Below are 55373 nucleotides of genomic sequence, written 5' to 3'. Positions count from 1 at the left end.
TTCTTCCGTTGTGGTGCGGCAACGCTGTGCGACCCTGAATGGCATGGCCGACAAGGAATCTGACCTGTACGCCTTCTTCGCTCGACTGCACGCGGGCTTGCCCCGGCAGGCGCCCGGCTCGGCGGCGACCACCGACCTGCTGCTGCGCCTGGCCGGGCCACTGCCGCCGCGCCCGTCCTCGACATCGGCTCCGGGCCGGGGTCGTCGACGATCCGGCTCGCCGAGCTCACCGGTGGCACGGTGACCGCCGTCGACACGCACCGGCCGTTCCTCGACGAGTTCGCGGCACAGGGCGTCGACGACGATCTGCTGGCGTCGGCGCGGGCGGAGATAGCGGTGCGCCGCGACTACGGTGGGGAGTACGGCTACACCGCCTACGTGCTGCGGCGGGTGTGACGCAGTCGACCCGATTCCGCTCCGGCAGGGATTTGTGCAGGCTGGCGGCGTGGTGCATACTAGTCAGGTTGCCTCCTCGCGAGGCGATGACACTTCTCCGGGACACGAAACGTGGACCCGGGCGTGTAACGCGTGCTTCGTCTCGAAGCTACGGACCGACACGCCCGACCGCGGGTGCCGGGGAAACCGGCTGGTGAATCACCAGCGTCGGACCTTCGGGTCCGGCAGCGTACAACGACGAAAAGAACAGCGTCGATCGCGCCCAAGTCAAACGGGTGTTGGTCATGTGTGGCTCCGTTGCCGCCCGCATCGATATGAGCGGGTGTTGAGTCCACGCGGTGTTCTGTTCGTCGAGAGACATAGAGACGGAAGAGGACACAAGCGTGGCGGGACAGAAGATCCGCATCAGGCTCAAGGCCTACGACCACGAGGCGATCGACGCTTCTGCGCGCAAGATCGTCGAGACCGTGACCCGTACGGGTGCACGCGTGGTCGGCCCGGTGCCGTTGCCCACCGAAAAGAATGTGTACTGCGTTATCCGTTCGCCGCATAAGTACAAGGACAGCCGCGAACACTTCGAGATGCGCACGCACAAGCGACTCATCGACATCCTCGATCCGACGCCGAAGACGGTCGACGCGCTGATGCGCATCGACCTCCCGGCCAGCGTCGACGTCAACATTCAGTGACGGGGGATTAGACAATGAGCAACCAGATTGCAAAGAAGGGTCTGCTGGGCACCAAGCTCGGTATGACTCAGGTATTCGACGAGCAGAACCGGGTCGTCCCGGTGACGGTCATCGCGACCGGCGGCAACGTCGTCACCCAGCTCCGCACCGACGAGCGCGACGGCTACAGCGCCGTGCAGCTCGCCTACGGCGCCATCGACCCCCGCAAGGTGAGCAAGCCGGTCGCCGGCCAGTTCGCCAAGGCCGGTGTCACCCCGCGTCGCCACCTCGCCGAGATCCGCGTCGCGGATGCCGCGGCGTTCGAGGTGGGTCAGGAACTGGGCGCCGACCTGTTCGCCGACGGTGTCAAGGTCGACGTGACCGGCACCTCGAAGGGCAAGGGCTTCGCCGGCGTCATGAAGCGTCACGGCTTCGCCGGTATGAATGCCACCCACGGCGCGCATCGCGTGCACCGTGCACCCGGCTCCATCGGTGGCTGCGCCACCCCGGGCCGCGTGTTCAAGGGCATGCGGATGGCCGGTCGTATGGGTAACGACAAGGTGACCACGCAGAACCTCACCGTCTACAAGGTGGACGCCGAGGCCGGTCTCCTGCTGATCAAGGGCGCGATCCCCGGCCGCAAGGGCGGCATCGTGGTGGTTCGCGACGCAGTGAAGGGTGGCGACAAGTGAGCACCGAAACCGCAACCAAGCTGACGCTGGACGTCCGCGCTCCGGGCGGTGCCACCAACGGCACCGTCGCGCTGCCGGCCGACCTGTTCGATCAGACCGCCAACATCGCGCTGATGCACCAGGTCGTCATCGCCCAGCAGGCCGCAGGCCGCCAGGGCACGCACTCGACCAAGACGCGCGCCGAGGTCCGCGGCGGCGGCGTGAAGCCGTACCGCCAGAAGGGCACCGGTCGCGCCCGTCAGGGTTCGATCCGCGCACCGCAGTTCGTCGGCGGCGGCATCGTTCACGGTCCGCAGCCGCGCGACTACACGCAGAAGGTCAACAAGAAGATGAAGGTCGCCGCACTCCGCGGTGCTTTGTCTGACCGTGCGCGTAACGAGCGGATCCACGTGATCACCGAACTGGTGGCCGGCCAGGTGCCGTCGACCAAGTCGGCACGCACCTTCCTCGAGGAGCTCAGCGCTCGCCGCAAGTTCCTCGTGGTCATCAGCCGCGAGGACGACGCTGCCCGCAAGAGCATCGCGAATCTGAAGAACGTGCACGCGATCGCTCCGGATCAGCTGAACACCTACGACGTCCTGGACGCCGACGAGATCGTGTTCAGCGTCGAGACGCTGAACGCCTTCATCGAGGCGAACACCAAGAAGGAGGCCTGAGAATGGCGACCCACGCTGATCCGCGTGACATCATTCTGGCGCCGGTGATCTCGGAGAAGGCCTACGGCCTGCAGGAAGACAGCCAGTACACCTTCCTGGTCCACCCGGATGCCAACAAGACCCAGATCAAGATCGCGATTGAGAAGATCTTCGATGTGAAGGTCGACAGCGTCAACACCGCCAACCGCCAGGGCAAGCGCAAGCGCACCCGCTCGGGCTACGGCAAGCGCAAGGACACCAAGCGCGCCATCGTGACGCTGCGTGACGGCAGCAATCCCATCGAGATCTTCGGGGGCCCGGTCTCCTGACCGGCGCGCTCTGAGAGAGGGACTTAAGACAAATGGCTATTCGTAAGTACAAGCCGACAACGCCGGGCCGTCGTGGCTCCAGCGGTGCCGACTTCTCCGAGGTCACCCGTGACCATCCGGAGAAGTCGCTGATCCGCCCGCTGCACAGCACCGGTGGTCGTAACGCACACGGCCGGATCACCACCCGGCATCGCGGTGGCGGGCACAAGCGTGCCTACCGCCTGATCGATTTCCGTCGTAATGACAAGGACGGCATCAACGCCAAGGTCGCTCACATCGAGTACGACCCGAACCGCACTGCGCGGATCGCGTTGCTGCACTACGTCGATGGCGAAAAGCGCTACATCATCGCCCCCAAGGGCCTGACGCAGGGCACCATCGTCGAGTCCGGCCCCAACGCCGACATCAAGCCCGGCAACAACCTGCCGCTGCGCAACATCCCGACCGGTACCCAGATCCACAACGTGGAACTGCGCCCGGGCGGCGGTGCGAAGATGGCTCGCAGTGCCGGCGCCTCGATCCAGCTCCTCGGCAAGGAGGGTCCGTACGCGACCCTGCGTATGCCGTCGGGCGAGATCCGTCGCGTCGACGTGCGCTGCCGCGCCACCGTCGGCGAGGTCGGCAACGCCGAGCAGGCGAACATCAACTGGGGCAAGGCCGGCCGTATGCGCTGGAAGGGCAAGCGCCCGACCGTGCGTGGCGTCGTGATGAACCCGGTCGACCACCCGCACGGTGGCGGCGAGGGCAAGACCTCGGGTGGTCGCCACCCGGTCAGCCCGTGGGGTCAGAAGGAAGGCCGCACCCGCAAGAACAAGGCCAGCGACCAGATGATCGTCCGTCGTCGTCGTACCGGCAAGAACAAGCGATAACTAGGAGGAGGTAAGAAATGCCACGTAGCCTGAAGAAAGGCCCGTTCGTCGACGACCACCTTCTGAAGAAGGTGGACGTGCAGAACGAGAAGGGCACCAAGCAGGTCATCAAGACCTGGTCCCGTCGTTCGACCATCATCCCCGACTTCATCGGTCACACCTTTGCGGTCCATGACGGTCGCAAGCACGTGCCCGTGTTCGTGTCCGACTCAATGGTGGGTCACAAGCTCGGCGAGTTCGCCCCTACCCGCACCTTCAAGGGTCACATCAAGGATGACCGGAAAGCGAAGCGCCGGTAAACCATGAGTACTCAGACTGAAAACGAAGTGCAGAGCGCACGCGCTGTTGCCAAGTTCGTCCGTGTCACGCCTATGAAGGCGCGTCGCGTGATCGATTTGATCCGCGGCAAGAACGTCGACGAGGCACTGGACATCCTGCGGTTCGCCCCGCAGGCCGCCAGCGAGCCGGTCGCCAAGGTGCTCGCCAGCGCCGTCGCCAACGCCGAGAACAACCTCGGCCTGGACCGTCGCACCCTGGTGATCACCGAAGCGTTCGCCGACGAAGGCCCGACCATGAAGCGGTTCCAGCCGCGTGCTCAGGGTCGTGCTTTCCGGATCCGCAAGCGGACCAGCCACATCACCGTGGTGGTGTCGAGCGTCGGCGAGGTCGCCGATCGCAAGCGCTCGCGTCAGCAGAAGAAGAAGGGAGCCTGAGCATGGGCCAGAAGATCAACCCGCACGGCTTCCGCCTCGGCATCACCACCGACTGGAACACCCGGTGGTACGCCGACAAGCAGTACGCCGAGTACGTCAAGGAAGACGTCGCGATCCGCAAGCTCCTGAACACGGGCCTCGAGCGCGCCGGCATCTCCGGTGTCGACATCGAGCGCACCCGTGACCGGGTCCGCGTCGACATCCACACCGCCCGTCCGGGCATCGTCATCGGTCGCCGCGGCGCCGAAGCCGATCGCATCCGTGGCGAGCTGGAGAAGCTCACCGGCAAGCAGGTGCAGCTGAACATCCTCGAGGTCAAGAACCCCGAAGCGGATGCGCAGCTCGTCGCCCAGGGTGTCGCCGAGCAGCTGAGCAACCGCGTGGCGTTCCGTCGCGCAATGCGCAAGGCCATCCAGTCCGCCATGCGTCAGCCGGGCGTCAAGGGCATTCGTGTCCAGTGCTCCGGTCGTCTGGGCGGTGCCGAGATGAGCCGCAAGGAGTTCTACCGCGAGGGACGCGTGCCGCTGCATACGCTGCGCGCCGACATCGACTACGGCTTCTTCGAGGCGAAGACCACCTTCGGTCGTATCGGCGTCAAGGTGTGGATCTACAAGGGCGACATCGTCGGTGGACGTCGCGAGCAGGCTGCGGCCGCTCCGGCAGCCGAGGACCGTCGTTCGCGTCGGCCGAGCCGCCCGCGTCGCAGCGGTGCGTCCGGCACCACCGGTACCAGCACCGAGGCCGGCCGCGCTGCGGTCACCGCGGAAGCCACCGCGCCTGCTCCCGAGCAGGCCGAGAACCAGGAGGGCTGAGGCATGTTGATCCCTCGTCGGGTCAAGCACCGCAAGCAGCACCACCCGAGCCTCAAGGGTCGGGCCAAGGGCGGCACCAAGGTCACCTTCGGTGACTACGGCATCCAGGCGCTGGAGAGCGCCTACATCACCAACCGTCAGATCGAATCCGCTCGTATCGCGATCAACCGCCACATCAAGCGAGGTGGCAAGGTCTGGATCAACATCTTCCCGGACCGTCCGATCACGAAGAAGCCGGCCGAGACCCGCATGGGTTCCGGTAAGGGTTCGCCCGAGTGGTGGGTCGCCCCCGTCAAGCCGGGTCGCATCCTGTTCGAGATGACCTACCCCAATGAGGAGACCGCTCGCGAGGCCCTGCGTCGCGCACAGCACAAGCTCCCCATGAAGACCCGGATCGTGACCAGAGAGGAGCAGTTCTGATGGCACTCGGAATCGCTGCTGGTGAGCTCCGTGAGCTCAGCGACACCGATCTGGTCGACCGCCTGAAGGAGTCGAAGGAAGAGCTTTTCAACCTTCGTTTCCAGATGGCCACCGGCCAGCTCGACAACAACCGCCGCCTGCGGACCGTGCGTCGCGAGATCGCACGTATCTACACCGTCATGCGCGAACGTGAGCTGGGCTTGGCGTCCGGTCCGGAAGGTGACGACGCATGAGTGAGGACCAGAACGTGAACGTGGAAGAGCGCAACCGCCGCAAGGAGCGGATCGGTTACGTCGTCAGTGACAAGATGGACAAGACCATCGTGGTGGAGCTCGAGGATCGCGTGAAGCACCCGCTTTACGGCAAGATCATCCGCACCACCAGCAAGGTCAAGGCGCACGACGAAGAGCAGGTGGCCGGCATCGGCGACCGCGTTCGTCTGATGGAGACCCGACCGCTGTCGGCGACCAAGCGCTGGCGTCTCGTCGAGGTGCTGGAGAAGGCCAAGTAGGTCTCCTCTCGCACGTCGAGCGATAGCATCAGAGCGGCCCGGTTCCCCCCGAGGGAGCCGGGCCGCTCTGCATCCCGGGGTGGTCGCGGGGCTCTGGAGTACCCTTGCGACGACGATCACTTCGACATGCGGAAAGGACGTCTGTGACGCCCAGCGGCCTTCTCGCGCGCCCTGACGCCCTGACCCCGACGTGGGTGTTCGGTGCCGGCGGAATCTCGTCGGCGGCGATGGCCCAGCGGTTGGGGAGCTTCATGTTGGCGGCCGGTTACACGGCCCTGTTCGTTCTCGTCGTCCTCTCTTACGACGAGTACTATCTGCTGGCGGCCTCCTGGTGGTCGCTGCTGCACCTGACCGGACTGCTCGTCTGCGCGTTGGCGTGGCTCACCGCGGCGCTGATGGGGCGCTCGGGTGTCTGCACGATGGTCGCCTTCCTGAGTTGGGCCGCGTGCCTGTCGTCGGTGATCGCGTGGCAGTTCGCGTGGACGGGTACGGACCTGGGTCTGCTCGGCGTGGCGGACCGGCCTATTCTGCAGAGCTTTTACGTCCACCTGCCCGCGGTCGCGCTGATCCTGGTCCGTCGTCCCGGGTTCGCGGTCCTGGCCCTGATCTCCTGCGTGACGATCGGGGCGATCGGGGTCGGGCAACTCAGCTACGGCCGCCTGGATGCGGCGTTGGTGATGGCCACGCTGTGGTCGCTGAGTGTGACCCTGGTGTACCTCGCACTGGTGTGGGCGGTGATGGTGATCGCCGATCGGACGGACCGCGAGCGGAGTCGTGCGCTGCTCGCGGCGCGGCAGGGCAGCTGGTACATCGCGCGAGATCGGGAGGGGCAGCGGCTGGACGCACTGGTGCACGACCGCATCATCGCGGTCCTGGCGGAATTGCCGTCCGGCCGCATCGACGCGCACACGGCCGAGCAGGCCCGGGTGGCGCTCGAGGAACTCGAGAACTGGACGGTGGTGGCCGATGCCGAAGCGCCGGCGCTGCCGCTGACCGGCGACGAGATGGCCCAGAAGCTCAGCACAGCGGTGGCCGAGGTCGGTGGGGCGGAGGCGGTGCAGGTCGACATCGACTCCGCAGTAGCGGCCGAGTACCCGTTCGCGGCGGCCGTAGCGCTGTCGGATGCGGCAGTGGAAGCGGTGCGCAACGCTCGGCTGCACGCCGGACCGACGGCGACGTGTGTGGCGATGATCGTGTTGCGTGCCGACGAAGTGGTCGTCGACGTGGTGGACGACGGCGTCGGGTTCGACGTCGAGCAGTTGCCGCCGACGGCGATCGGCCTGCCGATCGCGATCTGTGAACGCATGGACCGACTGGCCGGCGGCAGCGCCGACGTGCAGAGTGTCCCCGGTTCGGGGACCAGGGTGCGGCTGCGGTGGCAGCGGCCGGTGGCCGCATGACGGCCACGTGGGCGCGTGGCGCCGCGGCTCGGCCCTGGCGGGCCGTGCAGGCGGCACTCGTCCTGGCTGTCCTCGCACTCGTGGGCACCGTGCCGGTGGTGATCGCGCCGACGCGGCACCCGACCGCCTACTGGTGGCTGACGGCCGGCGCGGTGATCGCGGTGTCCGCGGTGCTGATCCAGCTCGTGTTCGGGTGGGATGCGCGGATGGCGCGCTCGCGGCGGTGGTGCGCCGTGGTCGGGCTGTTCGCCAGCGCCGCTCTGGGCGGCGCTTCGATCGCGGTGGGCGATCCGCCGTCGATCACCGGCCATTATCCGATGATCTCGGCGGGTGTGCTGGCGATGGTGCTGATGGTCTTTCGCGGCGCTCCCTGGCTGGCGTGGGGCTGCTTCGCCGGCATCGGTGCGGCGGAGTTGGTGGCGGCGCGGCTGCTCGGTTTCACCGGGTGGGTGGGTATCGCGTACCCGGTGGCGCTGGGCGTCACCTTTCTGGCCATCTCGGCCACCGCGGTGCTGTTGCAGTGGGTGCGCAACGACTTTGTGCAACTCACCGGCCGACGCCGGGAGGCCGCGGACCGGACGCGGACGGCGCGGGCGTCGCGCAGTCGTCGGAGTGAGCGGATCGAACGTCTTCTGGCCCAGTCCGGTCCTCTGCTGCGAAGAGTCGCGGCGGAGCTGCCGCTGACTGACGCGGACCTGCGTGAAGTGCGGTTGCTGGAGCTGGGCCTGCGCGACGGTATCCGCGGCGCCGTGCTCGACGATCCGGATCTGGCCGCTGCGGTGCGGGTCGCCCGCGAGCGCGAGATCACCGTCACCCTGCTCGACGACGGTGGCTCCGCGGCGCTCGGCGAACGGCAGAAGCGGGCGGTGCTCCGTACTGTCACCTCGGTCGTCGTCGACGAACTCGCTGTGCTGCCGGCCGGCCGACTGACGGCGCGGGTGCTGCCACCGGGACGGGAGCCGGTTGCGGTGGTCACCGTCGAACCCGACGGTGAACCGCTGTACCGGTGGGCCGTGTCCGCCGACGGAACGGCCGCGCCGACCACCTCGGGGTGATCGGCGCGGCCGGAGAAGCGTGCGGCTGGTGGTCGGGCGACCTACCGGCCCATGGCGGCCAGCTGGGTCACCGCGTCGCTGCTGAGCTTCCAAGTGCCGTCGACCTTGACGAAGACGAGGGGCATGTCGATCGGCTGCGGGGTGTGCGGGGACTTCACCGAGATGTTCACCGTCGCCGCGTCCTTGCCGTCCACCTTGTCGGCGGTGGCCACCGAGGTCACGGTGTAGACGTCGGGGGTGTAGCCGGCGGCCGAGGAGCCCTTGGCGAAGCCCATCAGTGCCGCCGTGGTCGCCGGATCGGCGGCGTCGACGACGCTGTCGATGTCGGCGGCCGGGGTGGCCGGGTCAACGGCCTTGCGCAGGATGTCCTGAGCCTGGGCATTGTCGAGGCCGTCGACGGCCGCCTTGACCTGGTCGGTGGCCGATGTCGCGGCCGAGACGGCGCTACTCGTGGCGTTGTCGGTGCTGTCGCTGGAGCAGCCGGTCAGGGCGATGGCGGCACCGGCCGCGAGAGCGGCGACGGCCAGAACGGGCTTGCGCAGGGTCTTCTGCATATTCAGATCCTTCATGCGATGGTCAGGTGAACCTAACCTACCCTGCGCGCTGGGTGCGGGACTAGCCCCGGTCGCCGTCCAGGAGGTGGGGAGCGTCGAAGGTCATCGTGAGATCGGCGACCGAACTGCTGGTGAGAGCGTGCCGGGACAGTCGCAGGGCGCGCAGCTCGTCGGCGATCGGATGCGTGCCGAGGGTCAGGGCGGCTCCGCCGAGCCGGGTCCGCGTACCGGTGGTGGAACCCAGCCGCCAGGGGGTCCGACGCGTCACGCCGTCGAGCTGCGAGTACGACTGCAGCACAGTATCGGAACCGGCGCCGGGCACCGGGATGCCGGGCCGGACGATCAGTTCGGCGATGAGTCGCCCGTCCGCGGACACCCGGCCGCGTTTGGTGCGGCTCGTGTGGTCGACGTCGAAATCGGCCATGGTCTTCGGAAAGCCCCAGATGCCTCGGCCGGCCGCCCTCGTGAAGTCGCCATCGACCGGCAGTTCGTGGATCAGGGCGTGCGCGTCGCCGCGGCCGAGCGCACGCAGCGCACCCAGTCTGGAGGAGGCCGGTGCGGCCGGGTCCTCGACCAGGAAACAGACTCCGAATTCGTGGTAGGGACCCAGGTCGCCGTCGAGGTACTCGACGAAGACCAGCATGCACAGCGCGCGGCCGGAACGGATCTGCAAAGGACGCAGCCCCGCCGTGCCGCGTTCGGCGATCGCCCGGCCGACCGCCTCGGCGTCCGCGGTGTATCCGGCCACGAAGCAGCGGGCCGAGCGGATCTGCACGGGGAGGGCGACGGTGGCGCCCAGGATGTCGTACGAGTGGTTGGCGGTCATGTCTGCCAAGGATAGATGTGACAGTGGTCCGAGTTGTCGTATCCGCCAGATACTGTGCAGACCAAAGTGTACGACCCCGGTATCCATACCGGAGTGTGTGCCTCGGATCGTGAATAGACGGAGGGGACCGTGTCCGCGAAGGAGTACAGCACCGTCCTGCGTGTGGGGATGGTCGACGATCACCGGTCGCCGGTGTGGGGTATCGAACGCATTCTGGAAGACGTCCCCGACCTGCAGCTCAGTACCTCCGCCACCACGGTGGGCGCACTGCTGGATCAGACCCGCAACCTCGACGTGGTGCTGCTGGATCTACGGCTCGGCGACGGGACCACGCCGATGGAGAACGTCAGTCGGCTGGCGGAGCACCAGATCGGCACGGTGGTCTACACCTCCGGCGAGCACCCGGATCTACTGCGTTCTGCGGCGCGTGCGGGCACGTTGGGCGTGGTGCTCAAGTCGGCATCGGAGCAGGAGATCGTCGATGCGATCCGCGCGGCAGGCCACGGGGAGGAAGTGCTCACCACCGAGTGGGCGGCCGCGATCGACGGCGACCCGAACCTGGCTGCGGTGAACCTGAGCCCCCAACTGCAGCGCGTGCTCACCCTGTACGCCTCCGGCGGCACGTCCGCGAGCGTCGGCGCCGAGCTCGGCGTCGCACCGGACACCGTGAACGAATATCTCAAGCGGATTCGCCAGAAATACGCCGATGCCGGCCGTCCGACGCGTACTAAACTCGACCTGTTCAAGCGGGCGGTGGAAGACGGCTGGCTGCCTATGCCGCAGCGGTCGGTCTCCGACGACGGGTACCAGCCATAGTCGCGCTGTCGTGGTTACGCAGTGATCGGCGAGGGGGCGACGTGAGGGCGACCGGTGTCCGCGGAGCCATCGTCTCGGGACGGACGGAAACCGATCGGCTCCTGGTCATGTTGGCGCGGTTCGTGGCCGCGGGCTTCGGCGTCTACTTCCTGATCTCGCTCCCGACGTTCGGTCAGCCGCCCGGTCTGGTCGCCGACTGGTTCGCACCCGTTGCCGCGGTGGCCGCCTTCGTGCCCGCGGCGCTGATGATGTTCGCGACGTTCCGTGTGCGGTCCGCGGCCCTCCACCCGGTATTCGCCTACCTCTGCGGGGTCGGCTATCTGGCGGCGTCCGGATGCTGGTTCCTGGCGTGGGGCGGCGAGACCACCGAAGTGGAGCAGGTCAGTTGGCTGATCAACTTCGCCGGTCTGCCTGCACTCGCGCTGGCGCTGTACCGACTGCGCGATGCGGCATTGATGCTGATCGCCTGCTCGCTGGCACGTGCGGCCATCATCGAGGCCGCCCGCGGTGCCGGACTGGAGGTGCTGTGGCAGGAGGCCCTGTGGAGCATCGCCTTCACCGCGCCGTTCGTGGTGGCCTTCCGCATGGTAATCCGCGTCGGTCGACTCCTCGATCAGACGCGCGCGACGGCCATTCGCGCCGCCGCGGAGGCGGCCGGCGCCGCAGCTCGGAACGCGGAGCGCTCCCGATTCGACGCGCTGATCCACGATCAGGTGATCGCGACCCTGCTGGCAGCCAAGTCCCGCGAGCCCGATCAGCGGCTCGCCGAGCAGGCGCGATCGGCGCTGCACGAACTCGCACTGATCGCCGACGACGGTCCCGACTCCGCCGATGCGGAACTGTCCATCGCCGAGACGGTGGCCAGGCTGCGCACCCTGGCGACATCGATCGAGGCCGATGCGTCGCTAGGCGTGGTGAACAAGGAAGGCCTGGACGAAGCAGTGCCGCGCTATCCCGAATACGCGGTGCGGGCCATGGCCGAGGCGATGGGCGAGGGCCTGCGCAATTCGGTGATGCATGCCGGCGCCGACGCGGAACGGGCCATTCTGGTGGAGGCGGGTCCCGACTGGATCCTATTGACGGTCGCCGACAATGGCGACGGCTTCGACCTCGACGAGGTGCCCCCGGAACGGCTCGGCATCGAGGTGAGTATCCGGGCGCGGCTGGAGGGCATTCCGGGCGGCAGCGCAGCACTCGGCAGTGTGCGGGGCAAGGGCACGACGGTCCGTCTCCGCTGGAGCCGTCAGTGATGCAGCGACGCGAGTGGTGGTTGCCTGCGCGACACGATCTGTCGGCGATCATCGGGATGCAGTCGCCGAGCGCCGGTCTGTTGGCCGTTGGGCTCCTCGTGGTGTACCTGGTGCTCGGCCTCACCGGCAGCGGCGTCACGTCGCCGGGATCCTACGTCCTGGCCATGGCGCTGCTCGGTGTGTCCGGGCTGTTGGTCCTGATCGCCCCGGGTGAACGCATGGACTGGCGAGCCACCGCGGTGGCCACCGTCCTGCCGTCGGCGGCGATGCTGGTCGGCGCCGTCGCCACCGAGGAGCGTCCCGGAATGGCGCACGCGACGCTGACCGGCGGTGTGGTGACGGTGCTTGCCTTCATCTGCGTGCGCGGACGACTGGGCTCGGCGTGGGCCGGCTTCCTCCTCAGCGTGGCGGTCACGGTGTTCGCGGCACAGATCGGCGGGCCGAATCCGGCGCTGGTCGCCGCGGTCATGCCCAACACCGCGGTGCTGCTGCTCGCCACCTTCTTCGAAGTGATGGTCCGGCCGCGGGCCGAGCAGATTCACGCGCTGCGCCGGCAGACCGAACGCCAGGTGGTGGCGCAGGCCGCAGCCCAGGGAGCGATGGAAGTGCGAGAACGGCAGCTGACCTATCTCGAACAGCGGGCACGGCCGCTGCTCGAGCAGATCGCCCTGGGCGGTGCGCTCGACCCTCCGCGCATCGCGGAGTGCGGCCTCGTCGAGGCGGCGCTGCGGGACCGTATCCGAGCGCCGGGACTCGAACTGTTGGATATCGCCGCCGAGGTGTGGGCTGCGCGTGCGCGCGGAGCCCGCGTGGTGCTGCTCGACGACCTGCGTGCCACTGACGACGAGGTCGCCGCGCGGCTGCAGCTCCTGCGTGCGGAGACCGTGGCGGCGCTCGGTCGAGCGGGCGCCGGCGACGGCGTCACCGTTCGACTGCTCCCGCCCGGCCGCGACCTGCTGGCCACGCTGTCCGTGGTCGACGACGACGGACAGCGTCGTCGTGAGTTCGATCTGACCGGCGCGATCCGCGCCTGACGAGAGCGCCTGCGGTGTCAGTCGTCCAGAGGATTGACGTAGGCCCCGGCGGGTGGATGGGTGTCCCCAGTTCTGGGTCTACCCGGCATATCGCGCGCTCCCTAGGCTGAGACGGCGGGGGATGATCCGTATCGGTCGGGAGTTTTGCGAAGGGGAACGATTGTGACTTTGGCTGCGGTGAACGCGGACTTCGATTACGCGGAACGCAGGATTCTGGGGTCGCTGGCGAACCGACCGGTTCTCTCCGAACGGGAGATCGAGGTCTTGATCGCCTGGCTGCTGGCGGAGTCCAAGGAAGAAGCGGCGGCGAGCCTGTACATCTCGGCGTCGACGGTGAGCACGCACATCTCGCGGATTCGGGCCAAGTACGACGCCGCCGGACGGGCCGCGCCCACCAAGGCGCACCTGCTCGCCCGGGCGCTGCAGGACGGTTACACCGACCTCGATCGTTGGTGACACGCCGACGGGGGTGACGGGCCGGCACCACGAATTTGCTGCTGGCCTGCGCGAACCCCTACACTAGAGCGGTTGCCTGCGGTGCTTGCACCGCGAATCGGCGCGCGAACCCACTGGTACCGTCCAGCTCTGCTGGAAAGTGCCAGGCAGGCGCGTGTTTCGGTGGCAGCGGACCGAGTGTGTCGGGTCGGCAATCCGGCACACATCCAGACCAGGTCAAGGAGACCAGCAGTGATTCAGCAGGAATCGCGCGTGCGGGTCGCCGACAACACCGGTGCGAAGGAAATCCTTTGCATCCGCGTGCTCGGCGGATCCTCGCGTCGCTACGCCGGCGTCGGCGACGTCATCGTCGCCACCGTCAAGGACGCAGTGCCCGGCGGCAACATGAAGAAGGGCGAGATCGTCAAGGCGGTCATCGTGCGCACCGTCAAGGAGCGTCGTCGCCCGGACGGCTCGTACATCCGTTTCGACGAGAACGCCGCCGTCATCCTCAAGAACGAGACCGAGCCCCGCGGCACCCGCATCTTCGGACCGGTGAGCCGCGAGCTGCGTGACAAGAAGTTCATGAAGATCGTGTCGCTGGCACCGGAGGTGATCTGACCCATGAAGATTCACAAGGGTGACACCGTGATCGTCATCTCGGGCAAGGACAAGGGCGCCAAGGGCAAGGTCATCGAGGCCTACCCGAAGCGCGAGCGCGTCCTCGTCGAGGGTGTCAATCGCATCAAGAAGCACACGGCTGCCTCGGCCAACGAGCGTGGCGCCGAGTCCGGCGGCATCGTGACCCAGGAAGCCCCGATCCACGTCTCGAACGTGATGGTCGTGGACTCCGACGGCAACCCGACCCGCGTCGGCTACCGGGTGGACGAAGAGACCGGCAAGAACGTCCGTATCTCGCGCAAGACCGGGAAGGACCTCTGATATGACCACCTCTGAGAAGACTCAGCCCCGCCTGAAGACTCGCTACCGCGAGGAGATCAAGGGCAAGCTGAACGAAGAGTTCAACTACGACAACGTGATGCAGATCCCGGGTGTCGTCAAGGTCGTCGTGAACATGGGTGTCGGTGACGCCGCTCGCGACGCCAAGCTGATCAACGGTGCGGTGGCCGACCTGGCGCTGATCACCGGTCAGCAGCCCGAGATCCGTCGTGCACGCAAGTCCATCGCGCAGTTCAAGCTGCGCGAAGGCATGCCGATCGGCGCCCGGTCCACCCTCCGCGGTGACCGCATGTGGGAGTTCCTGGATCGCCTGGTGTCGATCGCGCTTCCGCGTATCCGTGACTTCCGCGGCCTGAGCGACGCTCAGTTCGACGGCAACGGTAACTACACCTTCGGCCTGAATGAGCAGTCGATGTTCCACGAGATCGATATCGATTCGATCGACCGCCCCCGCGGCATGGACATCACCGTCGTCACCTCGGCCACCAACGACGAGGAAGGCCGCGCGCTGCTGCGCGCCCTGGGCTTCCCGTTCAAGGACTCGAACGCGAAGGACAACTGACATGGCAAAGAAGGCTCTGCGGATCAAGGCCGCCAAGAAGCCGAAGTTCGCGGTGCGTGCGTACACGCGCTGCAACAAGTGCGGTCGCCCGCACTCGGTCTACCGCAAGTTCGGCCTGTGCCGAATCTGCCTGCGCGACATGGCGCACGCCGGCGAACTGCCGGGCGTGCAGAAGTCGAGCTGGTAAGAACCACGCGGCGTCCCGCGCCGTGACGGCTTGATCGTCGGCCCCGTCTCCCAACAAGGGAGACGGGGCCGACGTCGTGTGCGCGGTTGGCCCGCGCGGCCGGGGGATGGGAGTATGCTCGCCTGATGTACCGCGGAGCCGGGGATCCGCTGCACATGCACGTATGTGGCAGCGGAGGCGTGGGGGACGAATGGCGCTGAAAGCTGACTCCGCACGTTTCGTGGTCGCCGTCGACATCGATCCGACGCACCGACTCTCTGCCGTTCTCGGACGCACCATCGTGGCCGAAGCGGGCCAGTCGTTCATCACGCAGCTCGTCGGCGGGTTGCCGCAGGCGGTGCAGACCACCGGCGCTCCGATCTCGGATGGCTGATCGCGGCCGACACGGGCGCGCTCGAGGCGCTGTACGCGGTGGTCGCCGACGAGCCGGGAGTCTTCCTTGTCGACGTCGCCGGGGTCGAGTGCTATCTCGATCCGGCCCTGGGCATCGCCGACGCGTGGACCGTGCGGGAAGTCGACCGCGACGCGACCCAGCAGACGCTGATCGACTGCGCCGACGGGGCCCTCGCCGAGGCGATCCAGCGCTCGCGACGCATCGCGATCCACGGTAACGCCCGGATGAGCGAGATCCGTCGGGACTATCAGCTGGCGGTGGCGCTGGCCCGCGGCTCCGCCGCTGACGTGATCCCCGTCTATCAGCCGATCATGCGGATCGCCGACCAGCAGATCACCGGGTTCGAGGCGCTGATGCGCTGGCGCCGCGACAACGAGACCCTGCTGGGGCCCGCGGAGTTCATGGACGGCATCGACTCGAGCGTCACCGCAGCCCTGTGCCTGTACGCGCTCGGCCCCGACCGCGTGTTCGGGCTGCACATGCCGGAGAAGGAATCGTCGACCGACACCATCGACTACAGCAGGCTGATCTCGGACTCGCTCGGCATCGACTCGGCGCTCGAAGAGCTGTCGCCGATCCTGGAGGCGGCCGGCTGCTACCGGCGCCGCGATGACGCGATCCGCTTGGTGGTCCCCGACTACGGTCCCGGGTACAAGTCGAAGATCATCCTGCCCAGCGTCGTCGACTCCGACAGCTTCCGGCTGTACTCGGTGGTCATCGAGGATCCCGACGGCGTGCAGAGCACCCACCGCCTCACCACCGAGGCCTACCTGGGCACCGTGGCCGCGACCAACTTCAAGCAGCGGGTGCGCAAGATGCTGGAGTACTACCACGCCGATCGGCTGAACTACGTCACCACCGGCACCCCGAACCGGCTCGAGTACGACCAGGGGTTCTTCGTGAAGCTCGGCGACGGTTCCGCCGACGTCAAGCCGATCGCGCATCTCTACAAGGGGCATGTCTACCAACTGGCCGAGTACCTCGGGGTCCCGAAGGAGATCCGGGAACGACCGTCGACCACCGACACCTACTCGATCCCGCAGTCCCAGGAGGAATTCTACTTCTCCCTCCCGCACCAACGGATGGACCTGTGCCTCTACGGGCTCAACAACGATGTGCCGATCGAGCAGGTGGCCGCGGCCACCGACCTGGACGAGGATCAGGTGCGACGCGTCTACCGCGACATCGACCAGAAGCGGAAGACGACGGAGTACCTGCGCCTGGTGCCCGACCTGCCGGTCGCCGTCGACGAAGTGTCGGCCCACTGACCCGCGCACAATGGTCTCCGCCTTCCTGTCGGGGGAGACGGAGGCCATTGTGCGGTGCCCCCACCGGGGGGCCGTATGGAATTCTCAAACAACACATCGCGCCGGGAACCTTCTCCCGACACTGCATTCAGGAATGTTCTAGATCTCGCGCGAGGCGAGAGTTGTTGGTGGATAGCCGCTTTGGGGCTGTTGGGACTTCAGTTCGTGAAACAGGCGTCGCTGGTGTGGCGCTAGGCTGCGCCGGGCAACAACGTCAGCGTGCGTCGGGCGTTGGACGGAATCGGTTCCCGGAAGCGCTTCGGATGCTCCGGGTCGGCCGGCGGCACGAACCACGGATGCCGGTCGTGCCCGATGAACACCTCCCACCCGCTCTGATGGATCAGCATGTGGTGGCGTCGGCACAGCAGTACACCGTTGTCCAGGCAGGTCTGCCCGCCGTGCTCCCAGTGCTCCACGTGGTGGCCGTCGCACCAGGATGGCGGTAGCCCGCAGCCGGGGAACGCGCAGCCGCGATCACGGAGCACGAGCGCCTTGCGGATGGCCGGAGTGAACAGCCGCTTCTCGCGGCCGACGTTGAGCGGTGCGCCGTTGTCGTCGAGTAGCGCGATCGCCACCGACGCCTCGCACATGATCAGTTCCGCGGTCCGCGCGGAGATCGGCCCGCCGAACCCGAGCCACGGCACGGCGGTGTCGCTGTTGGCGAACGGAATCGAGATGGTCTGTCCCGCACCGGAGTCGAGTACCTGCCCGTTCATCACCACTGCCGCCGGCACTGACAGGGTGACATGCGGCAGCACGCCGCCGGACTCTGGGCGTTCGGAGTGGGCGAGGTAGGTCCGCACCACCTGGGTCATCGCGTCGGCACGCCGCCGCTTGGCGGAGCGCTTGTCGTTCGAGCCGTCCGGCTCCGGTACGGGACGGGTCAACGGATCGAGCGCCGCGAACAGCTCCTCGGCCGCCACGGTGTCCAAATCGATGGTCACGGCCACGCGTCCATCGTCGGTCCAGTCCATCGTCATCTCGTTCAGATCGTCACGCTCGGCGACCGGCACCTGACCGTCCGGGGTCTCGACCGGCGCGAGCTTGATCGCCCACGCGCGGGCCTTCTCCTTCACGCGAGCGGGCGTGGTCTGCACCATCAGTGAATGCACGACCCGGGCGCGGTCCGCTTCGGAGAGGTCGACGACGCGACCTTCTACATGGCCGATACCGGTCACGACGGCGTCGCCCTTCTCCGCCGACACCGCACCGTCGCGGATCCCGCGGGTGACCGCGCGTAGGCCCTCATCAGCGATCGCCCACCCGATGCGGACCGCACGGTGCGCCACCGCCGGCGCGGCGCCGAGTTCGGTCACAATCGCCGCGCCGGACCGCACATGCTTGCGGGCAGGCAGACCGCTGCGTTCGATGGCCGCACACGCGGCCGCGATCGAGTAGTCGACCACGTTGCGCAGCCGCAGTAGGGCTGCGGTCACGGCGAGGAGTTCGCGGTCGTCGTCGACCGCCCGAACGCGCGCCAGGAAGTGTGCGAGATTGTCGACGGTGTCGTCGTTGTCGGTGACATCGTCGACCAGGAAGTCGGCGAGTTCGGTCAGGCCTGCTGCGTCCACCAGGACACCTCCGGTCAGGAGTACGGGTACAGCGGTCGAACCGGTCGAGCTGCCCGGACGGTCGGTCAGGCAGCCACTCGATTCGGTAGACGGGCAGAGGTATCCGCATCGTCTAACTCCAAGTTTCGCCTCATATTGCGTTAGCACAACAGTTCGTCGAAACTTTTTTCGAAAGATCTTCGCGAGCCTTCTACCTGCGCAGATATCAAGGTTGAGGGAAAGATTCGACCCCGTCTCCCAGAAGAGGACGGGGTCGAGAAGCGATGCGGCGATCTACGATCGCCCGGGTCGGCTCAAGCCTGCGGCGTCTTGCGGCCGCGGAGTAGGTAGATCACCGGCAGGATGCCCATCGAGTTCACCAGCGACAGCCCGGTGGCCCACGCCCACTTGGGGCCGTTCACCTCGGCTGCGGACCGGGAAGCCAGATCCTGCCCGGCCCACACGCGCAGACCTGCGTCGACGGCGCTGACCGCGATGGCGGTGCCCTTCTGTCCGCGGGACAGGTCACTCCACTTCTTCTTAGCCATGGCTGTCACCGTACCGGCGGGGCGACCCGATCCCGGGAATCCCGGGACCAATGGCTCATGCCGGTGTCGGCAGCGCTTCGTATCGTGGAAGGCACACGATCGAAAAATGTGAGGGGCCACACAATGGCGGGTGAGGCGGAGACACAGGAATGGGTCCGACCGTTGGCTGGTCTCACGCTGAACGATGCGCCGTCGGTCGGCGGCAAGGGCGCCAATCTGGGGGAACTGATCGGTGGCGGATTTCCGGTGCCGGGCGGCTTCGTCGTCACCAAAGAGGCGTACCTGGCGGCGATGGACGCGGCGGGCCTGCGCGCCGAACTCGCTGCGCGGGCGCTGCCCCCGACCGGAGTGACCGAACAGGAACTGCTCGCCTTCGCCGAGGACGTGCGGACGCGAGTGTCGAAGGCGGCGATCCCGGACGCGATCGCCGGTTCGATCACCGAGGCCTATCGGAGGCTGGGCGATGATCGACGCGTCGCTGTGCGCTCGTCGGCGCCGGCCGAGGATGCGGCGGACACATCCTTCGCCGGGATCCACGACAGCTTCACCGACGTCGCGGGCCCCGCTCAGCTGCTCGAGGCGATCGTGCGGTGCTGGATGTCGCTGTGGTCGGCGCGCGCCCTGACCTACCGCAAGGTGCAGAACGTCGAGGAGGAGCCGTCGGTCGCGGTAGTGGTGCAACTGATGGTCGATTCGGTGAGTGCGGGCGTGATGTTCACCGTCGACCCGCTCACCGGAGATCCCGACCGCATCATGATCGAGGCGGCCCGCGGCCTCGGCGAAGTGGTGGTCGGCGGTCAGGTGGAGCCGGACACGTACATGGTGAGCAAGACGGAGCCGCGCGCGGTGCTCAGCGCACACGTCGGGGCGCAGGCGTTCCAGCTCGTCGCCGGCGAGAGCGCCGACGAGGTGCCCGAACAGATCCCCGAGTCCGACCGCGGACGGCGCGTGCTCACCGATCGCCAGGTGTTGGCAGTGGCCGCGCTCGGTGTGGACGCCGAGAAGCACTACGGCGTGCCGCAGGACATGGAGTTCTCCTTCTGCCCATCCGCGAACGGCAGCGACCCGGACCTGTACATCGTGCAGTCACGGCCGATCACGACGCTGGCGCAGGGCGGCGCCGGCGCGGACTCCGGTCCCAGCGGTGCGGGCGAGCTGCTGGTCAGCGGCCTGGGTGCCAGTCCCGGCGTGGCGAGCGGACGCGTGCGGATCATGCGTGAGGTCGCCGACGCGGGCAGTCTGAACGACGGCGACGTCCTGGTCGCCCCGATGACCCGACCCGACTGGCTGCCGGTGCTGCGGCGTGCGTCGGCGATCGTGACCGATGGCGGCGGAATCACCTGCCACGCGGCGATCGTCGGACGCGAACTCGGCAAACCGGTGGTGGTCGGGGCGCGTGGAGCCACCGGCACCCTCGTCGAGGGTGCCCTCGTCACGGTGGACGGCAGCGCGGGCACGATCTCGGCGGGTGCCCCGGCGCCCGGCGAGGTACGGCCGCTGCCGTCCGCTGAACCGGTGGCCGCCGCGCCGACGCGGGAAGTCACGGCCACCCGCGTCTACGTCAATCTGGCGACCCCGGATACCGCGGAGGAGGTGGCGGCCATGGACGTCGACGGTGTGGGTCTGTTGCGGGCCGAGTTCATGATCACCGAGGCGCTCGACGGGTTGCACCCGGCCAAGCTGCTCGCGGAGGGACGGCGCGCGGAGTATGTGGAGAAGATGGCGGCCGGGGTGTCGACGATCGCGGCCGCGTTCGGTGATCGCCCCGTGGTCTATCGGGCCATCGACTTGCGCTCCAACGAGTTCGCCGCGCTCGACGGCGGCGACGTGGAACCGGACGAGGACAACCCGATGATCGGCTACCGGGGGTGCTACCGGTATGTCCGTGAGCCGGAGCTGTTCCGCCTCGACCTCGACGTGATCGCCGCGGTGCGCGCGCGGCATACCAACGTGCACCTGATGATTCCGTTTGTGCGAACCAAATGGGAACTGGCGGAATGCCTTTCGCTGCTCGACGCGCATCCGCTGGGCCGGGACACCGGACTCAAGCGGTGGATCATGGCGGAGGTGCCCTCGGTGGTCTATTGGTTGCCGGAGTACGCCGCGCTCGGCATCGACGGTGTCTCCATCGGCAGCAACGACCTGACGCAGCTGATCCTCGGCGTCGACCGCGACTCCGAGGTCTGCAAGGACCTCTTCGACACCCGCGACCCGGCAGTGCTCGATGCGATCGACCAGATCATTGCGCGGGCCTCGGCGGCCGGGCTCACCACCTCGCTGTGCGGGCAGGCGGTGTCGCTGTATCCGGAACTCGCCGAACATCTCGTGCGACAGGGGATCACGTCGATGTCGGTGACCCCGGACGCAGCCGCGGCCACGCGCCACAACGTGGCGGTGGCCGAGCGGGCGGTCATTCTGGAGGCGGCCCGGCGACGGGTCTGACGAGTTCGTCGAGGCCGGCGGAGCCTCCGGTCATCGGCGCGCGCTGTCCCGGCCCGCTGCCGGCGTCGGGCGTATCGCCGTCGTTTCTCTTTTGTGAAGATCATGTTGCGCGGAACGCTCCGACCTGCGACGACGCCGGTTCCCGGGGTGGCGATGCGCATTCGACGCGGTGTCAGCGTGCAAGCATGGGGACCCACACCGAGCGGAGAGGCGAGCATGCACCTGACACCGGGCGACACCGAGAAGCTGCTGTTGGCAGTGGCCGGGATGGTGGCACGCGATCGACGTGAGCGCGGAGTGCTGCTGAACCATCCGGAGTCCGTCGCGCTGTTGACGACGTGGGTCATCGAGCGAGCACGTGAGGGTGCGTCGGTGACCGATCTGATGGCCCGCGGCCGCACCGTCCTCCGCCGCGACGAGGTGATGCCCGGCGTCGCCGAGCTGATCGACGACGTTCAGGTGGAGGCGACGTTCCCGGACGGCCGCAAGCTCGTCACCCTGCACCACCCGATCGATTAGGAGCAGCGGCATGTCAGCGAGTCACTCCCCGGACCGGCCCGGTGCGATCCGCGTGCGCCCCGGCCGCATCGAACTCAACGCCGACCGCGAGGCCGACGAACGACTCAGCCTCGTCGTCGAGAACACCGGCGATCGGCCGGTGCAGATCGGTTCGCATCTGCACCTGCCCGCCGCCAACGCGGCGCTGGACTTCGACCGGGCCGCCGCGCAGGGATTCCGTCTCGACATTCCGTCGGGCACCTCGGAGCGGTTCGAACCCGGCGCCTCGCGACGGGTGGATGCGGTGACGCTGCGCGGACGACGGCGGGTACCGGGCCTGCAGCGTGCCGTCGTCGACGGCGGAACGCGATAAATGGTGCACATCGATCGGGAGCGGTACGCCGCCCTGTACGGTCCGACCGCCGGCGACCAGGTGCGTCTCGGCGACACCGACCTGTGGATCGAGATCGAGCGCGACCGCACCGTCGGCGGCGAAGAGGCAGTATTCGGCGGCGGCAAGTCGATCCGGGAGTCCATGGCGCAGTCGACGGCGACGCGGGCCGACGGCGCCCCGGACACCGTGATCACCAACGTCGTGATCCTCGACTGGTGGGGAATCGAGCGCGCCGATGTCGGCCTGCGCGACGGTCGGATCGTCGGGATCGGCCGCGCCGGGAATCCGGACATCGCCGACGGCGTGGACCCGACGCTGGTGATCGGACCGTCGACCGACGTGATCTCCGGCGAGGGCAAGATCCTCACCGCCGGCGCGATCGACTCGCACGTGCACCTCCTCTCGCCGTCGCAGTGCCACGAGGCGTTGGCGACCGGCATCACCACGATCGTCGGCGGCGGCACCGGGCCGTCGGAGGGGTCCAAGGCGACGACGGTGACCCCCGGCGCGTGGAATCTGCGGAACATGCACCGGGCCCTCGACGATGTGCCGCTCAACGTACTGCTGCTCGGCAAGGGCAACACCGTGTCGGCGGAGGGCCTCGCCGAGCAGGCTCTCGGCGGCGCCGCCGGGTATAAGGTGCACGAGGACTGGGGCTCCACCCCGGCCGCGATCGACGCGGCACTGGCCGCCGCGGACGACTGGGGCCTGCAGGTGGCGCTGCACTCGGACTCGCTCAACGAGGCGGGCTTCGTCGAGTCGACGGTGGCGGCGATCGACGGCCGGTCCATCCACGCCTTCCACGTGGAAGGCGCGGGCGGCGGGCACGCGCCGGACATCCTGGCGATCGCCGCGCTGCCGCACATCATCCCGGGCTCCACCAATCCGACGCTGCCGCACACGGTCAACACCGTGGCCGAGCACCTCGACATGCTGATGGTCTGCCACCACCTGAACCCGGCGGTGCCCGAAGACCTCGCCTTCGCCGAGTCGCGGATCCGGGCGACCACGATCGCCGCCGAAGACCTGCTGCACGATCTCGGCGCGCTGTCGATCACCTCGTCGGACGCGCAGGCGATGGGGCGGATCGGGGAGGTGATCACCCGCACCTGGCAGGTCGCCCACGTGATGAAGGCGCGACGGGGACGGCTCGATGAGCCCGGCGGCGAGGTCGCCGACAACCTGCGCGCGCGCCGCTACGTCGCCAAGTACACGATCAATCCGGCCGTCGCGCACGGCATCGACCACGAGGTCGGTTCGGTGGAGGTGGGGAAGCTGGCCGACCTGACGCTGTGGGATCCCGCGTTCTTCGGCGTCCGCCCGTCCGTGGTGATCAAGGGGGGAGTGCTCGCCTGGGCCGCGCTCGGTGATCCGAACGCGTCCATTCCCACTCCGCAGCCGGTGCTGCAGCGTCCCGCGTTCGGTGCCGCGATCGGTGCCGACATCTCGCTGTCGTTCGTCTCGCCGGCGGCGCTCGACGACGGGCTCGCCGAACGCCTCGGCCTGCGCCGTCGTCTCGCACCGTTGCGGCCGACGCGACACATCGGCAAGGCCGACATGAAGGTGAACGACGCGCTGCCGCGGATCGACATCGCGCCGGACACCTTCGAGATCGCCGTCGACGGGCAGTTGGTGACGCCCGCTCCCGCTCAACGCCTTCCGCTGGCCCAGCTGTACTCGATGTTCTGATGTACGCCGCCATGCTCCTCGCCGATGCGCGGCTGCCCACCGGCGGGCACGCCTTCTCGGCCGGCGTCGAACCGGCGTTGCGCGGGGGACTGTCGCCCGAGCGGGTCCGGGAGCTGATGATCGGCCGAGCGACGACCACGTCGCTGGTCGAAGCGGGTACGGCCGTGGTGGCACGTCGCGTGGTCGCGGCGCGGGACAGCCGTGTGCCCGCTGCGCTCGCGGCCGTCGAACGGGCCTGGGCGGCCCGTACCCCCGCGGCGGCGCTGCGCGAGACTTCGCGGGAGCAGGCCCGCGGCTACCTGCGACTCGGTCGCCGACTGTGGCCCCGGTCGGCGGCCCTGACCGCGGTCGGGCGGATCGATCGGCCCTCGCGCGGAGTGGTCCTCGGGGCGCTCGCGGTGGAACTGGAGCTGGACCCGACAGCTCTGGTGCGCCTGGTGATCTACGACGAGGCGGCGGCCGCGGCCGCCGCCCTGCTCAAGCTGGATCCGCGTGATCCGGCCGACGTGAGCGGCTGGGTGCTCGAGGCGTGCGCGGCCGGAGAACCGCATGTCGCGGCGGTGGCCGCACTCACCGATCCCGCCGACATCCCCGCGAACGGGGCCCCGCAGACCGAGGGGTGGGCACAGGCCCACGCCGCATCGACCAGGAGGTTGTTCCGTGCTTGACCACAACGCTGATGGCGGCCGTGATACTCGAGCCCTTCGATTGGGCGTCGCCGGCCCGGTGGGGACCGGCAAGTCGTCGTTGATCGCGACGGTCTGTCGGGAACTCGCCGACGACGTCCAGATCGGCGTGATCACCAACGACATCTACACCGACGAGGACGCGCGGCTGCTCAAAGCCGCGGGCGTGCTCGACGCCGAGCGCATCCGCGCCGTGGAGACCGGCGCCTGCCCGCACACGGCCATCCGCGACGATGTGACCGCCAATCTGATCGCCGTCGAAGACCTCGAACGCGACTTCGCGCCGCTCGACCTGGTGCTGATCGAATCCGGCGGCGACAACCTCACCGCCACCTTCTCACCGGCGCTCATCGACGCGCAGATCTTCGTCCTCGATGTGGCCGGGGGCGGCGACGTGGCGCGCAAGGGCGGTCCGGGGATCGCCCGCGCGGACCTGCTGGTGGTGAACAAGACCGACTTGGCGCCGTACGTCGGCGTCGATGTGCCGCAGATGGTGGCCGACGCCGAGGCGGCCCGCGAGGAGGGCCCGGTGCTGGCGCTGTCGCGGAACGATCCGGCGTCGGTCGCGGCGCTGCGCGCCTGGGTCCTCGGCCTGATCGACGCCCACCGTGCGGGTCGGCACACGCCGATCGATCCGGGTCCGATGGCACCGCACTTCCACGCGGATGCCGAGGGCGGTCACACGCACACGCACCAGCACGACGCCGCACACACGCATTGAGCTCGACCCCGGAGCAGCCCACCGTCGTCGAGGTGGAGTGCGCCCCCGACCGAGCGCGCGTGACGATGTCCGCCGGCGCCGGCGCCGTCCTGGTGCCCCGGCTGCTCGGGCGGACGGCGACCAGCGCGAGTATCGCATTGGTCGCCGGCGGCGCGCTGCTGCTGCCGGGAGACCGGCTCGACGTGCGCATCGCGATCGGTGCGGCGTGCACCGTGGAGATCGTCGAAGTGGGCGGCACGGTGGCCTACGGCGATCCGGACACCGAGTCGATGCGGCGCGTGCCGCCGTCGTTCTGGGACGTGGACGTGACCCTCGCCGCGGGTGCCCGACTCGCGTGGATGGGCCGGGAAGTGGTGGTCGCCGAGGGCGCCGATCTGACCCGCCGACTGCGGTTGACGGCTGCTGCCGGGGCCACCGCGTTGCTCCGGGAGACCACCGTCCTGGGGCGGTCCGGGGAACGCGGCGGTCGGGCTCGGGTGACCTCGACCGTCGACTACGCCGACGAGCCGCTTCTCGCCGAGGACACCGACTTCGCCGGTCGCCGACCGGTGCCGGGGATCCTCGGCGACGCCCGGGTCCTGGACTCCCTGCTGCTGGTCGGGCGACGTCCCGATCCACCGGTCGAGGATCCGGCTCTGCCCGGGTACCTGGCGCTCGAGGGGCCCGGCGCCCTGGCGCGGCACCTCGGCGATCACCTGCACACCAGCGAACTGGGGAGATTGTGGACGCAGTGGCGCACCGAACTCCTCTCACCGAACGGAACGGCGACATGAGTACGACGACGACAGATCTGAGTTCCGCGAGCCGGATGTCCGGTTGGCCGGTGGCTGTCGCGGTGATCACCGCGCTGAACGTGGTGGGCTGGGGACTGCTGTTCCTGGTCGTGGTGCCCTCCGGTGTGCAGTACGGCCACGGCGGGGCGACGGCCGTGGCCGTCGGGCTCGGTGCCTTCGCGCTGGGCATGCGGCATGCCTTCGATGCCGACCACATCGCGGCCATCGACAACACCACCCGGCGGTTCGTCGATCGTCGACGGCCGTCGGCGACCGTCGGCCTCTGGTTCTCGCTGGGGCATTCGTCGGTGGTGATGCTGCTCTGCGCTGGGCTCGCCGCCGGCATCGGTGCTGCTGCGCACGCGATCTCCGACGACTCGGGCATGCACGCCTTCAGCTCGGTGTGGGGACCGACGGTGTCGGGATTCTTCCTGCTCCTGATCGCGGCGGTGAACATCTGGTCGGTGCGTCGAGCACGACGCGGCGCCGGATCCGCCGGCGGTCACGGCGGTCCGATGTGGTGGCTGGTCCGCCGGTTCGAGACCGTGATCGATCGCCCGTCGCGCATGTACGGCGTCGGCTTCGCCTTCGGGCTCGGTTTCGACACCGCCACCGAGATCGGGCTGCTGGCGATGGCCGGTGCGGCCACCCTCGGCCAGGTGCCGTGGTGGGCGGGGATGACGCTGCCGATCCTGTTCGCGGCGGGCATGAGCCTGCTCGACACGGCACAGGGCGCTGTGATGCGCCGCGCCTACGCCTACGATCCGGCCGTCGATCATGCGGGCCCCGGCGCGCCGCGGGCACGCATGATCCCGTACGCGGTGGTGATGACCGGCGTCTCGGCGCTCGTCGCGATCGCTGTCGCCGTGGTGCAGTTCGCCGGGGTCGGCGCCGAGTCGTTCGGATGGGGCGGGGTGGTCGGCGCGGTGGGATCGGCCGACCTCGAGACGCTCGGTATCTGGCTGACCGTCGTACTGATCGGGCTGTGGAGCGCATTCGCGGCGACCGTCGCCCTTGGCGGCCGCAGCGTGCCGCGTCCGGTTCGACGCCGCAGTTAACCTGCCCGGCGCCGCCGTAGTACCCCGGAAACATTTCCGCCGTGGGGCGGTGACTTCGCATTCGTAGCTTTGGTTCCGAACGCGGCAACCGGCCGCGGCGGAACTGGAGGGCCGAGAATGACCGAACAGTTGGAGAGCACCCGGCGCGGATCGTCAGATCCCGTCGAACGGGAAGCGCTGAAAGAAACGCTGGAGGACTACACGCTGCGGTTCGCTCCGCGCAGCTATCGTCGCTGGAGCGCCGGTGTGGTCGCCACGTCGGCCCTCGGCGGAATCGCCTATCTCGCCGACTTCTCGATCGGTGCGAACATCGGCATCGCCAACGGCACCGGCAACGCACTCTGGGGCATTCTCTTGTTCTCGGTGGTCGTGGTGATCACCGGCATTCCCCTCGCGGTGTACGCCGCGCGCTACAACATCGACCTCGACCTCATTACGCGCGGCAGCGGTTTCGGATACTACGGCTCGGTGCTGACGAACCTGATCTTCGCGTCGTTCACCTTCATCTTCTTCGCCCTCGAGGGCTCGATCATGGCGCAGGGCCTCAAACTGGGACTCGGGATTCCGCTGCCGATCGGGTATCTGGTGTCCACCCTGATCGTGCTGCCGCTGGTGATCTACGGGATGAAGGCCCTGGCCAAGCTGCAGGTGTGGACCACGCCGCTGTGGCTGGTGATGATGGTCGGCCCGTTCATCTACCTCGTTGCCGCGCACCCGGGTTCGGTCAGTGACTTCCTCAGCTTCTCCGGCATGGATTCGGACGGTCAGCCGCTCGGCAAGGGCGTCAGCTGGGCCGGGATCATGCTGTGCGCCGGCGTCTGTCTCGCCCTCATCGCGCAGATCGCCGAACAGATCGACTACCTGCGTTTCATGCCGCCGCGCACCGAAGAGAACAAGCGCAAGTGGTGGACCGCCGTGCTGATCGCCGGCCCGGGTTGGGTCCTGTTCGGCGCGCTCAAGCAGATCGCCGGTCTGTTCCTGGCCGTCTACCTGATCGGGCACGTCGCCGACAGCGTCGGCGTCGCCAATGAGCCGGTGCACCAGTTCGTGATGATCTACGAGGAGTTCATGCCGGCCTGGCTGGCGATGACGCTCGCGGTGATCCTGGTGGTCATCTCGCAGATCAAGATCAACGTCACCAACGCCTACTCCGGCTCGTTGGCGTGGACCAACTCGTTCACCCGGGTCACCGGCCGCTACCCCGGTCGACTGGTGTTTGTGGTGGTGAACCTGGTGATCGCGCTGGTGCTGATGGAAGCGAACATGTTCAGCTTCCTGTCCGAGCTGCTGAACTTCTACGCCAACTGCGGTATCGCGTGGATCGTCGTGGTGGCCACCGACATCGTGGTGAACAAGTACCTGCTGAAGCTCAGCCCGATGCACCCGGAGTTCCGCCGCGGCATGCTGTACGCGGTCAATCCGGTCGGCTTCGTGTCGGTGATCGTCGCCGCGGGCGTGTCGATCATGGTCTTCTTCGGGGTCTTCGGCGCCGATGTCGCACCGTTCTCCCCGTTGTTCGCGGCGGTTCTGGCCCTCGTCCTGCCGCCGATCCTCGCGATCGTCACCCAGGGCCGGTACTACCTGCGTCGCAGCGACGACGGCATCGATCTGCCGATGTTCGACGACGACGGCAATCCCAGCGACGCGAAGCTGTGGTGCTGCGTGACGCAGACCGAGTTCGAGCGCCCCGACATGCTCGCCTCGGCGGTGCCCGGACCGGACGGGGAGAAGCAGTACATCTCTTCGCTCGCGCTGGCCTGTGACCGCACCGGCGAACACATCCTGCCCGCCGATCCTCCGATCAGGTAGGACCAGCCCGCCGACGACAAGGGCGCCAGCACCTGCTTCGGCGGGTGGCGGCGCCCTTGTCGTCGGCGGGGGGGGGGGGGGGGGGACAGGTCAGTCCGCTCCGTCTGCTTCCGGGACAGGGCTTGGGGCGGGGACGGGGGCGACGGCCGGGTCGACGAGTTCTTGGACGAACCGGGGCCACGCGGGATCGCGCACGTAGTTGCTGTGGCCGCGGGGGAAGGTGTACTCGACGACCGGCGGCGGGTCAGGCAGCCAGCGCTCGTTGCCCGTTTCGAGGAAGCGGATCCGAGATGGATTCTCATTCGTGATCGGGGCGGTCTGCGTTTTCCAAGGATCCCTGCCCGGTGGCGTCACGGCGATGATTGTGCCTTGGAAGCAGTCCTCGGTTCCCGGCGGATTCTCGGCTCGTCCGCGCAGTCGTACGTCCCAGGACAGGACGCTGCCACCGACCGGGTCGGTGGTGCGGATCAGGTTGATCCAGCGCCACCCGATAGCTTCGGCGAGGTGAAAGTGGGAGTGGAAGTTGAGATGCGCGGGGAAGGCGCGCGCGTAGATCCAGCGCAGTTGAGAACCGTAGGTCAGCAGACTGAGATTCTTCCACCGATCCGGCTCCGTGAAGTGCGGTGTGTCGCCGACTTCCACGTCGGCTGCGGGCGCGACGGAGGCGTGCTTCGCGTGCGCAGTTTCGCGGCTCAGCAGGCGCAGGACCACCGCGTACATGATGAGCGACCCCTGACTGTGCCCGCCGAGGACGATCTTCCGCGTCGGGTCGGCATCTCGTTCGCGCTCGACCCGGGTCACGATGTCGTGGATGACGACGGTCGCGTACGACTGCGGAACCACCGGGTGCCCCTCGCGCGGCCAGAAGGACGCGACGTCCCAGAGCGCGCCGAACTTGCGGCCGAACGTGCGGCCGAGGTCCCATGTGCCGAACGAGAGATAGATGACGATCCCGAGCACCACCACGAACGCGAGGAGGACACCGGTGCCGACCAGCTTCAGAGAGCCGACGATGTGGTCGGCATCGCTGGTCGTCATCGCGAACACACCGGCAGCGCAGGCGGAGACGACCACCGCCACCAAGAACGCGGCGAGGAAGGTCGGCAGCCGCTCGTGGTGGGCGGCAAGCAGCCAGGCACGTCGCACTGACCGCGGCGCGGGGGTGGCCGGGCCCAGGCCCGACAGGGCCCGTTGCCACGCGAAGGCGACCCGTGCTCGCCAACCGAGCCGAACGAGCAGATATCCGACGAGGAGAACTACCACGGCGATGAGGAGGATGACTGTGGTCAGGCCCCACATCACGCTGAGCGCGTCGTAGGTGACAGGCAGTGTCAGGCCCTCGGACGTGCGGTCGCCCAGCACGCGGATGCCGATCGCTGCGAAGGTGTGCGCCAGGCCGGCGCCGAAGCCCGCGCCCAGGGCGATGCCGAGCGCGGCGATCACCGCGGCCGCGTAGCCGCGCATCCAGGGGCGGTAGCTGTCCGGGAAGGTCGACCAGGAGTCGGACTTGTTCCGGATCGCGAAGGCGACGGCGATCACGAGCACGAGGCACAGGCCCGCGTAGGTCGCCACGGTGATCCAGACCAGCTCGGACGTCGCGCGCATCGACGCGATGTTCTGAACCTCCGCGAGCCGATCCGGCAGATAGACGAAGGCCACGACTGCGGCCGCGATGTAGGCGGTGAGACTGAAGGTCCAGCCCAGCGTACGAACGAGTGCCCGCCACCTCGGCTGTTCCATCGCGGTTCTGACTGCGGCCGGATCGTACAGATCGACCCAGGTCACCGTAGCCACCAGCGCGATCAGCATGCCGAACGGAATCAGCCACCAGAATCCGAGTGAGCCGCCGGTGTGCACCAGCGTCATGACGAGGACCAGCGCGGTGGGTGCGGCGATGCCGTGGACGGCGCGCAGTCCCGCAGCGACCGGGCTGCCGTCATGGAAGTCCTCTGACTCCAGAGTGGTCGGCGGGTGCGGCGGTGCCGCGGCACCGCCCGCTGCAGCTGCGTCCAGGCCCTGTCCGACCGCCGCTTGGGTGAGCCCCTCCTCGTCGACCCTGGTGAATCGGGTGATCGTCGCGATCAATACCAGCAGCGCGACGAGAAGAACAGTTGCGGCGACAGACAGTCGGAACTCCTCACCGGCGAGCAGGCTGCGCCCCGGAACATTGGACAGGCACGCGGAGCCTTCGCTCCTTTCGAGACATTGGTAGGCCACCACGTCGAAGGCCAGCACCGAGACTTGGACGGTGAACAGCACCGTCAGGGCCAGACCGAGCAGGTGCATGGCTGCCCGCGAGAATCGGGCCGCCATCGCGTCGCTCTGATCGGGGAGCATGGCGTAGGCCATGTTGATCAGGGCGAACGGAATGAGGAGCGCCCACAGCGCCTTCTTCCCACCGCCGGAGGTCATGCCGCCCCAGGAATACGCCCACACGTGATGGTGCGGATTGCCCGGCTCGGCGACCGGATCGCCGTGTGAGTCGACTACGCTCGCGAAGCCGCGGTCGGTGTCCGTGGAATCCGGTAAGCGACGAATCATCTTGCGATTTGCAGGGGCGTCGGGGCGGGCCAGGATCTGCTCGGGCGGCGTGCCACTGACCCCGTGCGTGCGGATCTCGAGGATCCGCGGTAGTCCGCGACCGGTGGAGGCCGTGGGCGTCGGGACGGCATCGTCGGACATGGCAACCTCCGTTCGCGCTACCTCGATGATCTACCCGAGGAAGCGCGAACGGAGGCGAACCGGCTGGTAGCGGTGGGGCGCGTGATTACAAGGCGACGGTGAGGAGCACGACGGCGTCGGTGTCGGCGCTGAGACCGTGTCGCACCGGCGGGATATCCGTGCGGTCGCCCGTGATCAACGCTTGGCTGCCGCCGTCGGGCACGGTGAGACGAACCTCGCCGCGCAGCACCTGGAGGGTGGCCTCGCCGGGCGACTCGTGGTCGTGCAGTGCCTGACCGGCGAGCAGCGCGATCACCGTCTCGCGGAGTCGGTCGCCGTGTCCGCGCACCGTCTCCGAGGCGCGGCCGGCCCGAGCCTGTGCCGCGTGGGCCAGCAGTTCGTCGGCCAGGGTGTTCAGGTTGACGGTGGTCATTTCTTCTCGCTTTCCGTGCGCGCGATACCGAAGATCGTGAACAGGCAGGCGACGGCGGCGAACGCCACCAGCAGACCCAGGCCGATGGTGTACGAGTGCGCCTCGGCGTCGTACGTCGCGCCCATCACCAGCGGTGGGAAGAACCCGCCGAGGCCGCCGGCCGCACCGACGATGCCGGTCACCGCGCCCACGCGGGCCGCCGGGGAGGCGATGGCCACCCAGGCGAACACGGCGCCCGCGCCCATGCCCATCATCACGGCCATCAGCAGGAAGTCGGCACCGGCCCACCAGGGCAGGGACGGCTTGAAGGTCATCCACACGGCCAGCAGTGCCGCGCCGCCGCAGGAGATCGCGGTGATCAGTCGGGGACCGAACTTGTCCGACAGGATGCCACCGATCGGGCGGGCGACGACCGCCGCGATCGCGAAGCCCGCGGTGCGTGCACCGGCCGACTTGAGGTCGGTCATCTGGTAGACGTCGTTCAAGTAGGTCGGCAGGTAGGTGGAGAAGGCGACGAAGCCGCCGAAGGCCGCCGCGTACAGGAAGGACATCTGCCAGGTGATCGGCAGCTTGAGGGCGTCGACCAGCTTGGGGACCGCCTTGTCGGTGGCCGGCTCCCACGTCGGGGAGTCGCGCATCCACAGCCAGCAGATCACCGCGACCACCAGCAGCGCCACGGCCATGATGATGTGCGTGGGGAAGTAGCCGAACCATTCCTTGAACCGGGGCGTGAAGAAGGCCGACAGGGCGGTGCCGCCCATGCCGGCACCGAAGATGCCGGTGGCGAAACCGCGCCGGTGCACCTCGTACCAGTTGTTCACGAACGGAATGCCGGCCGCGAAGCTGGTACCGGCGATGCCCAGGAAGAAGCCCACCACGATCATGAACGGGTACGACTTCAAGGAGCCCGCGACGGCCACCAGGATCACGAACGGGGCCGACAGCACCAGCAGCAGGGTGAACATCACCCGGCCGCCGTACTTCGGGGTGAGCACGCCGACGATGATGCGGCCCAGCGAGCCGACCAGGATCGGGACGGCGATCAGGATGGACTTCTGGGTGGAGCCCAGATCCATCTCGCCGGGGCTCGCGTAGAAGACGCCGAGCGGAGCGATGAGGTTCCACGCCCAGAAGGTGATGGCGAAGGCCAGCGTGGCCAGGATCAGGTTGCGGGTCTGCAGGGCCGGTGAATACACCGGGGCGTCGGCGGTGCTGGTGGTCATCGTCGGTCACGATCCTCGGTACCCACCGGCGCCCACGCCGACGGCAGCTCCTGCGAGCCGGGTGCGGAGCGTGCATCGCGGCTGCGGTACACGATGTACGGGCGGAACAGATAGTGCAGCGGTGCGGTGAAGATGTGCACCAGCCGAGTAAACGGCACCAGGATGAACATCAGCATGCCGATGACGACGTGGACGTGGAAGCGCAGCGGGGCCGCTTCCATCGCGTGGATGTCGGGTTGCAGGATCCAGATGGAGCGGAACCACGGGGAGACGGTCTCGCGGTAGTTCACGCCTGCGCCGTGCGGATCGATCATGCCGATGACGGTGATGTAGGTGCCGGCGACCAGCGCGGACACCAGCACCAGATACATCAGCTTGTCGTTGGCGGTGGTGGCGGCGAAGACCGGGCCGGTGGCACGACGACGATAGATCAGGATCGCGACGCCCACCAGGGTGGCGATCGCGGCGATGATGCCGCCGACCGCGGCGATCCAGTGGTACGCGTCCTCGCTGAGCCCGATCGCGTTGGTCCACGACTCCGGGATCACCAGGCCGATCGCGTGCCCCGCGATCACCGCCAGGATGCCGTAGTGGAACAGCGGCGACCCGATGCGCAGCAGCTTGGATTCGTACAGCTCCGACGAGCGGGTGGTCCACCCGAACTTGTCATAGCGGTAGCGCCAGATGGTGCCGCCCACCACCGAGATCAGAGCCACGTAGGGGAGGACGCCCCAGAGGAAGATGTTCATCGCCAGCTCACCATCTGATCGGGCCGAGTCGATCGGCGGAGTCGTCGTTGCTCGTGTACAGCGGTAGTAGCTTGCGCCCGCCCGGGCCGCTCGGCGGCGGACCGCTCATGGCGGGGCCCGAGGAGTCGAGGCCGACGGCTTCGACGGCCGGGCCGGCCGCGGCCATCGCGAGCGCGGTGGCCTTGCCGGCGGGGGACGCGCCGGGCAGGGTCGCGCAGACGGCGGCCAATACGTCGGCGTACGGGGAGTCGCGCTCGTCGAGCGCGATCCGAATCAGTTCGAGCGCCGGACGGTTCTCCACGAGCAGGGTGTGGCCGCCCTCGGCGTCGACGCGGGCGGCGAACTCGAGCACCATCGGCAGATAGTCGGGGAGCTCGCCGTGCGTGTCCACGAGGAAGCCGGAGTCGCGGTAGCGCTGCTTGAAGGCGCCGAGCGAGGTGCCGCGGCGTCGCGTGTCCCCGTCGGTCCAGTACGTCAGATACAGCGTGTGCCGCCGCGTCATGTCGAAGACGTCCACGTAGTTCTGCCTGGCCGTCGCCGGATCGGCGGCCGCCAGATGTTCGACGACGCCGCGCAGCGTCCGCACGGCCGCCGAGTCGGGCTGCTCGTCGAGTGCCGCGGCCAGCATCGGCAGCCGGCCCAGCAGGTCGTCGTCCGGATAGCTCAAGCACCACGACGCACCCTGGTAGACGATCCGGTGATCGTCGCGCTTGCGTCCGACCCGACGGCGGGTGGCGGTCAACCGGTTGCGCATCAGCGGTCCCTGCTGTCCGGGAACATGCCCGGCGGCGTGCCGTTGCCATCCCAGTTGAGCAGGTTCACCCGGCCCTTCAGCGAGTGCTCACCGGCCGGGCGGTCGCTGGTCTGCCGCTGCTTGAGCGCCTGGAAGGTCTCCACCGACACCGGGGTGGGGCGCCCGCTGGCCTCGCCGAAGGCGCCGGACTCGTACATGCCGGGGCCGTCGTCGAAGTCGAGGGAGCAGCCCATCTCCTCCAGATTGTGCGCCTGCTCGTGGTGCGCGGTGGGGATGACGTACCGGTCGGAGTACTTGGCGATCGCCATCAGGCGGTACATCTCGTACATCGTCGACTCGTCCATGCCGACCGAGGCGGGGATCAGCGGATTCGGTTCGCGGCCGAGGGAGACGTCACGCATGTACGACCGCATGGCCGCCAGCTTGCGCAGCACGCCGTCGACCACGCTCACGTCACCCGCGGAGAACAGTTCGGCCAGGTACTCGATCGGGATGCGCAGCGCTTCGATGGCGCCGAACAGGGTCTCGTGGCCTTCGCCGTCGTGGCCCTGCTCGGTCAGCAGATCGACGATCGGCGACAGCGGCGGGACGTACCAGACCATCGGCATGGTGCGGTACTCCGGATGCAGGGGCAGCGCGACGCGGTACTTCTTGGCCAGCGCGTACACCGGCGAGCGCTGGGCGGCGTCCAACCAGTCGTCCGGGATACCCTCGGCGCGGGCGGCGGCGATGACCTCCGGGTCGAAGGGATCGAGCAGCAGATCGAGCTGCGCCTCGTACAGGTCCTTCTCATCGGGGGTGGACGCGGCGGCGGTCACGGCGTCGGCGTCGTACAAGAACAGGCCGATGTAGCGCAGCCGGCCCACGCACGTCTCCGAGCAGACGGTGGGCTGACCGACCTCGATGCGCGGATAGCAGAACGTACATTTCTCGGCCTTGCCCGAGCGGTGGTTGAAGTAGATCTTCTTGTACGGGCAGCCGGTGATGCACTGGCGCCAGCCGCGGCAGCGGTCCTGATCCACCAGCACGATGCCGTCTTCTTCGCGCTTGTAGATCGCGCCCGACGGGCACGATGCCATGCACGACGGGTTGAGGCAGTGCTCGCAGATGCGCGGCAGGTAGAACATGAACGTCTGCTCGAACGAGAACTTGATCTTGTCCTCGGACTCCTTGCGGATCTTCGCGACGATCGGGTCGAGGTGACCGAACGACGTGGTGCCGCCGAGGTTGTCGTCCCAGTTGGCCGACCACGACACCTTCATGTCCTCGCCGGTGATCAGCGACTTGGGGCGGGCCACCGGGAAGTCGTCGCCGAGCGGCGCGCTGACCAGTGTCTCGTAGTCGTAGGTCCACGGCTCGTAGTAGTCGTCGAGCGTGGGCTGCACGGGGCTGTGGAAGATGGTGAACAGTTTCTGCAGGCGGCCGCCGGTGCGCAGGCGCAGATCGCCCTTGCGGTTGAGTTCCCAGCCGCCCTTCCAGCGTTCCTGGTCCTCGTAGGTGCGGGGATAGCCGAGGCCCGGGCGGGTCTCGACGTTGTTGAACCACACGTACTCGGTGCCGGCTCGGTTGGTCCACGCCTGCTTGCAGGTCACCGAACAGGTGTGGCAGCCGATGCATTTGTCGAGATTCATCACCATCCCGACCTGAGCCATCACTCGCATCAGTAGGTCACCTCCTGGCTGCGCTTGCGGATAGTGGAGACGTTGTCGCGTTGATTCCCGGTGGGCCCGAGGTAGTTGAACGCGTAGGACAGCTGGGCGTAGCCGCCGATGAGGTGCGACGGTTTCACCAGCAGGCGGGTCACCGAGTTGTGGATGCCGCCGCGGCGGCCGGTGGCCTCCGACTTCGGGACGTCGATGGTGCGCTCCTGCGCGTGGTGCACGTAGGTGACGCCGACCGGAATGCGGTGACTCACCACGGCGCGGGCCACGAAGACGCCGTTGGTGTTGACGCATTCGATCCAGTCGTTGTCGGCCACGTCGATCGACGCCGCGTCCTCCGGTGACAGCCAGGCGGTGGGCCCGCCGCGCGAGAGCGACAGCATGAACAGGTTGTCCTGGTACTCCGAGTGGATCGACCACTTGTTGTGCGGGGTCAGGTAGCGGACGGTGATCTCCTTCTCACCCGTCGGCCCGAGCTTGGGTTCCCCGAACAATCGGTGCATGTCCAGCGGTGGACGGTAGAGCGGGAGGGCCTCGCCGATGTCGAGCATCCAGTCGTGGTCGAGGTAGTAGTGCATGCGACCGGTGAGGGTGTGGAAAGGCTTGTCGCGTTCGATGTTGACGGTGAACGGTGCGTACCGTCGACCGCCGGTCTCACTGCCCGACCACTCCGGCGAGGTGATCACCGGGACCGGCTGCTTCTGGGTGTCGGCGAACGAGATCCGCTTCTCCTCGGCGCCGGCCGCCAGATCCACCAGCTTCTTGCCGACCCGCTTCTGCAGCTTCTCGAAACCGTCGACGGCGAGCTCGCCGTTGGTGGTGCCGGAGAACATCAGGATGGCTTCGGCCATCTTGGCGTCGGTGTCGATGGCCGGACGGCCGTCAGACACGCTGCCGTTCGCCGAGAGCATCACGCCGTTGGTGGCGGCCAGCTTCGGGATCTGCGAGGCGATGTCGAAGGTGACGTTCTTGACGGTGAAGCCCATCGTGTCCGCGAGCGGGCCGACGGAGGCCAGCTTGTCGGCGATGGCCGTGTAGTCGCGCTCCACCACGCTGAACATCGGCATGTTCTTGCCCGGGATCCCCGGGTTGCCGGTCTCGCGCCAGTCGATCACGCGGCCGTGGGCCTGCGCCATCTCGCCGGGGGTGTCGTGCTGCACCGGGACGCTCACCAGGTCGTGCACCACGCCGAGATGCTTCTCGGCCTGGCGGGACAGCTCCTGGGCGAGCAGGTGGAACAGGTCGAAGTCGCTCTTGGCCTCCCACGGCGGGTCGATGGCCGGGGTGAAGGCGTGGACGAACGGGTGCATGTCCGTGGAGCTCAGGTCGTGCTTCTCGTACCATGTGGCGGCCGGGAGCACGATGTCGCTGAGCAGGGTGGTCGACGTCATGCGGAAGTCCGCCGACAGCAGCAGGTCGAGCTTGCCCTCGGGCGCCTGATCGTGCCAGCGCACCTCGGCCGGACGCGGCGTGTTCGGGTTCTCCGTGCCGAGCACGTTGTGATGGGTGCCGAGGAGGTGGCGCAGGAAGTACTCGTCGCCCTTGGCCGAACTGCCCAGCAGGTTGGACCGCCACAGCACCAGGGTGCGCGGCCAGTTCTCCGGGGCGTCGACGTCGGCGATCGCGGGGGTGAGGTCGCCGTCGCAGAGCGCCTTCGCGACGTAGGCCGCCGGAGTGTCCGCGGTGCCCGCGGCCACGGCGGCGTTCGCGTCGTCGGCCACCTGCAGCGGGTTGGTGCTGAACTGCGGGTAGAACGGCATCCAGCCCATCGCCGCCGACTGCGCGACCGCGTCGGCGGTGTGCGCGTGATCGAGGGTGCCGCGCGAGAGCGGCGAGGTGAGGGCGGTGGTGGAGTAGCCGTCGTTGCGCCACTGATCGGTGTGCATGTACCAGTACGACGTGCCCGGTTGGGTGCGCGGCGGCCGCGACCAGTCGAGCGCGTTGGCCAGCGAGATCCAGCCGGTGATCGGCCGGCACTTCTCCTGGCCGACGTAGTGCGCCCAGCCGCCGCCGTTGCGGCCCATGCTGCCGGTGAGGGTGAGCATGGCCAGGATGGCGCGGTAGGTGGCGTCACCGTGGAACCACTGGCAGATGCCGGCACCCATGATGATCATCGACCGGCCGCCGGACTCACGGGCGTTGACCGCGAACTCGCGGGCGATGCGGATGGCCTGCTCGGCGGGAACGCTGGTGATCGCGGCCTGCCAGGCCGGGGTGTACGGGGTGTTCGGGTCGTCGTACCCGGTGGCCCACTGTCCGGGCAGACCGTCGCGGCCGACGCCGTACTGGGCCAGCATCAGGTCGAACACGGTGGTCACCAGGCGGCCGGCGATGCGACGGGCCGGAACGCCGCGGGACATCACCGAGCCGCTACCGTCGGGGGCTTCGAACGCGGGCAGGCTCACGGCGACCGGTTCGGCGCCGTCGGTGCCGTACAGGCTCAGGCGCGGAGTGACGCCCTCGAGGTCCAGGTTCCAGTCGCCTTCGCCGGAGTCGGAGTAGCGGAAACCAATGGAGCCCTTGGGGACCACCGGTTCGCCGGTGGCGTCGTCGATCAGGACGGTCTTCCACTCCTCCTCGGGCGCGGTGGCGGTGCCGCCGGTGAGGGCTTCGGCGGTGAGGAACTTGCCGGGCACCAGGGTGGTGGTGCCGTCGGCGTCGAACTCGTCGAGCTCGATGAGGAACGGCAGGTCGGTGTACTTGCCGCTGAACTCGGTGAAGAAGTCGGTGGTGTGATCGACGTAGAACTCTTTCAGGATCACGTGACCCATCGCCATGGCGAGCGCGGCGTCGGTGCCGGCCTGCGCGGGCACCCATTCGTCGGCGAACTTGATGTTGTCGGCGTAGTCCGGGGCCACCCCGACCACCTTGGTGCCGCGGTAGCGCACCTCGGCCATCCAGTGGGCGTCCGGGGTGCGGGTCACCGGCACGTTCGAGCCCCACATCATCAGGTAGGTGGCGTCCCACCAGTCGCCGGACTCGGGGACGTCGGTCTGATCGCCGAAGACCTGCGGGCTGGCCACCGGCAGGTCGGCGTACCAGTCGTAGAACGACGTCATCACGCCGCCGATCAGCTGAATGAACCGGGTGCCGACGCAGTGGCTCACCTGGGACATCGCCGGAATCGGCGAGAAGCCGGCGCACCGGTCGGGGCCGTAAGTCTTGATGGTGTGCACGTGCGCGGCGGCGGCGATCTCGATGGCCTCGTCCCAGGTGACACGCACCAGGCCGCCCTTGCCGCGGGCCTGCTGGTAGGCGCGACGGCGGACGGGGTCGCCGGTCACGTCGGCCCACGCGAGCACCGGGTCGCCGAGCTTGGCCTTGGCCTGGCGGTACATCTCCACCAGGACGCCGCGGGCGTACGGGTGTCGCACGCGCGTGGGGGAGTAGGTGTACCAGGAGAAGGCGGCGCCGCGGGGGCAGCCGCGCGGCTCGTACTCGGGGCGGTCCGGGCCGGCCGTCGGGTAGTCGGTCTCCTGCGTCTCCCAGGTGATGATGCCGTCCTTGACATACACCTTCCACGAGCAGGAGCCGGTGCAGTTGACACCGTGCGTGGAGCGGACGATCTTGTCGTGACTCCAGCGGTCCCGGTAGAAGACGTCGCCGGCGCGGCCGCCTTCGCGGAAGACCGCGCGCTTGTCGTCGGACTCGTCCCACCGGGTGAAGAAGCGCCCGACGTCGAGCAGTGCTTGGGCGGCGTCGCCCTGAGTTCGCGGTGTGCCAGCCATGTCTGTGACCCTATGCCCGATTGAAGGCAACAGGGTTCATTTAAACGAAACGCTGACCGACGAAAGCGGAGGCCGCGATGGCTGAACGAAGCGGGTCCATGCCGAGCCGGTGGCAGCGCCTTCGGTTGGAGCACTTCACCTTCGTGATGGCCACCGGCATCGTGTCGACGGCGTTGCTCAACACCGGTGCCGTGGTGCTGTCGGAGATCGTCTTCGCGATCGCGCTGGCCGGGTACGCCGTGCTGGTGGCCGGAGCGCTCGCCGGCTTTCTCGCCGGGCTGCGTCCGGTGCGCGAGGAGAACGCGTCGCGGGCCGCGCGCACACTGGCCGTCATCGCCGCCGGTGGCGTGTTGGCGGCGCGGATGGTGCCACTGCACTGGGACACCGCGGCCCTGGTGCTCATCGTGGTCTCGGCCGTCGCCTGGGGGGTGCTGCAGTACGGGATCTTCGCGGCAGTGGTGGTGGCCGCGAGTGGTCGCGGCCCCGCCGACTCCGGTCCGGGGCTGAAGCAGATGGACGGCACCTGGTTCCTGGTGGTGGTCTCCACGCAGGCGCTCGCGGTGTCGTTGGGGTCGTGGTCGGCGGCCGCCGACTCGGACCTGGGCGCCACGCTGGCCGCCCTCGCGTGGGGCCTGGGCGTGCTGCAGCTGATCATCGTGGCGGCGCTGGTGTCGGCGCGGCTGCTGCTGGTGGGCGTCGCACCCACCGACGAGGTGTCGCCGTACTGGGTGTTCCTGGGCTCGGGTGCGATCAGCATTCTGGGCGCCGCCGAGGTGCTCGGTGTGCGGGCCGATCAACCGGTGGTGCCGGACGTGCTGATCGGCGGGGTGGCGATGGCGCTGTGGGCGTTCGTCACGTGGATGCTGGTGCCGACCATCGCGTTGACGCTGTGGCAGCGGCGTCGTCCGGGCGCGATCCGCGGCTACCGCGCCGCACTCTGGTCCATGGTGTTCCCCATCGGCATGTACGGGGAGTCCACGCGACAGCTGGGGCAGATGCGCGCCATCGACTGGCTCGTCGACATCGGCACCTGGGAGGCGTGGGTGGCCTTCGCCGTCTGGCTCGGGGTGGTGGCGCTCGCCGCCGTCGCGGTGCGGGACAGCTCCCGCTCCGGCGAATCCGATCGGACGCAGCGGGTGGGGCCGGGCGAGTTCGTGCGATAGCTCGCCACTCCGCTTGCCGCGCGCAGCGCCGGGAATTATCCGGACCAAGGTCCGGTTGTGCTGGGTGACAACGGACCCCACGACCGGAAGGCGCGGCAATGCAATTCGGACTCTTCAGCGTCAGCGACATCACCACCGACCCGACCACCGGCGTGACGCCCAGCGAACACGAGCGGATCAAGGCGACCGTCGCGATCGCCCGCAAGGCGGAGGACATCGGCCTCGACGTCTTCGCGCTCGGCGAGCACCACAACCCGCCGTTCTTCTCGTCGTCGCCCACCACCACGCTGGCCTACATCGCCGCGCAGACCGAGAAGCTGCAGCTCTCCACGGCCACCACGCTGATCACCACCAACGACCCGGTGAAGATCGCCGAGGATTTCGCCATGCTGCAGCATCTCGCCGACGGCCGCGTCGATCTGATGCTGGGCCGCGGCAACACCGGCCCGGTGTACCCGTGGTTCGGTCAGGACATCCGCCAGGGCATCCCGCTGGCCATCGAGAACTACGCGCTGCTGCACAAGCTGTGGACCGAGGACGTGGTGAACTGGGAGGGCAAGTTCCGCACCCCGCTGCAGTCGTTTACCTCCACTCCGCGGCCGCTCGACGACGTCGCGCCGTTCGTCTGGCACGGCTCCATCCGCAGCCCGGAGATCGCCGAGCAGGCCGCGTACTACGGCGACGGCTTCTTCGCGAACAACATCTTCTGGCCCAAGGGCCACTTCCAGCGGTTGATCGGCTTCTACCGCGAGCGGTACGAGCACTACGGCCACGGCGCCGCCGACGAGGCCATCGTCGGCTTGGGCGGACAGTTCTTCATCCGGAAGAACTCCCAGGACGCGGTCAACGAGTTCCGCCCGTACTTCGACAAGGCGCCGGTCTACGGGAACGGACCGTCGTTGGAGGACTTCAGCCGGGAGACTCCGCTGACCGTCGGCAGCCCGGCCGAGTTCGTCGACAAGACGTTGAGCTTCCGGGAGAGCTTCGGCGACTACCAGCGCCAGCTGTTCCTCGTCGACCATGCCGGCTTGCCGCTCAAGATCGTCCTCGAGCAGCTCGACGAGCTGGGCGAGGTGCTGCCCGAGCTGCGGGCCGGCTTCGCCGAGAACCGTCCGGCGCACGTGCCGGACGCACCGACCCACGCCTCGCTCGTCGCGAAGGCGCAGGACTCGAAGAAGGAGGTGCTGGTGTGAGCGCGCTCAAGATCGTCGCCGTCAACGCCGGACTGTGCGAGCCGTCGTCGACCCGCATGTTGGTCGACCGGCTCGGGGAGGCCACCCTCGCCGCGCTGCCCACCTTCGGCGCGGAGTGGAGCGTGATCGACCTGCGCGACGTCGCCGCCGATGTCGGTGCGTCGATGGCCGCCGGTTTCGCCACCGGCGCCGCGGGCCCCGCGATCGCGCAGGTCCAGGAGGCGGATGCGCTGATCGTCGCCAGTCCGGTGTTCAACGCGTCGTATTCGGGGCTGTTCAAGGCCTTCTTCGACCTCGTCGACGTCGACGCGATGAACGGCAAGCCGGTGCTGATCGCCGCCACCGGCGGCAGCCCGCGGCATTCGATGGTCCTCGACCACGCGCTGCGGCCGCTGTTCGGTTTTCTGCGGACCGTCGTGGTGCCGACCGGGGTGTACGCCGCCAGTGAGGACTGGGCCGGCGGGAGCGGTGACGCCACCACGCTGGCCGGCCGGATCGACCGAGCCGCGGGGCAGTTGGCCGCGCTGCTCGGCGAACGCGAACGACCGGCGGCGAGCACCTCGACGGTGTCGGCTGCGGCCGGTCCGTCGAGCGCCGAAGCCGCCGGAATGGCGACCTTCGCCCGCCTGCTCAGCGGGAACTAGCGCGGTCCGGGGTGGGGAGGGAGCCGGTGCGCCGGGGCCGGACCGAGGTGCGCCGTCGGATCCAGGGGCTGGCTGACCAGGTGCATCGCACGGGGGTCGTACGGTAGGTCGGCGGGGCCCACCAGGTTCGGTGCGCAGCCGTCCTGCACGATGATTCGCCGGACGTACCCTGGCGGCAACGTCGTCTTGTGGAGACCGAGGGGTCCGATCGCGTGAAAACTACGACGGCACGACGCAGCGACCGATCGCCGGCTGAGCTCCGGCTGTCCCGCGACGTCACGGCCAAAGTCGCGGCGGCGGGTGCGGCCACGCCCGGGCTGTCGCCGACGATCGTGCAGGCCGCACGCCTCCTGGAAGGGCGGGCGACGTCGATCGCCGAGACGGTGGTCGCGCGGATCCGCGCCGAAGTACCCCACTACGGAGACCGGATCAGCGGCCCGCCGGAACTCGGAGCGCTGCTGTACTCGGCGCTGGAGTCGTCCGTGGGGTCGCTGGCCAACCCGGAGCGCGTCCTCGACTCGGCCGAATACGCCTGGAACCTGGGGCAGCTCCGTGCTCGGCAGGGCGTGCCGCTGCTGGCGTTGCGCGACTGCTACCGGATCTGGGCCGCCGAGCTGTGGCGGGAGCTGGTGGAGGCCGCCACCGCGCACGACCCCGACGACGCGTTGGAACTGGCACGCAGTGCCGGCGGGTTCTGGAGCTTCTGCGAACGCGACACCAAGCTGATGATCGAGTCGTACCGGTTGGCGTCCACGGGCGCCGCCGCCGACGCCGAACGCAAACTGCTGCCTATGCTGCGTGCCTTCCTGCGCGGCCACGCCGACCCGGTGGACGTGGTGAGCGCGGCGATCGCCCTGGATCTGCCGACCGACGGGCGGTACGCGGTGGTGCGCGTCCCCGACGAGGCGGTCGGGAGCGGCCGCCCGGTGCGCGACGAGCTCGACGGCATGACGCTCTACTGGTGTCCGCAGCGGTCCGGGCTGTCGTTGCTGGTGCTGCTCGGCGACCGGACACCGACCGAGGTGCGGGTGGCGTTGGCGTCGTCGTACCCCGGAACGCTCGCGGGCATCAGCCCGGCGGTCGACGGCCTGATCAACGTGGGGCGGGCCAACCAACTCGCCGAACTCGCGCTGCGCGCCGCCGGGGCAGCCGACGGCCCGGTGCTGCTGACCGACCGGCTCTCGATGGCACTGCTGGTGGCGCGACCCGATCTGAGCGCCGTGCTCGCCGCGAACATTCTGGGACCGGTGCTCGAGCTCGACGCCGGGGAACGCGCCGTGCTGCTGGACACGTTCCGCGCGTGGCTCGACGCCGACGGATCGGCGGCTCGCGCAGGCAAAGTGCTGTTCTGCCACCACAACACGGTCCTGAACCGGTTGCGCCGCTTGGAACGGCTCACCGGTCTGCACCTGGACCGCCCGCGCGAACTGGTGGAACTGACCCTCGCGCTGGAGGCGGTCACCGCCGGCGTCGCCGCTGTGCCCGTAGCTACTGGAGGATCGTCATCTCGCTGATGAGCCACTCATCGTCGGCTTTGACGAGCGTGTAGCGGCCGGCGACGCGCTTCGTGTCGTCGCCGCCGAGGAGGCTGTCGGTGGTGACGGTCAGCGCACCGAGGATCTCGGCGGTGTCGCCGTCGAGGCTGATCAGGCCGGCGTCGTCGACCTTGCAGGATCCGCTCGCCTTGCTCTGCCGGACGGTGCGGGCGGTGGTCTCGCGCTCCTTGTCGAACTCGGCTTTCGCCGCGCCGGTGAGGACCCGTGCTGCGGCGTCCATGTCGGCGTCGTACGTGGTGTAGCCGAAGGTCAGGGGCTGGCAGATGATGTTCTGCGCGCGTGTCATCACCTCGTCGACCGCCTTCTGAGTGGCCGCTCGCCCGGGGCGCGTGTCGTCGGCTTCGGCTGCCCCGCCGATGACACCGGTGCCGATCAGCGCGGCGACGACGATGACGGCGATCGCGGCGAGCACCGCGAGCGGTGCGGCGATCCGCCACCCGCCCGGACCCCGATGCGGGTCGGTGCCGAAACCAGGTGGCGGTGGGAAGACCGTCGGCATGCCGTCGGGGCTGTTGCTCGGAGGTGGGAAGTCGGTCATTCAGTTCACCCCCGCAATCGTCATCTCGCTGATCAGCCATTGGCCGTTCTGGTTGACCATTTCGAACTTCCGGTTGATGGTGGTTGGCGTACCGGGACCCTGAGTTGTGCTTCGGAGCGTGGCTACCAGGTCGGCTTTCTCGTCGCCTGCGCTGATGACGCCGAGGGCGGTGACCGAGCAGCCGAAGGTGATGCCGGAATTGTCTTTCGCAAGCGACTCGAACCCATCGCGCTGGCTCGAATACAGCCGCTTCGCGGCTCCGGTCAGCACGGCTTCGGCGCGCTGGAAGTCGGCGTCGAACGTCGCCGCGCTGAGGGTGAAGGGCAGGCAGACGATCTCGGTGGCGCGCTTCACGAGGGCGGGGTCGGGCGCGATGGGGCCGTCGGCCTGCGAGGAGCCGTCCGAGCTCGGCATCGTGAAGAACAGCGCCAGCGCGACGATCCCGGCGATCACCGCCGCGGCCAGCGCGAGGAGCGTGGTGGTGCGATAGCCGTTGCCTCGGGGCGGGAGCGGTGGCGGGCCGGGCGGGTACGGCGCCGGATACGGCGGACTGGTGGTCACGTCAGGAGCCTAGAGCAGGCGCCGCTTGCCGTCGTAGACCTTGCCGCCGATGACGCGCAGGCCGATGGACGATTCGAGTGGCATCCGCCAGAGCGGGTCGGTGTCGTCAGCGCCGTAGGCGACCAGATCGGTGGTCCGGTCGCGATCGACGCCGAGCAGCATCCGTTCGCCGTCGGTACCGAGATAGTTCGGGAAATCCTGGTTGAAGCTGCCCCCGGAGCCGTCGTAGACGTCGAACCACACCAGGTCGTTGGCGCTCGCGGAGGGGCTCGACCCGGGAGGTGGGGGCCTGTGGGAGACAACGACGGTGGTGCTGACCGCAGCCATGATCACGCCCGGCTCGGTGTCCAGCTGAGCAGTGACAACGGGCTTTCCGGTGGCCGGATCGAACGAGGCGACCTGTTTGGTGTCGTCGTTGGTGAGCAGTGGAAGCGGCGTCACGGTGCCCATGCGCAGGAGGCGGGTCAAGGCAGGAGACGGACCGTATTCGGCAGGCAGCCAACCCGGTGCGGCGGAGGACGTCTTCTTGCCGGCGCTGTCATAAAAATCGACGTGGGCATCGGATGGCACCTCGTTATCGACGACGACGGAGAAACCGCTCGCGAACGGTGTCCATTCGATGTTCACGGATTGCTCGGGGTACCTGGTCTTCCCCGCGTCGTAGGTATAGATGATCCGGCCGGTGGCGACGTCGCGCAGCGTGAAGACGGTGCCGGAGATCGAGGGGATTGCGGGTGTGCCGTCCGGAAAATCGAGGACCGAGTTGAAGCCGCCGGGTGCGCTCCATGCGGTGCGGCCGGTGTCGTCGTAGGCGGTGACCCGAGTCTTCGTGACCGCCACGACGGTATCGCCGGTGACGGAATAGCTGACTTCAGTGCGGGACGCCGGGTCCGGAAGGTCGGTGACAGCGCCGGTCGCGACATCAAGCACCGCCGCGCTGTCGTTGTCCAACGTGCAGAACAGTTTGTTCGGATTCCGGAAACCGCGGCAGTCGCGGAAGGCCCGGTCCCGTTCGGGTATGACGATGGTCCTCAGCCTGGTGCCGGATTCGGCGTCGACGATGTACGTCTTGTCGTCGCCGGAGATCAGGACGATCCGCTCATTGCCGCCGACGGCCTGCTCGAAGCCGGCGTATTGGGGTGCGACGAACACCCACTTCGGGTCGGTCGGTGCGGTCGGGAAGGACGGCAGCTCGGGGGTCACCGGTGTGCGCTTGAGATCGGCCGCATCGGCGGCGACCTCGATGCCTGCTGCGGTGTTCTCGCTGGTGCGTTCGCTGCCGCCGTCGCTCTTCCACGGTTGGAAGGCCACGACGAGACCGACGACCAGAATCAGTGCTCCGATCAGTGCGACGGCGACCAGGAGCGGCGTGCGCGACCTCTTCGCGGGGGCCCGCGTCGGTGCGACGGGGGAGTCGGGCGCGATCGGGGCCGCAGTGGCGACGGCCGGTTGGTCGGGGCGGCGCGGCGCCGAGCGCTGCGGTGAGGGCGTCGGCGAAGGATCGGCTGGTGGGGAAGCGGTCGGTGGGGTTCTTGGCCATCGCCGCTGCGAGGACGGCGTCGACTGCGGGCGGCAGGTGCGGCGAGCGCCGGCTGGCAGCGGGGACCGGCTGCAGGATGTGGGCCATGCTGATCGACACCGCGTTGCCGGTGGCGAACGGCGGAGCTCCGGTGAGGAGCGCGTACGCCGTCGCGGCCAGCGAGTACTGGTCGGCGCGCGGATCGGGGGTGTAACCCTGGAGCAGTTCGGGAGCGGCGTAGGTGACGGTGCGGATGGTCAGCCCCGCGTCGTCGGCGGCGCCGGATAGGCGGTCGAGGCCGAAGTCAGTGAGTCGGGCGCGGTCGTGCTGGTCGATCAGGATATTCGTCGGCTGCACCTGGCGGTGTACGACGCCGCTCGCGGCCAACGTGTCGAGGGCGGACGCGATCTCCGCCACGTACCGTGCGACGACCTGCGGGTCGAGTGGGCCCTGCTCGAGGCGGTCGCCGAGGTTCTCGCCGCCGATCAGCTCGTAGGCGATCCAGTAGCGACTGTCGTCGATGCCGTGGTCGAGGACCTTCACGAGAGCGGGGTGCGAGAGTCCTGCGAGGACGTCGACTTCGTGTTCGAAGCGAGTGCGGAACGAGTCGTCGTCGGTGAGTGCGGCGGCGAAGACGCGGAGCGCGTTGCTACGGGCGAGGCCCGGATGATGTGCGACGTAGACCTCACCCATGTCGTCGGTGTCGAGCAGTTCCTCGATGGTGTAGTCGGCGAAGATCTGTCCCGGTTCAAGCGTGCTCACGTGTGTCCCCCTGATGGTTGCCGCGTCAGACTACCGGGCACGCCGTACCCGACAGTCCTATTCCGCCCCCGGGGGCGACAGCTAGAGCATGCGACGGTTCGCGACGTAGAGCTTGCCGCCGATGACGAACGGTTCGTCCTGGGAGCCGGTGGATTTCACTTCCCACAACGGCTGGCTGTTCACGGCCTCGAGGGGGCTGTAGTCGTTGGTCTCGTAGACGCTGAAGTCGTCTGACTCCTCGATCAGCAATCGCTTCCCGTCGGTACCGAGGAGGCGCGGAGGGTAGTGAGTGGTGAAGGTGCCGCCCGCGCCGTCGTACACGTCGAACCAGACCTGACTCATCTTCGTCTGGCCGGGGAGCGAGAGCTCTGCGGACACGTACTCGACAGCCACCTTGGTGCCGACCGCGCCGAGGACCTCGGTCGCGACGGCCGGCAATTGGACGGTCACGACGGGCCGCCCGGTCTCGGGGTCGACGGAGGCGACCTGGTTGGTGTGCTTGTTGGTCAGGACGGGTAGCGGGGACACGACAGCGTGACCCTCGGCGGCGTCGTACGCGACGGGTAGCCAACCGTTCTCGACTGTCGCGGTCTTCGTGCCGGCTGCGTCGTAGATCTCGACGAGGTTGTCGTTGAGCGATTCCCCCGGTGTGACGATCAGGAAGCCGTCGGCGTACGGCTGCCACGTCACGCGCGAGGTATGGCCGGGCCCGAGGGCTTTGATGGCGTCGTAGGTGTAGACCGCCTTCCCCGTGGTGGCGTCGTGCAGGGTCAATGTCGTTTCGGTCGCGACCGGGACCACCGGACTGCCCTGGGGGAGCCGCTCAACGAGTTCGTTGAAGTGGGGAGTGCCCCAGAGCCTTCGGCCGGTGTTGCTGATAGCCGTGATGCTGTTCTCGGTGAGGAACAGTGCGGTGTTGCCGGAGACAACCACTTTCGGGTCACCGCTGACCGGCACCGGGGTGATCGCGCCGGTCCCGAGGTCGATCGTCGCGTACGCGTTCCTCGTGTCCATGGGGCAGATCAGTTTGTTCGGGTCGGTGAAGTTCTTGCAGTCGTGGACGTACGGGTTCTCAATACCGGTGACCGGTACCGTGCGCACGACCTTCCCGGTGTCCGCGTCGAGGAGGTACAGCGTGTTGGTCCGGTCCCGATTGACGGAGATCATGACCAGCTTCTCGTTGCCGCCGGCCGGGGTGACCGAGGAACGTTCGGTGAGTTTGCCCGGAACGTCGAAGACCCATTTGGGGTCTTCGGGTTTGGTGGCCAGCGACGCCATGTCGGGGGTGGCCGAGTTCCGGGGGAGGTCGGCGGCGTTGGGGGAGACCGTTACGCCGGGGCGGGTGGCGCCGGGGTTATCGGAGTTCCAGGGTTGCATTGCGGCGAGGAGGCCGAAGACGAGGATCGCGATGCCGACGACTGAGCCGATGATGATCGCCGGTTTGCGGGACTTCTTGGCCGTCGGCGCGGTCGGCGGAGCGGGTGGTCCGGCTGGTCCGCCAGGTCCGGGTGGTCCGGGGATGGCGCCTGGTCCGGCTTGGGTGGCGACGTAAGCGGCGGGCGCGGGAGCCGGGGTGTTCAAGTGTGTGGTGGCTTGGTCGACGGGTGTAGTGGTGGTCGGCTGGTCGGTTGCCGCGGCGACGACATCGGTGGGTGGGGTGGTGTTGAGTGCTGCGGTGAGGGCGGTGGCGAAGGTGCGGCTGTCGGGGTAGCGGTCGGCGGGGTTCTTGGCGAGTGCGGTGGCCAGGACGGTGTCGACGTCGGGGGAGAGCGCGGGGGCGATGGTGCTGGCGCGCGGTGGTGGTTGTTGGATGTGGGCCATGATGAGCGAGGCCGCGTTGGTGCTGGTGAATGGGGGTGTGCCGGTGAGCAGCGTGTAGGCGGTGGCGGCGAGGGAGTATTGGTCGGCGCGGGCGTCGACGGGCTGGCCGAGGAGTTGTTCTGGGGAGGCGTAGGTGACGGTGCCGATGGTCATGCCGGTGCCGGTGAGTTCGTTGGCTTCGGCGGTCAGGTGGGCGATGCCGAAGTCGGTGAGGAGGGCGCGGTCGTGTTGGTCGATGAGGATGTTGGCGGGTTTCACGTCGCGGTGGACGAGGCCGTGGGTGGCGGCTTCGTCGAGGGCCGAGGCGATCTCGGTGATGGTGCGACCGACCGTCATGGGGTCGAGGGGGCCGTGTCCGGTGTGGGCGGCGAGGTCGGTGCCGTGGATGCGTTCGTAGGCGATCCAGAGGCGGCCGTCGTGTTCGCCGCGGTCGAGGACTTTGACGATGTGGGGGTGGGAGAGGCCGGCGACGACGTCGGCTTCGCGTTCGAAGCGGCGGCGGAAGGCGTCGTCGTCGGCGAGGGGTGCGGACAGGATTTTGAGGGCGTCGCTGCGGGGGAGTCGGGGGTGGCGGGCGATGTAGACCTCGCCCATTCCGCCTGCGCCGAGGAGTGACTCGATGGTGTAGCCGGCGAAGATCTGCCCTGGTTCAAGCGTGCTCACGTGTGTTCCCCCTGATGGTTGCCGCGTCAGAGTACCGGGCGCGTCGTACGCGGCAGTCCTATTCCCTCGTGGCCGCTCACCGCTCGTGCTCAGGATCCAGTGAAGTAGCAGTCGGCGACGTGGACAACGGCTCCATCGTGCGCTCGCGGCACGATTTGCCGGTCCGGCCTGCGATTACCTACACTTGAACGGTTGCCCGGGTGAACTGTGCCCCCGGGAGCCACAACTTCATACCTTTTCCGGTCCCGGCGAAAAGCCAATGGAATCGGACAAGGTCGCGGTGAGAGCGATCGATCCGCAGAACCTTGCACAACTATCCACTTCGTGGAAGGCCCACCGCAGGTCAACGACTCTCACGAGTCTGCGCCCGGCGTTGCATGGGAACCACTACGAGAAAGGTTGACGGTCAACCATGACCATGACTGACCCGATCGCAGACTTTCTGACGCGTCTGCGTAACGCCAACTCGGCGTACCACGACGAGGTGTCTCTGCCCTCGTCGAAGATCAAGGTGAACATCGCCGAGATCCTCAAGCGTGAGGGCTACATCACCGACTTCCGCGTCGAAGACGCCGAGGTCGGGAAGAAGCTCACCGTGACCCTGAAGTACGGCCCGAGTCGGGAGCGCAGCATCGCTGGCCTCCGTCGCGTGTCGAAGCCGGGTCTGCGCGTGTACGCAAAGTCCACCAACCTGCCGAAGGTGCTGGGCGGCCTCGGCGTGGCGATCATCTCCACGTCGTCGGGCCTGCTGACCGATCGCCAGGCAATCAACCAGGGCGTGGGCGGCGAAGTCCTCGCGTACGTCTGGTAAGGGGAGCGCAAGAAATGTCGCGTATCGGTAAGAACCCCATTGCTATCCCTGCTGGCGTGGAAGTGACCATCGCCGGCCAGGACGTGAAGGTCAAGGGCCCCAAGGGCGAACTGAGCCTCACCGTCACTGAGCCCATCGCTGTGGCTCAGGAAGACAACACCATCGTGGTGACCCGGCCCGACGACGATCGTCGTAACCGCGCTCTCCACGGCCTCAACCGCTCGCTCGTCAGCAATCTCGTCGAAGGTGTCACCAACGGTTACACCACCAAGATGGAGATCTACGGCGTCGGTTACCGCGTGCAGGCCAAGGGCCGCGATCTCGAGTTCGCCCTGGGCTACAGCCACCCCGTGCCGATCGAGGCTCCGGAAGGCATCACCTTCGCGGTGGAGTCTCCGACCAAGTTCTCGGTCTCGGGTATCGACAAGCAGCTAGTCGGCCAGATCTCGGCGAACATCCGTCGTCTGCGTCGTCCGGACCCGTACAAGGGCAAGGGCGTGCGCTACGAGGGTGAGCAGATCCGCCGCAAGGTCGGAAAGACGGGTAAGTAAGACATGAGTGAAGCAATCGACCGCACACCCCTCGGCAAGGACGCGTCGACCCGTCGTCGCACCGCGACCAAGCGTCGTCACTTCCGCCTGCGCAAGAAGGTCAACGGCACCGCCGAGCGTCCGCGCATGGCCGTGCACCGCAGCAGCCGCCACATCCACGTTCAGGTGATCGACGATCTGACCGGCCACACCCTGGCCGCCGCCAGCTCGATCGAGGCCGACGTGCGTGGCGCCGGCGGCGACAAGAGCGCCCAGGCCGCCAAGGTCGGCGAGCTCGTCGCCCAGCGCGCCAAGGCTGCCGGCATCGAGACCGTGGTCTTCGACCGCGGCGGCAAGGCCTACCACGGTCGCATCGCGGCCCTGGCCGACGCTGCCCGCGAGGGAGGCCTGGCGTTCTGATGATCAACGTGATGACCATGACCATGACCGGAGGGGATCTCTAATGCCCGGACCCGCGCGTGACGGCAGAAACGCACCTGCCGGCGCCAACAACAGCAACGACAATCGCGGCGAGCGCCGCGGCCGCGGCGACCGTCGCGACAGCCGCGGTGGCCGCAACGAGCGCGAAGAGCGCAACCATCTCGAGCGCGTGGTGACCATCAACCGCGTCTCGAAGGTGGTCAAGGGCGGACGCCGCTTCAGCTTCACCGCGCTCGTGGTGGTCGGCGACGGCCAGGGCATGGTCGGTGTCGGCTACGGCAAGGCCAAGGAAGTTCCCGCGGCGATCCAGAAGGGTGTCGAGGAGGCTCGCAAGAGCTTCTTCCGCGTCCCGATGATCGGCGGCACCGTGACCCACCCGGTTCAGGGTGAGGCTGCGGCCGGCGTCGTTATGCTGCGTCCGGCCAGCCCGGGTACCGGTGTCATCGCCGGTGGCGCCGTGCGCGCCGTCCTCGAGTGCGCGGGTGTCACCGACATCCTCGCCAAGAGCCTGGGCTCGGACAATGCGATCAACGTGGTGCACGCCACCGTCGAGGCGCTCAAGTCGCTTCAGCAGCCTGAAGAGGTCGCTGCTCGACGTGGCCTGCCCGTCGAAGACGTCGCACCGGCCGGCATGCTGCGCGCTCGCGCCGCTGCTGCCGCCGCGGCGACCGAAGGGAAGTAAACCATGGCACAGCTGAAGATCACCCAGATCAAGGGCACCATCGGTACCAAGAAGAACCAGCGTGACAGCCTGCGCACCCTTGGCCTCAAGGGCATCCGCAAGACCGTCACGCGCGAGGACACCCCGATCAACCGCGGCCTGGTCAAGGCCGTGCGGCACCTCGTGACTGTTGAAGAGGTCAACGAATGAGCGCTATCAAGCTGCATCACCTTCGCCCGGCTCCCGGGTCGAAGACCGAGAAGACCCGCGTGGGTCGCGGTGAAGGTTCCAAGGGTAAGACCGCGGGTCGCGGCACCAAGGGCACCAAGGCACGCAAGAACGTGCCCGCCGCATTCGAGGGCGGCCAGATGCCGATCCACATGCGTCTCCCGAAGCTCAAGGGCTTCAAGAACCGCAACCGGGTCGAGTACCAGGTCGTCAACGTCGGCGATCTCGCCAACCTGTTCCCGGAGGGTGGCACCGTCGGTGTCGCCGAGCTCGTCGCCGCCGGCGCCGTGCGCAAGAACCGGCTGGTCAAGGTCCTGGGCGACGGCGAACTGACCGTCAAGCTGGACATCACCGCTGACAAGTTCACCGGTGCTGCGAAGGAAAAGATCACCGCCGCCGGCGGTTCGGTCACCGAGCAGTAGGTCTGTACCAACGGTCAGGTGTGCCCGCGTCGTCGTCCCGTCACGGGATGAGACCGGGCGCACCTGACCGGCCGCTCATGGCGGCTGTTAAAGTTTTGGTTCTGCGGGCCCCGCCCGCGTGACGGACGCGAAAGCGACCCGTCGAGTACTTTTCAACGAGATGAAGCCGAGCACCGCTGACGGTCGAAAGATCGCGCGGTCGTAGGAGGAGTTAGTGCTTTCCAGCCTCGTGGCGACCTTCCGGACGCCAGACCTGAGGAAGAAGATCTTCTTTGTCCTCGGCATCCTCGTCCTCTACCGCTTCGGCGCGACGCTGCCGTCGCCCGGTGTGGACTTCCGCGAGATCAACAACTGTGTCGACGCCGCCACCACCGGCGACACCGGCCAGGTGTACTCGCTGATCAACATGTTCTCCGGCGGCGCGCTACTGCAGCTGTCGGTCTTCGCGATCGGCATCATGCCGTACATCACGGCGTCGATCATCGTGCAGCTGCTCACCGTGGTGATTCCGCGCTTCGAGCAGCTCCGCAAGGAAGGCCAGTCCGGCCAGAACAAGATGACGCAGTACACCCGCTACCTCACGGTGGCGCTGGCACTGCTGCAGTCCACCGGCATCGTGGCCCTCGCAGCCGCGGGCAACCTGCTGCCGTCGTCGGGCGGAAACTGTAATTCCGACGCCATCCTGGTCGACAAGTCCATCATGGCGCTCACCCTCATTGTCCTGGTCATGACCGCGGGCGCCTGCCTGGTCATGTGGTTCGGCGAATTGATCACCGAGCGCGGCGTCGGCAACGGCATGTCGCTGCTGATCTTCGCCGGCATCGCCGCGCGCCTCCCGGCCGAAGGCCGCACCATCCTGCAGAGCCGTGGCGGCCTGATCTTCGGCCTGGTCTGCCTGGCCGTGCTGATCATCCTCGTCGCCGTCGTGTTCATCGAGCAGGGTCAGCGTCGCGTCCCGGTCCAGTACGCCAAGCGCATGGTGGGCCGCAAGATGTACGGCGGATCGTCGACCTACATCCCGATCAAGGTCAACACTGCGGGCGTCATCCCGGTGATCTTCGCGTCGTCGCTGCTGTACATCCCGCAGCTCATCATCAGCGTGACCCAGGGCAGCGGCGAGATCTCCGGCTGGAAGCTCTGGATTCAGGACAACCTGGTGGATCCGGGCAGCTGGTTCCACATCGCGACGTACTTCCTGCTGATCATCTTCTTCACGTACTTCTACGTGGCCGTGACCTTCAACCCGGAGGAACGCGCCGACGACATGAAGCGCTACGGCGGCTTCATCCCGGGGATCCGTCCGGGCAAACCGACCGCCGACTACCTGAGCTTCGTGCTCAGCCGGATCACGCTGCCCGGCTCGCTGTACCTGGGCATCATCGCGATCCTGCCGAACCTGTTCCTGGAGATCGGCAACAGCAGCAGTGTGGCCAATCTCCCGTTCGGCGGTACGGCCCTTCTGATCATGGTGGCCGTCGGCCTCGATACGCTGAAGCAGATCAGTAGCCAGCTGATGCAACGCAAATACGAAGGGTTCCTCAAGTGAGACTCGTCATTCTCGGTCCTCCCGGAGCAGGCAAGGGCACGCAGGCCGAACTGCTCTCCGAAGCGTTGGGCATTCCGCACATCTCCACCGGCGACTTGTTCCGCGCGAACAT

At 68.1% G+C, this 55373-nt stretch carries 61 protein-coding genes (1 of these 61 only partly in view); 46 read left to right on the top strand and 15 right to left on the bottom strand.

The genetic code is table 11. The features are described 5' to 3' along the window. Positions 1–43 precede the first annotated feature (43 nt). From ABD989_RS13470 to ABD989_RS13400, 15 genes are all read left to right on the top strand, one after another. A complete protein-coding gene (locus ABD989_RS13470) occupies positions 44–244 on the top strand; it encodes a hypothetical protein (RefSeq protein WP_345313867.1) in 201 nt (66 codons plus the stop codon). Then, positions 241–396 carry a hypothetical protein gene (locus tag ABD989_RS13465; protein WP_246991987.1) on the top strand — a complete coding sequence of 52 codons (156 nt, stop codon included), beginning with the start codon at positions 241–243 and terminating at the stop codon, positions 394–396. Before ABD989_RS13470 ends, ABD989_RS13465 begins: the two co-directional genes overlap by 4 nt. A gap of 383 nt (positions 397–779) precedes the next feature. After that, positions 780–1085, top strand: coding sequence for a 30S ribosomal protein S10 (gene rpsJ, locus ABD989_RS13460; protein WP_003938093.1), 306 nt, complete (start codon positions 780–782; stop codon positions 1083–1085). A gap of 14 nt (positions 1086–1099) precedes the next feature. After that, positions 1100–1756, top strand: a complete 657-nt coding sequence (gene rplC, locus ABD989_RS13455) for a 50S ribosomal protein L3 (protein WP_246991985.1) — start codon at positions 1100–1102, stop codon at positions 1754–1756. Continuing rightward, positions 1753–2412, top strand: a complete 660-nt coding sequence (gene rplD, locus ABD989_RS13450) for a 50S ribosomal protein L4 (protein WP_345313866.1) — start codon at positions 1753–1755, stop codon at positions 2410–2412. Before rplC ends, rplD begins: the two co-directional genes overlap by 4 nt. A gap of 2 nt (positions 2413–2414) precedes the next feature. Then, on the top strand, positions 2415–2720 hold the full coding sequence (gene rplW, locus ABD989_RS13445) for a 50S ribosomal protein L23 (RefSeq protein WP_246991981.1): 306 nt from the start codon (positions 2415–2417) through the stop codon (positions 2718–2720). A gap of 32 nt (positions 2721–2752) precedes the next feature. Continuing rightward, positions 2753–3589: a 50S ribosomal protein L2 gene (rplB, locus tag ABD989_RS13440; protein WP_246991979.1), complete on the top strand. Its 837-nt coding sequence runs from the start codon at positions 2753–2755 to the stop codon at positions 3587–3589. Positions 3590–3606: 17 nt separating this feature from the next. After that, positions 3607–3888, top strand: a complete 282-nt coding sequence (gene rpsS, locus ABD989_RS13435; protein ID WP_045823701.1) for a 30S ribosomal protein S19 — start codon at positions 3607–3609, stop codon at positions 3886–3888. A gap of 3 nt (positions 3889–3891) precedes the next feature. Then, positions 3892–4302, top strand: coding sequence for a 50S ribosomal protein L22 (gene rplV, locus ABD989_RS13430; RefSeq protein WP_345313865.1), 411 nt, complete (start codon positions 3892–3894; stop codon positions 4300–4302). 2 nt (positions 4303–4304) lie between these two features. Beyond that, positions 4305–5114, top strand: coding sequence for a 30S ribosomal protein S3 (gene rpsC, locus ABD989_RS13425; protein WP_246991973.1), 810 nt, complete (start codon positions 4305–4307; stop codon positions 5112–5114). Positions 5115–5117: 3 nt separating this feature from the next. Continuing rightward, entirely contained in the window at positions 5118–5534 is a 417-nt protein-coding gene (gene rplP, locus ABD989_RS13420; RefSeq protein WP_246991971.1) for a 50S ribosomal protein L16, read from the top strand. Further along, on the top strand, positions 5534–5767 hold the full coding sequence (gene rpmC / locus ABD989_RS13415; protein WP_005936737.1) for a 50S ribosomal protein L29: 234 nt from the start codon (positions 5534–5536) through the stop codon (positions 5765–5767). The genes rplP and rpmC overlap by 1 nt, the downstream gene beginning before the upstream one ends. Beyond that, positions 5764–6045, top strand: coding sequence for a 30S ribosomal protein S17 (rpsQ, locus tag ABD989_RS13410; RefSeq protein ID WP_345313864.1), 282 nt, complete (start codon positions 5764–5766; stop codon positions 6043–6045). The genes rpmC and rpsQ overlap by 4 nt, the downstream gene beginning before the upstream one ends. Positions 6046–6188: 143 nt before the next feature. Next, complete coding sequence (locus ABD989_RS13405) at positions 6189–7445, top strand: ATP-binding protein (protein ID WP_345313863.1); 1257 nt, start codon at positions 6189–6191, stop codon at positions 7443–7445. Further along, positions 7442–8500, top strand: a complete 1059-nt coding sequence (locus ABD989_RS13400) for a hypothetical protein (protein WP_345313862.1) — start codon at positions 7442–7444, stop codon at positions 8498–8500. Before ABD989_RS13405 ends, ABD989_RS13400 begins: the two co-directional genes overlap by 4 nt. Before the next feature lie 41 nt (positions 8501–8541). Here the strand turns inward: ABD989_RS13400 and ABD989_RS13395 are convergent, their stop codons facing one another. Together ABD989_RS13395 and ABD989_RS13390 are read right to left on the bottom strand one after the other, a co-directional pair. Continuing rightward, complete coding sequence (locus ABD989_RS13395) at positions 8542–9054, bottom strand: MTB12 C-terminal domain-containing protein (protein ID WP_345313861.1); 513 nt, start codon at positions 9052–9054, stop codon at positions 8542–8544. A 61-nt stretch (positions 9055–9115) separates the two neighbouring features. Continuing rightward, on the bottom strand, positions 9116–9880 hold the full coding sequence (locus ABD989_RS13390; RefSeq protein WP_345313860.1) for an acetoacetate decarboxylase family protein: 765 nt from the start codon (positions 9878–9880) through the stop codon (positions 9116–9118). A 168-nt stretch (positions 9881–10048) separates the two neighbouring features. On the opposite strand from ABD989_RS13390, the gene ABD989_RS13385 reads away from it, so the two are divergent. From ABD989_RS13385 to nadE, 10 genes are all read left to right on the top strand, one after another. Beyond that, positions 10049–10696 carry a DNA-binding response regulator gene (locus ABD989_RS13385; protein WP_246996766.1) on the top strand — a complete coding sequence of 216 codons (648 nt, stop codon included), beginning with the start codon at positions 10049–10051 and terminating at the stop codon, positions 10694–10696. 107 nt (positions 10697–10803) lie between these two features. Next, positions 10804–11946, top strand: coding sequence for a sensor histidine kinase (locus ABD989_RS13380; protein ID WP_345313859.1), 1143 nt, complete (start codon positions 10804–10806; stop codon positions 11944–11946). Then, positions 11943–12980, top strand: a complete 1038-nt coding sequence (locus ABD989_RS13375; protein WP_345313858.1) for a hypothetical protein — start codon at positions 11943–11945, stop codon at positions 12978–12980. Before ABD989_RS13380 ends, ABD989_RS13375 begins: the two co-directional genes overlap by 4 nt. 177 nt (positions 12981–13157) lie before the next feature. Beyond that, positions 13158–13436 carry a response regulator transcription factor gene (locus ABD989_RS13370; protein WP_246996764.1) on the top strand — a complete coding sequence of 93 codons (279 nt, stop codon included), beginning with the start codon at positions 13158–13160 and terminating at the stop codon, positions 13434–13436. Positions 13437–13667: 231 nt separating this feature from the next. Continuing rightward, positions 13668–14036, top strand: a complete 369-nt coding sequence (gene rplN, locus ABD989_RS13365) for a 50S ribosomal protein L14 (RefSeq protein ID WP_246991914.1) — start codon at positions 13668–13670, stop codon at positions 14034–14036. Between the two features lie 3 nt (positions 14037–14039). Beyond that, on the top strand, positions 14040–14357 hold the full coding sequence (gene rplX / locus ABD989_RS13360; protein ID WP_246991913.1) for a 50S ribosomal protein L24: 318 nt from the start codon (positions 14040–14042) through the stop codon (positions 14355–14357). A gap of 1 nt (position 14358) precedes the next feature. Beyond that, entirely contained in the window at positions 14359–14937 is a 579-nt protein-coding gene (rplE, locus tag ABD989_RS13355; protein WP_246991903.1) for a 50S ribosomal protein L5, read from the top strand. A 1-nt stretch (position 14938) separates the two neighbouring features. Then, positions 14939–15124, top strand: coding sequence for a type Z 30S ribosomal protein S14 (locus ABD989_RS13350; RefSeq protein WP_345313857.1), 186 nt, complete (start codon positions 14939–14941; stop codon positions 15122–15124). Between the two features lie 190 nt (positions 15125–15314). Then, positions 15315–15497, top strand: a complete 183-nt coding sequence (locus tag ABD989_RS13345) for a hypothetical protein (RefSeq protein WP_345313856.1) — start codon at positions 15315–15317, stop codon at positions 15495–15497. Positions 15498–15535: 38 nt separating this feature from the next. After that, positions 15536–16786 carry an NAD(+) synthase gene (nadE, locus tag ABD989_RS13340; RefSeq protein ID WP_345313855.1) on the top strand — a complete coding sequence of 417 codons (1251 nt, stop codon included), beginning with the start codon at positions 15536–15538 and terminating at the stop codon, positions 16784–16786. 230 nt (positions 16787–17016) lie between these two features. Here the strand turns inward: nadE and ABD989_RS13335 are convergent, their stop codons facing one another. Both ABD989_RS13335 and ABD989_RS13330 read right to left on the bottom strand, forming a co-directional pair. Continuing rightward, a complete protein-coding gene (locus tag ABD989_RS13335; protein ID WP_345313854.1) occupies positions 17017–18396 on the bottom strand; it encodes an HNH endonuclease signature motif containing protein in 1380 nt (459 codons plus the stop codon). 293 nt (positions 18397–18689) lie between these two features. Further along, positions 18690–18923, bottom strand: coding sequence for a DUF5652 family protein (locus ABD989_RS13330; RefSeq protein ID WP_345313853.1), 234 nt, complete (start codon positions 18921–18923; stop codon positions 18690–18692). Between the two features lie 123 nt (positions 18924–19046). Here ABD989_RS13330 and ppsA point away from each other — a divergent pair, with 123 nt between their 5' ends. The 9 genes from ppsA (at position 19047) to ABD989_RS13285 (ending at position 28993) form a co-directional block, all read left to right on the top strand. Then, positions 19047–21365 (top strand): phosphoenolpyruvate synthase, encoded by a 2319-nt coding sequence (ppsA, locus tag ABD989_RS13325; protein ID WP_345313852.1) that lies wholly within the window; start codon positions 19047–19049, stop codon positions 21363–21365. A gap of 216 nt (positions 21366–21581) precedes the next feature. Continuing rightward, entirely contained in the window at positions 21582–21884 is a 303-nt protein-coding gene (locus ABD989_RS13320) for an urease subunit gamma (protein WP_345313851.1), read from the top strand. A gap of 10 nt (positions 21885–21894) precedes the next feature. Beyond that, positions 21895–22236: an urease subunit beta gene (gene ureB / locus ABD989_RS13315; protein WP_345313850.1), complete on the top strand. Its 342-nt coding sequence runs from the start codon at positions 21895–21897 to the stop codon at positions 22234–22236. Then, positions 22237–23946 (top strand): urease subunit alpha, encoded by a 1710-nt coding sequence (locus ABD989_RS13310; protein ID WP_345313849.1) that lies wholly within the window; start codon positions 22237–22239, stop codon positions 23944–23946. After that, positions 23946–24614: an urease accessory UreF family protein gene (locus tag ABD989_RS13305; RefSeq protein WP_345313848.1), complete on the top strand. Its 669-nt coding sequence runs from the start codon at positions 23946–23948 to the stop codon at positions 24612–24614. Before ABD989_RS13310 ends, ABD989_RS13305 begins: the two co-directional genes overlap by 1 nt. 40 nt (positions 24615–24654) lie before the next feature. Then, positions 24655–25353: an urease accessory protein UreG gene (gene ureG / locus ABD989_RS13300; RefSeq protein WP_425556535.1), complete on the top strand. Its 699-nt coding sequence runs from the start codon at positions 24655–24657 to the stop codon at positions 25351–25353. Beyond that, a complete protein-coding gene (locus ABD989_RS13295; RefSeq protein WP_345313846.1) occupies positions 25350–26126 on the top strand; it encodes an urease accessory protein UreD in 777 nt (258 codons plus the stop codon). Before ureG ends, ABD989_RS13295 begins: the two co-directional genes overlap by 4 nt. Continuing rightward, positions 26123–27184, top strand: coding sequence for a HoxN/HupN/NixA family nickel/cobalt transporter (locus ABD989_RS13290; RefSeq protein ID WP_345313845.1), 1062 nt, complete (start codon positions 26123–26125; stop codon positions 27182–27184). Before ABD989_RS13295 ends, ABD989_RS13290 begins: the two co-directional genes overlap by 4 nt. A gap of 117 nt (positions 27185–27301) precedes the next feature. After that, on the top strand, positions 27302–28993 hold the full coding sequence (locus ABD989_RS13285; RefSeq protein WP_345313844.1) for a purine-cytosine permease family protein: 1692 nt from the start codon (positions 27302–27304) through the stop codon (positions 28991–28993). Positions 28994–29083: 90 nt separating this feature from the next. Here the strand turns inward: ABD989_RS13285 and ABD989_RS13280 are convergent, their stop codons facing one another. The 7 genes from ABD989_RS13280 to ABD989_RS13250 form a co-directional block, all read right to left on the bottom strand. Then, positions 29084–31675: a hypothetical protein gene (locus ABD989_RS13280; protein WP_345313843.1), complete on the bottom strand. Its 2592-nt coding sequence runs from the start codon at positions 31673–31675 to the stop codon at positions 29084–29086. 85 nt (positions 31676–31760) lie between these two features. Further along, positions 31761–32087: a cupin domain-containing protein gene (locus ABD989_RS13275; RefSeq protein ID WP_345313842.1), complete on the bottom strand. Its 327-nt coding sequence runs from the start codon at positions 32085–32087 to the stop codon at positions 31761–31763. Further along, positions 32084–33310: an MFS transporter gene (locus tag ABD989_RS13270; RefSeq protein ID WP_345313841.1), complete on the bottom strand. Its 1227-nt coding sequence runs from the start codon at positions 33308–33310 to the stop codon at positions 32084–32086. Before ABD989_RS13270 ends, ABD989_RS13275 begins: the two co-directional genes overlap by 4 nt. Then, on the bottom strand, positions 33307–34059 hold the full coding sequence (narI, locus tag ABD989_RS13265; protein WP_246991879.1) for a respiratory nitrate reductase subunit gamma: 753 nt from the start codon (positions 34057–34059) through the stop codon (positions 33307–33309). Before narI ends, ABD989_RS13270 begins: the two co-directional genes overlap by 4 nt. A gap of 7 nt (positions 34060–34066) precedes the next feature. Beyond that, a complete protein-coding gene (narJ, locus tag ABD989_RS13260; RefSeq protein ID WP_345313840.1) occupies positions 34067–34813 on the bottom strand; it encodes a nitrate reductase molybdenum cofactor assembly chaperone in 747 nt (248 codons plus the stop codon). After that, positions 34813–36474, bottom strand: a complete 1662-nt coding sequence (gene narH, locus ABD989_RS13255; RefSeq protein WP_345313839.1) for a nitrate reductase subunit beta — start codon at positions 36472–36474, stop codon at positions 34813–34815. The genes narJ and narH overlap by 1 nt, the downstream gene beginning before the upstream one ends. After that, positions 36474–40202, bottom strand: coding sequence for a nitrate reductase subunit alpha (locus tag ABD989_RS13250; protein WP_345313838.1), 3729 nt, complete (start codon positions 40200–40202; stop codon positions 36474–36476). The genes narH and ABD989_RS13250 overlap by 1 nt, the downstream gene beginning before the upstream one ends. Positions 40203–40279: 77 nt before the next feature. Here ABD989_RS13250 and ABD989_RS13245 point away from each other — a divergent pair, with 77 nt between their 5' ends. The 4 genes from ABD989_RS13245 to ABD989_RS13230 all read left to right on the top strand — a co-directional run bounded on the left by ABD989_RS13245 (position 40280) and on the right by ABD989_RS13230 (position 44716). Next, complete coding sequence (locus ABD989_RS13245; RefSeq protein WP_246991871.1) at positions 40280–41365, top strand: tellurite resistance/C4-dicarboxylate transporter family protein; 1086 nt, start codon at positions 40280–40282, stop codon at positions 41363–41365. 98 nt (positions 41366–41463) lie between these two features. Beyond that, positions 41464–42558 (top strand): LLM class flavin-dependent oxidoreductase, encoded by a 1095-nt coding sequence (locus ABD989_RS13240; RefSeq protein WP_246991869.1) that lies wholly within the window; start codon positions 41464–41466, stop codon positions 42556–42558. Continuing rightward, positions 42555–43202, top strand: coding sequence for a CE1759 family FMN reductase (locus tag ABD989_RS13235; protein ID WP_345313837.1), 648 nt, complete (start codon positions 42555–42557; stop codon positions 43200–43202). The genes ABD989_RS13240 and ABD989_RS13235 overlap by 4 nt, the downstream gene beginning before the upstream one ends. Before the next feature lie 212 nt (positions 43203–43414). After that, the gene (locus tag ABD989_RS13230) at positions 43415–44716 is read left to right on the top strand and encodes a helix-turn-helix domain-containing protein (RefSeq protein ID WP_246991866.1); all 1302 of its coding nucleotides are present in this window, start codon (positions 43415–43417) and stop codon (positions 44714–44716) included. Here ABD989_RS13230 and ABD989_RS13225 read toward each other — a convergent pair. From ABD989_RS13225 to ABD989_RS13210, 4 genes are all read right to left on the bottom strand, one after another. Beyond that, entirely contained in the window at positions 44691–45296 is a 606-nt protein-coding gene (locus ABD989_RS13225) for a hypothetical protein (RefSeq protein WP_246991864.1), read from the bottom strand. The two genes, ABD989_RS13230 and ABD989_RS13225, sit on opposite strands and share 26 nt — an antisense overlap. Further along, the gene (locus ABD989_RS13220; protein WP_246991862.1) at positions 45297–45857 is read right to left on the bottom strand and encodes a hypothetical protein; all 561 of its coding nucleotides are present in this window, start codon (positions 45855–45857) and stop codon (positions 45297–45299) included. Positions 45858–46956: 1099 nt separating this feature from the next. Further along, entirely contained in the window at positions 46957–48138 is a 1182-nt protein-coding gene (locus ABD989_RS13215) for a serine/threonine-protein kinase (protein WP_246991860.1), read from the bottom strand. Positions 48139–48219: 81 nt separating this feature from the next. Beyond that, positions 48220–50622 carry a serine/threonine-protein kinase gene (locus tag ABD989_RS13210; RefSeq protein ID WP_345313836.1) on the bottom strand — a complete coding sequence of 801 codons (2403 nt, stop codon included), beginning with the start codon at positions 50620–50622 and terminating at the stop codon, positions 48220–48222. Positions 50623–51034: 412 nt separating this feature from the next. Between ABD989_RS13210 and rpsH the strand changes: the two genes are divergently transcribed. From rpsH to ABD989_RS13170, 8 genes are all read left to right on the top strand, one after another. After that, complete coding sequence (gene rpsH, locus ABD989_RS13205) at positions 51035–51433, top strand: 30S ribosomal protein S8 (RefSeq protein ID WP_246991856.1); 399 nt, start codon at positions 51035–51037, stop codon at positions 51431–51433. A 14-nt stretch (positions 51434–51447) separates the two neighbouring features. Next, positions 51448–51984, top strand: coding sequence for a 50S ribosomal protein L6 (gene rplF / locus ABD989_RS13200; RefSeq protein ID WP_246991854.1), 537 nt, complete (start codon positions 51448–51450; stop codon positions 51982–51984). A 3-nt stretch (positions 51985–51987) separates the two neighbouring features. After that, complete coding sequence (rplR, locus tag ABD989_RS13195; RefSeq protein WP_246991852.1) at positions 51988–52383, top strand: 50S ribosomal protein L18; 396 nt, start codon at positions 51988–51990, stop codon at positions 52381–52383. A 43-nt stretch (positions 52384–52426) separates the two neighbouring features. Continuing rightward, positions 52427–53086 (top strand): 30S ribosomal protein S5, encoded by a 660-nt coding sequence (gene rpsE, locus ABD989_RS13190; RefSeq protein WP_246991850.1) that lies wholly within the window; start codon positions 52427–52429, stop codon positions 53084–53086. Positions 53087–53089: 3 nt separating this feature from the next. Continuing rightward, positions 53090–53275: a 50S ribosomal protein L30 gene (gene rpmD / locus ABD989_RS13185; protein ID WP_246991849.1), complete on the top strand. Its 186-nt coding sequence runs from the start codon at positions 53090–53092 to the stop codon at positions 53273–53275. After that, the gene (gene rplO / locus ABD989_RS13180; RefSeq protein ID WP_246991847.1) at positions 53272–53715 is read left to right on the top strand and encodes a 50S ribosomal protein L15; all 444 of its coding nucleotides are present in this window, start codon (positions 53272–53274) and stop codon (positions 53713–53715) included. Before rpmD ends, rplO begins: the two co-directional genes overlap by 4 nt. A gap of 214 nt (positions 53716–53929) precedes the next feature. After that, entirely contained in the window at positions 53930–55261 is a 1332-nt protein-coding gene (gene secY / locus ABD989_RS13175) for a preprotein translocase subunit SecY (protein WP_246991845.1), read from the top strand. After that, positions 55258–55373: the 5' portion of an adenylate kinase gene (locus tag ABD989_RS13170; protein WP_246991842.1), read on the top strand. Its footprint extends 430 nt past the window's final position; only the first 116 of its 546 coding nucleotides appear in the window; its start codon is at positions 55258–55260; its stop codon lies beyond the right edge, outside the window. Before secY ends, ABD989_RS13170 begins: the two co-directional genes overlap by 4 nt.

Source organism: Gordonia alkaliphila (assembly GCF_039542465.1).
GTDB lineage: Bacteria > Actinomycetota > Actinomycetes > Mycobacteriales > Mycobacteriaceae > Gordonia > Gordonia alkaliphila.
This window is presented reverse-complemented; position numbering and strand designations above follow the sequence as displayed.

What these genes read in the sequence shown, in the direction of transcription:
- ABD989_RS13470 (WP_345313867.1), top strand. Translation starts at nt 44, where the DNA reads ATGGCCGACAAGGAATCTGACCTGTACGCCTTCTTCGCTCGACTGCAC.
- rplC (WP_246991985.1), top strand. Translation starts at nt 1,100, where the DNA reads ATGAGCAACCAGATTGCAAAGAAGGGTCTGCTGGGCACCAAGCTCGGT.
- rplW (WP_246991981.1), top strand. Translation starts at nt 2,415, where the DNA reads ATGGCGACCCACGCTGATCCGCGTGACATCATTCTGGCGCCGGTGATC.
- rplB (WP_246991979.1), top strand. Translation starts at nt 2,753, where the DNA reads ATGGCTATTCGTAAGTACAAGCCGACAACGCCGGGCCGTCGTGGCTCC.
- rpsS (WP_045823701.1), top strand. Translation starts at nt 3,607, where the DNA reads ATGCCACGTAGCCTGAAGAAAGGCCCGTTCGTCGACGACCACCTTCTG.
- rplV (WP_345313865.1), top strand. Translation starts at nt 3,892, where the DNA reads ATGAGTACTCAGACTGAAAACGAAGTGCAGAGCGCACGCGCTGTTGCC.
- rpsC (WP_246991973.1), top strand. Translation starts at nt 4,305, where the DNA reads ATGGGCCAGAAGATCAACCCGCACGGCTTCCGCCTCGGCATCACCACC.
- rplP (WP_246991971.1), top strand. Translation starts at nt 5,118, where the DNA reads ATGTTGATCCCTCGTCGGGTCAAGCACCGCAAGCAGCACCACCCGAGC.
- rpmC (WP_005936737.1), top strand. Translation starts at nt 5,534, where the DNA reads ATGGCACTCGGAATCGCTGCTGGTGAGCTCCGTGAGCTCAGCGACACC.
- rpsQ (WP_345313864.1), top strand. Translation starts at nt 5,764, where the DNA reads ATGAGTGAGGACCAGAACGTGAACGTGGAAGAGCGCAACCGCCGCAAG.
- ABD989_RS13400 (WP_345313862.1), top strand. Translation starts at nt 7,442, where the DNA reads ATGACGGCCACGTGGGCGCGTGGCGCCGCGGCTCGGCCCTGGCGGGCC.
- ABD989_RS13395 (WP_345313861.1), bottom strand. Translation starts at nt 9,054, where the DNA reads ATGCAGAAGACCCTGCGCAAGCCCGTTCTGGCCGTCGCCGCTCTCGCG.
- ABD989_RS13390 (WP_345313860.1), bottom strand. Translation starts at nt 9,880, where the DNA reads ATGACCGCCAACCACTCGTACGACATCCTGGGCGCCACCGTCGCCCTC.
- ABD989_RS13385 (WP_246996766.1), top strand. Translation starts at nt 10,049, where the DNA reads ATGGTCGACGATCACCGGTCGCCGGTGTGGGGTATCGAACGCATTCTG.
- ABD989_RS13380 (WP_345313859.1), top strand. Translation starts at nt 10,804, where the DNA reads ATGTTGGCGCGGTTCGTGGCCGCGGGCTTCGGCGTCTACTTCCTGATC.
- rplX (WP_246991913.1), top strand. Translation starts at nt 14,040, where the DNA reads ATGAAGATTCACAAGGGTGACACCGTGATCGTCATCTCGGGCAAGGAC.
- rplE (WP_246991903.1), top strand. Translation starts at nt 14,359, where the DNA reads ATGACCACCTCTGAGAAGACTCAGCCCCGCCTGAAGACTCGCTACCGC.
- ABD989_RS13350 (WP_345313857.1), top strand. Translation starts at nt 14,939, where the DNA reads ATGGCAAAGAAGGCTCTGCGGATCAAGGCCGCCAAGAAGCCGAAGTTC.
- ABD989_RS13345 (WP_345313856.1), top strand. Translation starts at nt 15,315, where the DNA reads ATGGCGCTGAAAGCTGACTCCGCACGTTTCGTGGTCGCCGTCGACATC.
- ABD989_RS13330 (WP_345313853.1), bottom strand. Translation starts at nt 18,923, where the DNA reads ATGGCTAAGAAGAAGTGGAGTGACCTGTCCCGCGGACAGAAGGGCACC.
- ppsA (WP_345313852.1), top strand. Translation starts at nt 19,047, where the DNA reads ATGGCGGGTGAGGCGGAGACACAGGAATGGGTCCGACCGTTGGCTGGT.
- ABD989_RS13320 (WP_345313851.1), top strand. Translation starts at nt 21,582, where the DNA reads ATGCACCTGACACCGGGCGACACCGAGAAGCTGCTGTTGGCAGTGGCC.
- ureB (WP_345313850.1), top strand. Translation starts at nt 21,895, where the DNA reads ATGTCAGCGAGTCACTCCCCGGACCGGCCCGGTGCGATCCGCGTGCGC.
- ABD989_RS13310 (WP_345313849.1), top strand. Translation starts at nt 22,237, where the DNA reads ATGGTGCACATCGATCGGGAGCGGTACGCCGCCCTGTACGGTCCGACC.
- ABD989_RS13305 (WP_345313848.1), top strand. Translation starts at nt 23,946, where the DNA reads ATGTACGCCGCCATGCTCCTCGCCGATGCGCGGCTGCCCACCGGCGGG.
- ABD989_RS13290 (WP_345313845.1), top strand. Translation starts at nt 26,123, where the DNA reads ATGAGTACGACGACGACAGATCTGAGTTCCGCGAGCCGGATGTCCGGT.
- ABD989_RS13285 (WP_345313844.1), top strand. Translation starts at nt 27,302, where the DNA reads ATGACCGAACAGTTGGAGAGCACCCGGCGCGGATCGTCAGATCCCGTC.
- ABD989_RS13280 (WP_345313843.1), bottom strand. Translation starts at nt 31,675, where the DNA reads ATGTCCGACGATGCCGTCCCGACGCCCACGGCCTCCACCGGTCGCGGA.
- ABD989_RS13275 (WP_345313842.1), bottom strand. Translation starts at nt 32,087, where the DNA reads ATGACCACCGTCAACCTGAACACCCTGGCCGACGAACTGCTGGCCCAC.
- ABD989_RS13270 (WP_345313841.1), bottom strand. Translation starts at nt 33,310, where the DNA reads ATGACCACCAGCACCGCCGACGCCCCGGTGTATTCACCGGCCCTGCAG.
- narI (WP_246991879.1), bottom strand. Translation starts at nt 34,059, where the DNA reads ATGAACATCTTCCTCTGGGGCGTCCTCCCCTACGTGGCTCTGATCTCG.
- narJ (WP_345313840.1), bottom strand. Translation starts at nt 34,813, where the DNA reads ATGCGCAACCGGTTGACCGCCACCCGCCGTCGGGTCGGACGCAAGCGC.
- narH (WP_345313839.1), bottom strand. Translation starts at nt 36,474, where the DNA reads ATGCGAGTGATGGCTCAGGTCGGGATGGTGATGAATCTCGACAAATGC.
- ABD989_RS13250 (WP_345313838.1), bottom strand. Translation starts at nt 40,202, where the DNA reads ATGGCTGGCACACCGCGAACTCAGGGCGACGCCGCCCAAGCACTGCTC.
- ABD989_RS13245 (WP_246991871.1), top strand. Translation starts at nt 40,280, where the DNA reads ATGGCTGAACGAAGCGGGTCCATGCCGAGCCGGTGGCAGCGCCTTCGG.
- ABD989_RS13240 (WP_246991869.1), top strand. Translation starts at nt 41,464, where the DNA reads ATGCAATTCGGACTCTTCAGCGTCAGCGACATCACCACCGACCCGACC.
- ABD989_RS13225 (WP_246991864.1), bottom strand. Translation starts at nt 45,296, where the DNA reads ATGACCGACTTCCCACCTCCGAGCAACAGCCCCGACGGCATGCCGACG.
- rpsH (WP_246991856.1), top strand. Translation starts at nt 51,035, where the DNA reads ATGACCATGACTGACCCGATCGCAGACTTTCTGACGCGTCTGCGTAAC.
- rplF (WP_246991854.1), top strand. Translation starts at nt 51,448, where the DNA reads ATGTCGCGTATCGGTAAGAACCCCATTGCTATCCCTGCTGGCGTGGAA.
- rplR (WP_246991852.1), top strand. Translation starts at nt 51,988, where the DNA reads ATGAGTGAAGCAATCGACCGCACACCCCTCGGCAAGGACGCGTCGACC.
- rpsE (WP_246991850.1), top strand. Translation starts at nt 52,427, where the DNA reads ATGCCCGGACCCGCGCGTGACGGCAGAAACGCACCTGCCGGCGCCAAC.
- rpmD (WP_246991849.1), top strand. Translation starts at nt 53,090, where the DNA reads ATGGCACAGCTGAAGATCACCCAGATCAAGGGCACCATCGGTACCAAG.
- rplO (WP_246991847.1), top strand. Translation starts at nt 53,272, where the DNA reads ATGAGCGCTATCAAGCTGCATCACCTTCGCCCGGCTCCCGGGTCGAAG.